We start from the raw sequence: 55917 nt of genomic DNA on the forward strand, positions 1-55917 counted from the left end.
AGTGGATTGAACCGGACGGTCCCGGACAACGGTACGACCACCGGAGCCGCCGAGCCCAGCCGGGGCCGGTCAGCTCACCCCGCACACCTCCACGGTTGGTGCGTCAGCCCACCAGAGAGCGCAGCGGGATCTGCGCGTCCCGGAGGGCGTTCACCAGCTCACGCAGGTACGGGTGCTCGTCGGCCAGCAGGCCGTCCCGGTTCGGGATCACCAGGTAGGCCGACCCGTTCACCACCGAGACCCGGGCGGTGTCGGTGTACCGGGCGACGACCGCCTCGGCGCGGTCGCGGTCACCGGCCGCCACCTCGACGGTGATCGGCCGCCACTCGCCGCCCAGGTTCTCCGCCACCGGCGCCGCCGCGGCGGCGGCCCGGGCGGGGTCGACGCCGGTCGTGCGGCTCAGGGCGGCCCGGCTCGGCGCGGCGCCCGCGCCCGCCGGGTAGAGCAGCGTGTTGGCCACCAGGTGCAGCCCGTTCTCGTTGTACGCCCGGAACAGCGGGTTGAACGCGAACAGCACTGCCCGGCCGGCCCCGGTGGGCTCGTCCACCAGCGCCACCGTCCCCTTGAGCGCGTCGGCGCGCACCGTGTAGCCGTTGGCCCAGAAGGTGTCGTCGGACGGGTAGGTGAGGACGTTGGTGCCGGTGGTGCTCGGCGTCAGGATCGAGTCGCTGTTGTTGAACTCGAAGTCCTCCGCCGGGCGGCCCAGCGCGACCGGGCTGCTGCCGTCGACGTCGACCCGCAGGTGCGAGCCGATCATCCGGTAGTCCGCCGGCTTCGTCTTCTCGGTGGTGGAGGTGAGGCCGGCGGCCCGGGCCATCCGGGTGCCCTCGTTGCGCAGGCCGAGGTAGGTGTGGCCCTGGGCGACCCAGTTCCGCAGGTTGGCCTGCCCGGCGGCGGTGAGCCCGCCGGTCGCGCTGCTGCCGTCCGGCACGAGCAGCACGGTGCGCTCGGTGAACGCCGGGGTGTTGTCGTTGATGTCGGCGGTGGTCACCGGCTTGAGGTCGAGGCCCCACCGCTTGCCCAGCACGTACCGGGCCTCGCCGTGCGAGCCGGAGGTGGTGGAGATGCCGGTGCCCTGGAACAGCCCGACGTCCGGCAGGTCGACGGCGGTCCCGCTGGCCGCCGCGTCGTGCGGGTTCAGGGTCACCCCGAGCGACCGGGCCAGCTGGTCGATCTCCGGGGTCAGGCTCTTCGCCGGGAAGCCGACCACGCTGGTCTCGAGGTCACGGACCAGCGGCACCCCCTGGCCGAGCAGCCGGAAGGTGAGCTCGGCCGCCGCCGCGGAGTCCAGCGGGTACGCGTACGAACCCTTCGCCCCGGCGGCAAAGGGCTTGCCGCCGGAGATCTGCCGGACCAGCTGGGCCGGGGGCCGGACGTCGTCGCCGGTGTAGAGGGCGTTGACCCCCATCAGCAGCGGGTTGCTCCAGGACGACACGTCGTAGAAGTACGGGAACGGGACGTACGGGTCCTCGCCCATGATCCCCTGGATCCAGTGCTTCTGCGGCTGGTCCATCGGGATCCAGTACGCGCCCACCGGCACCGTCACGTCGGTCGCGGAACGCCCACCGAAGATCCGGGCCGTGGGCACCTTCGTCGGCTTGGTGACCTCGTAGACCTCGACGTCCATCCGGCGCAGCCGCTCGACCAGCTGGCGCACGTCGGCGAGCTGGCGGTCGGGCAGCAGGAAGTACGACCGGATCTTGACGTCCGGCACCGGGAACTGGACGGTGTTGGTCGGCTGGACCACCTCGTTCGGCTCCAGCGTGCCGGCCTTGCCCTCGGCGAGCGCGTCCGTCCAGATCTTGAAGTAGCTGCTCAGCACCTCGTGCTTGTTCGCGGCGGCCCAGCCGAGGGTCGACCACTGGGTGTGGAACTGCTGCTGGACCCGGTCGGCCACGGCCGACGCGCTGCCCTTCTCGAAGGTCATGCCGGCGGCGCCGAAGCCGGCGGCCGGGACGGTGTCGCCGTAACCCATGAAGAACAGGTCGTACGTCGAGTAGTTGAAGTAGCACTCGGTGGTGACGGCCCCGCCACAGGCGCCGTTGAAACCGAAGCCCGCCTTGTTGGCCTCGCCGATCCGGTTGATCCAGTCGACATTCTCGCTGGAGATCTCGTGGTGGATCGGGTCGGCGTTCGGCGGGAAGAAGTACTGCCGGCCACCCATCTCGTGGGCGTCGATGAAGACCTGCGGCGGGTACTGCCGCAGGAGTTCGATCTTGCCGTCGGTCTCCTGCTGGGTCCGGGCGAACCAGTCCCGGTTCATGTCGAAGCCGTACTCGTTCTGCCGGCGGCTGGCGTCGCGGCCGTCCGGGTTCTGCGTCGGCACGATGACGGTGACCAGGTTGTCGTTCCGCTCCGCGACCGCGCAGGACAGGCCGGAGGCCAGCTCGTACAGGGTCTTCAGGGCGGCGTCGGTGCCGCTCTTCTCCCCGCCGTGCACGTTCGCGGTCACCCAGACGATGGCCGGGCGGTCGGTCGCGGTCTCGGCGGCCTTCTTCGCCGTGATCCCGCGCGGATCCCGCAGGTCGCGGATGTCCCGGGCGATCTGCTGCAGGGCGCCCGGCTGGACGTGCCGCTCGTTCGAGACGATGGCGTACGGCAGCGGCTGGCCGAGCACGCTCGTCGCCATGACGCCGGTGACCACCCGGTCGGAGGCGTCGTCGACGGCCTTCAGGTAGCTACGGACCTCGTCGTTGGTGACGACGCGTTCCTGGCCGGTGCCGAGCGGGAAGCCCAGCGCGGACTCCGGGCTGGGCACGGTGGACAGTCGGGCAGCGGGGTCGTTGCTGCAGGTGGGGGCGGTGGGGGCGGCGCCGGCCGGGGCGCCCCCGAGCAACGGCGTCAGGCCGGCCAGCAGGAGCAGCGTGGCGACGCCGGCTGTTCTCTTCGGGGGGACCGCCCCGGGCGGACGCTTCGACAGGCGCATCGGGATGCCTCTCTTCGCTGATTGGGGGTAGATCAACTGGGGTGGATTCGAAACCCTATGATCTGCGGTTTCGTGTGGTCAAGGGGCCTCTGGTGCCGTTCAGTGCGCCCGGTGCCCGCCCGGGCCGCCGGTGGTGGGCAGGTTACCGAGCACCCGGTTGATGATGTGGATCCGCGCGTCGGCGGCCCGGTAGTCGGCACACACGGTGTCGGCCTGGTCGGCCAGGCGCACGCTCGCGCCGCCCCCGGTGACCGTGAGCTTGGTGCCGGCGAGCGTGGTGACCCCGCCGGCGGCCACCATGTCGGACAGCGACAGCGACCCGGCGACCAGGTGGTCGCGGAGCAGGCCGCGAAGCTTCTCCTTGTCGGTGATGAACAGTTGGTCCAGGTTGTCCTCGGAGAACTTGGCGGCGAAGGCGTCGTCCGTCGGGGCCAGGATGGTCACCCCCGACCCGCCGTGCAGGTCCTCGGCCAGCCCGGACGCCCGTACGGCCGCCTCGAAGGTGGTGAGCACGGGAAGCCACTGCAGGGCCGCCTCGGCCGGCTGACCGGCCAGGGCGGCCGGGTTGCCCGGCTCGCTGCCGGTGGGCAGCAGGTCGCACAGGGGTCCGGTCACCGCTACGGCCGCCGGTGCGCCGGCCCCGCCGGCCGCCGCAGGCCGCTCGGCGCCGGAGCAGGCCGTGCCGGTGAGTACCAGGGACAGGGCGGCCCCGGCGAGCGCCGCCATCCGTCGCCGGGGGTGGTGACGGCGGGCCGGCCACCGGAGCCGGGGGAGGGGTCGGGGTGGCGGAGGAAGGACGGGCTGGTCCATGGCGTTCTCCAGGTCCAGAAACGGGTCGCACCGGCAGGCCCGGGAGGTCGGGCCTGCCGGTACGACGATCAACGGGTCACAGGCTCGCGCACTGCCCGCTCTTCGGGCCCTGCACCGAGTTGCCCAGCTCCAGGTTGACCGGAGCAGCGGTGTTGCCGCTGCACTGCAGCGGGCCGGTCACGGTGTTGGCCGCCACCAGGGGCGCGTCGCCCCGGTTGCCCGACACCTCGACCGGGCCGGTGACCTTCGCGTCGACGACCACCACCGGACCGCTGGTCTGCGCGATCCGGACCGGGCCCTCCACCGCGGTGTCGGTCAGGAAGACCCCGGCCGCGCCGCTGGCGTCCACCGGGCCGGTGATCGACGAGCCGGTCGCGATCAGCGTCCCGCCCGCCCGGACCCGGACCGGACCGGTCACCGTGGCGTCCCGCAGGCAGGTCACCCCGGAGACCACCAGCTGACCGTTGTGCTTGCCGGTGACGGTCGGGTACACCCGCTCGCCGTCCACCAGCTTCTCGACGCCCTCGCCGTCGAGGAGCAGCGGGATCAGCCCCCGCTCCGGCTGGGCCAGCGGGACCAGGTACCCGTCGGCGACCTTGACCACCTTGTGGCCGTGCGCGGCGAGGCGCTGGGCCACGGTGGTGCGCTGGCCGGCCGGGCCGTCGGTGCGCTCCCCGTTGTACTGCTCCTCGGTGAGCTTGTACGCGCACGGCACGTTGTCGAGAATCTGGCCGTCGCGCGGCGCGTCGAGCGGCGGCGGGGCCTCACCCGGGTGCGGCGCCGGGTGCGCCGGGATCGGACGGGAACCGCGGAAGACGATCCGGCCCGTGTTCGAGACCTGGAAGGTGATCGCGTCGGCCCGCGCCGTGGTGATCTCCTTCAGGTTCGCCCGGTGGTAGTCGAGGAACTGGTTGAAGGTCCACATCGCGGAGTACGTCTTGCGCCGCCGGTTGTTGGCCGTGTTGCCCTCGTCCGGCCGGGTGGTGCCACCGGAGCTGCGCAGCTCCAGGAGCGAGTTGACGACGTTCTTGAGGCCCAGCGTGTTGCGCAGGATCGTCTCCTCGCTCAGGCCCACGTTTCCGCCGCCGTTACACCCGTACGGGCACGGCCACCAGCCGTCCTTGGCGCCCTCGGTGTACATGTGACCCTCGATCATGTGCTGCGACTCGTCGAAGATCGACTGGGCCACGTTCTGGTGCCGCGGCGGCAGCATCGGCAGGTCACCGGCGTTGGAGTTGCCGAACTCGTGCCCGTCGTAGCCGGCGATCGGGCGGTAGTCGCGCAGCATCTGCACCAGCGCGAAGGTCTCCGGCTGGCGGATCAGCGAGTAGTCGCGGTTCAGGTCCTGGCCGGTGGAGTTGCCCCGGGTGTTGGCCGCCCGCCCGTCACCGTTGATGGTCGGCACGATGAGGACGGTGGTGTGCGACAGCAGGTCGATCGTCCGGGCGTCGTTGCTGAAGGCCAGCTTCCGCGCCATGATCAGGCAGCCCTCGCGGTCACCGGGCTCGTTGCCGTGCACGTTGCAGTTGACCATCAGCGGCGAGGTCGCCGCGACGGCCTCCGGGGTGGCCGGCGGGGTGGGGTAGCCGATGACGAACATGTTGATCGGCCGGCCGAGCGCGGTCTTGCCGATCTCCGTGACCCGGACCCGGTCGCTCAGGTCGTCGATCGCCTTGGTGTACGCGTACTCGTTGACGTCGCTGGTGTACTGCGCGGCGAGGGTGGTCTCCCACTGGGTCCGCAGGTTCTCGCCCGGCACGTTCGGGTCGCCCCACGGCGCCGCGGTGGTGCCCGCCACCGGCTCGGAGTACGGCTGCGCGGTGGTCCCGAAGCGGGCGCGCACCCGCCACTGGAACCGGGTGCCCGGGTTGAACCCCGCGTCGGCGAAGGTCGGCGAGGAGTTGTTGATCTGGCGGTTCGGCCGCCACACGCCGGTGATCACGGCGGGACCGGTGGCCGAGTTGTCGGCGGCGACCGGGGTGCGCTCGATCTGGTAGTCGGTGGCGCCGTCGACCGGCGTCCAGGCGAGGGTGGCGTAGCCGTCGGCCTGCGTGACGGTGAGGCCGTCTACCTGGTTAGGCTCGGCCGCCGCCGCATATGCGGGCGTGGGCCCGGTGATCGCCGCGAGGCTGGCGGCGAGCAGGACGGAGAGGATCGCCGTCGTCCGTCTGTCTCTCATGGAAGCTCCAGAACAGGTGGGATGACACGTCCGGACAGCACACGCCAGTGACGTGCGCCACGGTCGGCGGTGCGGGATTTCTTGAGAATGATCTGAGGATTCCCCGGGCCACGCCCCGGCGGGCTACCCCGACCGGAGCCGGTAGCCCACCCCGCGTACGGTCTCCACCAGGCCGGCGTCGTCGAGCTTGCCCCGCAGCGCCGCCACGTGGACGTCCAGGGTGTGCCCCGAGTTCCAGGTCGTCTGCCAGATGTCCATCAGCAGCCGGTCCCGGGGCACGACCGTGCCCGCCTGCCGGGCCAACGCCATCAGCAGCTCGAACTCCTTGCGGGTCAGGCTGACCTCCCGGTCCGAGAGCCAGACCCGCCGGGCGTTCAGGTCGACCCGCAGGTCGCCCACCTCCAGCGTCGTCTCCACCCGGGCGGCGCGGGCCGTCCGGCGCATCACCGCCTCGATCCGGGCCTGCAGCTCCGCCATCGAGAACGGCTTCACGACGTAGTCGTCGGCGCCGGCCCGCAGCCCCGCCACCCGGTCCCGCTCCTCGGACCGGGCGGTCACCAGGATGATGGCGACGTCCTCGTTGCGCCGGCGGATCTGCCGGCACAACTCCAGGCCGTCCCGATCGGGCAGGTTGAGGTCGAGCAGGACGAGATCGACCGGCCCCGCGGCGGTCGCCTCCGACGCGGTGGTGGCCGCGATGACCACGTGGTTCCGCCGGCGCAGCGCCGCGGCCAACGCGGACGCGACTCGCAGGTCGTCCTCGACCATAAGCACCCGCACCGCGTCTCCTTGGACCTCGTCCCGACAGGTCCACGCGAGTCTGTCCGATGGCAGCGGTCGTGACCAGCCCGGACGGAAGATCGTGACCGCATGATGACGTGCCTCGACCCATCTCGGTGACCCCCGCCGTCGGGCGGGCGACCCACCGTCGCCCGCCCGCGGGTCCGCCTCAGCGGAGCCCGGCAGCGGCCAGCAGGTTGCCCTCCGGCAGCGGCGGGAGCGCCCGGCCGAGGGCCATCCGCTGCTCGGCCCGTTCGGCGGTGAACGCGGCGTCCTTGGCGATGGCGGCGGCGTACGTGGCGGCGGTGCGGGAGGCGATCGCCGACCAGCCGTACTGCTCGTGGACCATGGTGCGGGCGCGGCGGGCGAGGGCCCGGGCATGCTCCCGGTCGGCGAGCAGCGCGTGCACCGCCTCGACCAGCCCGTCCGGGTCCTGCGGGGCGAACGTCATCCCGGTCACGCCCGGCTCGACGATCTCGGCCAGCCCGCCGGTCCGCGACACGGCGAGGGGTGCACCGGCCGCCGCCCCCTCCAGGGCGACCATGCCGAACGGCTCGTAGATGCTCGGGACCGCGAAGCAGTCCGCGGCGGCCATCACCGCGGGCAGGTCGGTGCCGCCGAGGAAGCCCGGCATGCTCACGGTGTCACCCAGGCCGAGCCGGTGCACCTCGGCCGCCAGGGTCGCCCGGTACGGCCCGTCGCCGACGACCACGGCCCGCAGCCCGGGGTGCCGCTGGCGCAGCCGGGGCAGCCCGGCGAGCAGGTGCTGCACCCCCTTCTCGTAGACCAGCCGGCCGGCGAAGGTGACCAGCGGGCCGTCCCCGGCGAAGCGGGCCCGGGCGGCGGCGACCGCGGCCGCCGGCGCCTGCCAGCGCTGCGGCTCGACGCCGTTGGGCACCACGTCGACCCGCCCGGCCGGCACGCCGAACAGGGCGGCCACCTCGTCGCGCATGTAGCCGGAGCAGACGATCACCCGGCCCGACTCGGCGGCCAGCCAGTGCTCGACGCCGTGGATGGTGCGGTTCATCTCCTCGGGCAGCCAGCCCTGGTGCCGGCCGGCCTCGGTGGCGTGGATGGTGCTGACCAGCGGCACGTCCAGGTGCTCGCGCAGGGTCATCGCGGTGTGCGCGACCAGCCAGTCGTGGGCGTGGATGACGTCGTACCCGCCGGACTCGGCGGCGCGCAGCGCGGCCCGGGTGAGGGTGTGGTTGAACGCCATGGTCCAGGCCAGCAGGGAGTTGGTGGCGAGGGGGAAGGTGACCGGGTCCTCGGCGGCGCGGACGATCCGCACGCCGTCGGCGTACTCCTCCAGGGGTGCGCCCTCGGCGTGGCGGGTGACGACGGTGACCTCGTGGCCGGCGGCGGCCAGCGCGACGGAGAGGGCGTGTACGTGGCGGCCGAGGCCGCCGACGAGCACCGGCGGGTACTCCCACGACAGCATCAGGATGCGGCGGGTCCGGGGCGGCACGCCGGGCTGCTGCGGGATGGTCGGGCGGGCGGTGCGGGTGGGTCGGTTCCGTGGTTCCGTCGCGGTGGCGGGCTGCTCGCCGACCCGCAGGATGGTCACATCAATCTCCGTCCAGGCATGGTGGTGCGCGCCGGCGACTCTGGCGGCGTGGTGAGCGTGGTGAGGGTGGCCGAACGGCCGGCGGATCGGCGCGGGCGCGCACGTCCGGATACCAGGAAACGGCATCTCGCGCGAACTTGCACCTGGAAAAGGGCGATCGTGACGGACAACACCTGAGGGTTCGGTCGATATCAGGTGGGTGGATTCCGGCTACTGTCCGAACGGGTGGGTTGGCGGAACGTACGGCGGGGCAATAGCGGCGTGCGCACCGCGGCCCGCCCGACCGGTGCGCTCGTGATCGAGGTCCGAAGGAGCGACATGCAGGTCTGGCCGGGCGAGAGCTACCCCCTCGGCGCCACCTACGACGGGATGGGCACGAACTTCGCGATCTTCTCCGAGGTGGCGGAGAAGATCGAGCTCTGCCTGTTCGACGAGTGGGACACCGGCGCCGAGCGCCGGGTCGAGCTGCGCGAGGTCGACGCGTACGTCTGGCACGCGTACCTGCCGGGGATCGGGCCGGGGCAGCGCTACGGCTACCGGGTGCACGGGCCGTGGGACCCGGCCAACGGGGTCCGCGGCAACCCGCACAAGCTGCTCCTCGACCCGTACGCCAAGGCGGTCGACGGGGAGGTCGCCTGGGACCCGGCCGTCTACGACTACGAGCTGGGCGGCGACCCGGACCGGATGTCGGAGACCGACTCAGCCCCCTTCATGCCCAAGTCGGTGGTGGTGAACCCGTACTTCGACTGGGGCAACGACCGGCCGCCACGGACCCCGTACCACCACTCCGTGATCTACGAGGCGCACGTGCGCGGGCTGACCATGCGCCACCCCGGCATCCCCGAGGAGTTGCGCGGCACGTACGCGGCGATCGCGTCCCCGGTGATGATCGACTACTTCAAGCGGCTCGGGGTGACCGCGGTCGAGCTGATGCCGGTGCACCAGTTCGTGCACGACCACCGCCTGGCCGACCTGGGCCTGCGCAACTACTGGGGCTACAACACCATCGGCTTCTTCGCCCCGCACCACGGCTACTCGGCGCTCGGCGGCCGAGGTCAGCAGGTGCAGGAGTTCCGCGGCATGGTCAAGGCGCTGCACGCGGCCGGCATCGAGGTCATCCTCGACGTGGTCTACAACCACACGGCCGAGGGCAACCACCTCGGCCCGACCCTCAGCTTCAAGGGCGTCGACTGCGCCAGCTACTACCGCTTGAGCGAGGCGGACCGGCGCCAGTTCGTCGACTACACCGGCACCGGCAACAGCCTCAACGTGCGTAGCCCGCACTCGTTGCAGCTGATCATGGACTCGCTGCGCTACTGGGTCACCGAGATGCATGTCGACGGCTTCCGGTTCGATCTGGCCGCCACCCTGGCCCGCGAATTCTACGAGGTCGACCGCCTCTCCACCTTCTTCGAGGTGGTGCAGCAGGACCCGGTGGTGAGCCGGGTGAAGCTGATCGCCGAGCCGTGGGACGTCGGGCCCGGCGGCTATCAGGTGGGCAACTTCCCGCCGCGGTGGACCGAGTGGAACGGCAAGTACCGGGACACCGTGCGGGACTTCTGGCGCGGCGAGCCGGCCACCCTGGCCGAGTTCGCCTCCCGGATCTCCGGCTCCGCCGACCTCTACCAGGACGACGGCCGCCGGCCCTTCCACAGCATCAACTTCGTCACCTGCCACGACGGGTTCACCCTCACCGACCTGGTCTCGTACGACGACAAGCACAACGAGGCCAACGGCGAGGAGAACCGGGACGGCGAGAGCCACAACCGGTCCTGGAACTGCGGTGTCGAGGGGGCGACGGATGACCCGGCGGTGCTCGCCCTGCGGGCCCGGCAACGGCGCAACTTCCTGGCCACCCTGATGCTCTCCCAGGGCGTGCCGATGATCGGCCACGGCGACGAGCTGGGCCGCACCCAGCACGGCAACAACAACGCGTACTGCCAGGACGGCGAGCTGGCGTGGGTGGACTGGGACCGGGCCGACGAGGAGCTGCTCGACTTCGTCCGGCGACTCACCGACTTCCGCAACCGGCACCAGGTGTTCCGCCGGCGCCGATTCTTCACCGGCCTGCCGGTGGGCGGCCGGGCCGCCGGCTCCGCCCTGCCCGACCTGGCCTGGTACACCCCCGACGGCCGGGAGATGACCGGCGAGGACTGGGGGAACGACTTCGGCCGCTCGGTGACCCTCTTCGTCAACGGCGACGGCATCCCGGAACGCGGCCAGTACGGCCAGCGTCACCGGGACGACTCCTTCCTGCTGCTGTTCAACGCGCACGACGCGCCGCTGGACTGCACGCTGCCCGGGGCCGAGTTCGGGCCGCGGTGGCAACTGGTGATCAGCACCGCGGACCCGGATCCGGAGCAGACCCTGCTGGTCGAGGCGGGCGGCACCGTGCGCGTGCCCGACCGAGCGCTGCTGGTCCTGCAGCGGACGGCCTGACCGGGCCCGCCGACTCGCGGCCCGCCCGGGCCCGCCGCCCTCACGACTCGACGGCCGGCGGCTGGCGGGAAACGACCCTGTCGATTTCCGTTCATCGTGTTGCGGACATGTTCACCGGTCGGGTCTACAGTGGGTTTGAGCTGCTCCTTCATGATCTGTTGAGCACCTATCCCGTCGCCCTCCTCGCTCCCATTGACTCTGTGGAGGCCGCCGCATGACCGAGTTCACGGTGTGGGCGCCCGAAGCCGCCCGGGTTCGGCTGCGCCTGCCCGGCGTTGCCGACCGCGACATGCGTCCCGGGCCGGACGGCTGGTGGCGGGTCGAGGTGCCCGGCGCCGGACCGGGCACCGACTACGCGTTCCTGCTCGACGACGACGAGCGGGCCCTGCCCGACCCCCGGTCGGCCTGGCAGCCGGCGGGCGTGCACGGGCCGAGCCGCCGCTACGACCACGCGGCGTTCCGCTGGACCGACCAGAGCTGGACCGGCCGGCAGCTGCCCGGCAGCGTCCTGTACGAGCTGCACGTCGGCACCTTCACCCCGGAGGGCACCTTCGACGCCGCCGTCGGCCACCTCGACCATCTGGTCGACCTCGGCGTCGACCTGGTCGAGCTGCTGCCGGTCAACGCCTTCAGCGGCGAGCACAGCTGGGGCTACGACGGGGTCTGCTGGTACGCCCCGCACCAGCCGTACGGCGGGCCGGACGGGCTCAAGCGGCTGGTCGACGCCGCGCACGCCAGGGGGCTGGGGGTGATCCTCGACGTCGTCTACAACCATTTCGGGCCCTCCGGGGCCTACGCGCCGATGTTCGCGCCGTACCTCGCCGAGCAGCGCAACCCGTGGGGCCGCACGGTCAACCTGGACGGGCCGCACTCCGACGGGGTACGCCGCTACATCGTCGACAGCGTGCTGATGTGGCTGCGCGACTACCACGTCGACGGGCTGCGGCTGGACGCCGTGCACGCCATGCCGGACTCGCGGGGCACCCACCTGCTGGAGGAGCTGGCGGTCGAGGTCGAGTCGCTCTCCACGCACCTGGGCCGCCCGCTGTCGCTGATCGCCGAGTCGGACCTCAACGACCCGAAGCTGATCACCCCGCGGGAGGCCGGCGGCTACGGCCTGCACGCCCAGTGGAACGACGACGCCCACCACGCCCTGCACAGCCTGCTCACCGGCGAGCGGCAGGGCTGCTACGGCGACTTCGGCTCGCTGGAGTGCCTGACCGACGTGCTGACCGGGGCGTTCTTCCACGCCGGCACCTGGTCCAGCTTCCGCAACCGCAGTCACGGGCGGCCGGTGGACCGGCAGCGCACGCCCGGCCACCGGTTCGTGGCGTACCTGCAGAACCACGACCAGATCGGCAACCGGGCCACCGGTGACCGGATCTCCCAGACGCTCTCCGCCGGTCTGCTGCGCGTCGGCGCCACCCTGTTGATGACCGCGCCGTTCACCCCGATGCTGTTCATGGGGGAGGAGTGGGCGGCCACCAGCCCGTGGCAGTTCTTCACCAGCCACCCCGAGCCGGCACTGGCCGCTGCGGTGGCGGCCGACCGGCGGCGGGAGTTCGCCGCGCACGGCTGGCCGGCGGGGGCGGTGCCCGACCCGCAGGCCTTCGTCCGGTCCCGGCTGGACTGGGCCGAGCTGGACAAGCCCGAGCACCGGGAGATGTACGACTTCCACCGGCGGCTGATCGCGCTGCGCAAGAGCCGACCCGACCTGTCCGACCCGCGGCTGAACCGGGTCGAGGTGCGGCACGGCGACCAGTTCCTGCTGATGCGCCGGGGCGAGTGCCTGGTGGTGGCGAACCTGGCCGGCAAGCCGCAGCGGATCAACCTGCCGGGCGTGGTGCGCCGGGTGCTCCTCGCCACGGAGAGCGGGGTCACCGTGATGCGGGACGGGATCGAGCTGCCGCCGGAGTCGGCCGCGATCGTCGCCCTCTGACAGTGCGGCTCAGGGGATCGGCCACTCGTGGACGGGCCGGTTGCTGTGCATCAGGTCCACGTAGTGGCGGACCACCTCGCGCAGCGCCTCCGGCCGGTCTAGGTGGTCGGCGGACTCCAGCCGGTGCAGTGTCTCCACCTGCCAGGTGGCGCCGTTGCGGCCGGTCAGGCAGCGCTGCTCGATGATGCCGAGCAGCCGGTCCCGCTCGTCCGGGTCGAGCCCCCACCGGTCCAGCCCGTGGTGGGCCAGCGGCAGCAACCGGCGCAGCACCAGCTCGGTGACCGGCAGGTAGCCCAGCCCGGGCCAGTACACCTGGGCGTCGATGCCGTGCCGGGCGCAGGTGGCGAAGTTCTCCTCGGCGGCGCTGAACGACATCTGCGACCACAACGGCCGGTCCGACTCGGCGAGCGCCCGGACCAGGCCGAAGTAGAACGCGCCGTTGGCGATGGTGTCCAGCACGGTCGGGCCGGCGGGCAGCACCCGGTTCTCCACGCGCAGGTGCGGGCGCCCCTTGAGCACGTCGTAGACCGGGCGGTTCCAGCGGTAGATGGTGCCGTTGTGCAACCGCAGCTCGGCCAGGCCGGGCACGTCGCCGCTGGCCAGGGCCTCGGCCGGGTCCTCCGGGTCGCAGACCGGCAGCAGCGCCGGGAAGTAGCGGACGTTCTCCTCGAACAGGTCGAAAACGCTGGTGATCCAGCGCTCGCCGAACCAGACCCGCGGGCGTACCCCCTGGGCCTTGATCTCCTCCGCGCGGGTGTCGGTGGCCTGTTGGAACAGCGGCACCCGGGTCTCCCGCCACAACTCCCGGCCGAAGAGCAGCGGTGAGTTGGCGCCGAGGGCGACCTGGACGCCGGCGATCGCCTGAGCGGCGTTCCAGTGGTCGGCGAACTGGGCCGGGCTGACCTGGAGGTGGAACTGGGTGCTGGTGCAGGCGGCCTCCGGGGTGATGGTGTCCGCGGTGACCACCAGCCGCTCCACCCCGCTGATCGAGATCCGCAGGTCCTCGCCGCGGGCGGCGAAGATCTGCTCGTTGAGCAGCGTGTAGCGGGGATTCGTCGAGAGGGTGGCGGCGGTCAGGTGTTCCGGGCGCAGGGTCGGCAGGATGCCGATCATCACCATGTGCGCCCCGACCGTGCGGGCCTTCTCCTCGGCCGCGTTGAGGCTGGCCCGGACGTTCTCCTCGAACTGTGCGGTGCCGGTGCCGCCGAGCCGGCGCGGCGGCACGTTGATCTCCACGTTGAACTGGCCCAGCTCGGTCTGGAAGGCCGGGTCGGCGACCGCGTCGAGCACGTCCGCGTTGCGCATCGTCGGCTGCGAGTCGTCGTCGACCAGGTTGAGCTCGATCTCCAGCCCGGTCATCGGCCGCTCCACGTCGAAGCGGGACTCGCGCAGCATCTCGGCGAAGACGTCCAGGCAGCGCCGTACCTTCTCCCGGTAGCGGGCCCGATCCTCGCGGCTGAAGGTGCGTACGCCGACGTCCTCGCCCATGGTCACCACCCTGTCACCGTTGGTCCCCCTAACCTCGCACGGCACGGCGGGATGGGGAAAGACCCGAAGGACCCCTTACTACCCGCGCAGGGCCCCGGTGATCCCCGTCGCGTCGTGTCCGTGGTCGCCCGGTCCCGACGCTTCGGCCGGTTAGCATGGCGCGGACGGATCGTGGGGAGTGCGGATGCGCGAGAAGACGACCAGGCTGTTCGTGGCGGCGGCGATCGCCGAGGCGTGCTCCTGGGCGGGGCTGCTGGCCGGCATGGCGGTCAAGTACGGCCCGCCGCGCAACGAGCTCGGCGTGCAGGTGTTCGGCCCGATCCACGGCGCGCTCTTCGTGGTGTACGGACTCCTCGTCCTCGTGGTGGCCCGGCAGCACCGCTGGTCGCTGTGGCACACCGCCGTCGCCCTGGCCTGCGCGGTGCCCCCGTTCGCCACCGTGCTGTTCGAGCGGTGGGCCCGCCGGCGCGGCCTGCTGGGCGCGCCCGCGCCGGTCGACCGTCCGCTCACCCCGGTGGGCTGACCGCCGCCCTGGCGGGGCGGAACCTCAGGTGAGCACCGAGCAGGAAGCCACGCCCAGCACCAGCAGCGCGCCGAGTGCCGCCTGGAGCAGCAGCGGCGGGCCGAGGTGGGACCAGACCGTGGCGGTACGCGGGGTCAGCAGCTGCCCGGTGGTCAGGTTGACGATCCGCTCGATCCGCGGCGGCAGGTCGTCGTCGCGCTGCGGCCGCAGGGTGAGCTGCAGGTGGTCGCCGGGGTGCAGCGCGCTCTGCGGCAGGTGACCGTGCAGCTCCACCTCCAGCAGCCGGTTGGCGGGGTCGCGCAGCCGGACCGGGGTGACCAGGAACTCCGGCCCCTTCTTCAGCTCCTTGAACCGGCGCCGGGCACCGCCGCCGCCGGCGCTGAGCAGCGCCCGCGCCATCCGCACCGGCAGCCCCACCACACTTGCCGCGGTCAGCACCGCGACGAGCACCGGCTGCCCCACCCGCACCTCGCGCGCGTAGCCCTCCATGAGCCGGACCAGTCGGCCGTTGACGATCCGCTCCGTCGGGTGGACGGCGCGCCGGATGTGAAGGTCAGTGTCCATGATCACCACCGAGAGTCCGGTTCAGTTCACTCATGGTATCGACCTCACAGGTTGAAAGACATGAATGAAAGTCGATCACGGGCGCCGGCCCGGCCAGGTGACATCCCCGGTGGTGCGGGTATGCGTGCGGCCGAGCTGGAAAGGGGTCGAGCATGCAGCTGTCCTTCCTGCGCCCGCTCTACGACCGCCCTGGGCCGTGGTGTTCGGTGTACCTGGACGCCTCCCGGGACACCCACGACTCCCGTCCCGCGGTCGACCTGCGCTGGCGCTCCCTGAAGGGGAGCCTGCTGGAGCAGGGCGCCGACCAGGTGACCGTCGACGCGGTCGAGGAGGTGGTCCGCCGGCACGATCCGATGCCCGGCGACTACGGCGTGGCCATCTTCGCCACACGCGGCCGGGTGGTGCTCACCGAATACCTCTCCGCGCCGCCGCTGCGGGACCTGGCCAGCTGGTCCGCCCTGCCGCACACCATGCCGCTGGTCGCCCAGCGCGGCGAGCAGATCGCCTGGGTGCGGGTGCTGGCCGACCGGATCGGCGCGGACGCGATCGCGGTCAGCGCGGGCGGGGTGCCGCGCAAGTCGCACGTCGTCGGGCGGGAGAGCTACCAGCTACGCCGGGTCAATCCCGGCGGTTGGTCCCAGTCCCGCTACCAGCGCGCCGCCATGGAAGCCTGGCACCACAACGCCGGCGACACCGCCGCGGCCACCGCCGACCTGGCCGACCGGGTGGGCGCGGACGTGGTGGTGGTGGCCGGCGACGTCCGGGCCACCGGCATGATCGCCGCCCAGCTCCCGGAGCGCTGGCAGGACGTGCTGGTCCGCACCGACGCCGGCTCCCGCGCCCGGGGTGCCGACCCCATGCTCATGGACGACGTCACCGTGCAGACCATCGCCGAGGTCGCCGACCAGCGGATCAGCACCGCGCTGGACAGGTTCGGCACCCAGGAGGACGTCGGGGCCGGGCTGGCCGCGGTGGTCTCCGCCCTGCAACGCAACCAGGTCGACACCATGCTGATCGTGGACGACCCGTCGGCCACCGGCGAGCTGTGGGTGGGCCCCGAGCCGACCGAGATCGCCACCGATCCACAGCAGTTGGCGGCCATGTCGGTGGCCGATCCGCAGCGGGTCCGCGCCGACGCCGCGCTGCTGCGCGCGCTGGTCGGCACCGACGCCGACCTGACGGTGCTCGCGCCCGAGGAGGCGCCCGAACTCACCGACGGGGTCGGTGCGGTGCTGCGCTACGTCGACGCCAGCACCCCCGGCCGGGGCCGTCCCTGACCGTACGGGACGCCGCCACAACATCGGGGAAGTTGCTGCCTTCGCGCGCCGCGAGGCAGCAACTTCCCGTTCCCGTGCGGATCTTGGGCGGACTCGACGTGCCTGGGGCCGGTGCGCGACAAGCGCGGTGGCGCCGGACACCCGAGGATTGGTCCGGCCCGTGGGGGGATGCCCCGTTTAGACCCCATCGGGACGGGAAGCCGGGCCGCGTGGTGAGCGAACGAGGCAAGGTGGGGCCGGTGCGGAAGGGGCCCGTGGGGTCGACGACCGACGGCAGCGGGCTGAGCGGCGACCGGATCGTGGCGGCGGGCAGCACCGCGCGGGTGCTGGTGGCCGCGACGGCCCGGGCGCTGCGCGGCGACGACTGCGCCGACCTCGGCCACCCCACCCCGTTCTCCCGCTTCGCCGGCGCCCCCGAGCCGGTGCGCCGGGCCGCCGCCGCCCGCGCCGCCGGCCGGGTCGCGCTGGCCCCGGCGCAGGTCGCCGAGGTGGACGCGGAGCGGGTGGCCGGCTGGATCGTCGACCAGTACCCGGCCGGCCGCTGGCCGGGGGTGGTGCTCGGCTCCCCGCACGGCGCCGCGGTGCACCTCGCGGTGGCCCTCGGCGTGCCCTGGCTGCCCGCCGGCTTCGAGTTGACCGTGCACTGGACCCGCGGGACGGTGGACCGGCCCCAGGCCGCGCTCGACCACGGCGCCGCCCTCGCCGGCCGGCTGCTCGCCGCCAATCGGGACGTGCACGTCCGCCAGGTGCACTGCCCGGCCAGCCGGGGCGCGTCGGCCGGCGCCACGGTTGCCCTCGCGGTGCGCTGGCGCGCCCTGCCCGGGGCGTACGCCCGGTTCCTGGCCGACCGGCTGGAGCCCGCCGCGCCGGTGCTGCTGCTGCACGACGCGCGTACCTGGCCGGTGCTCGACGAGGGGGCCGGGCACAGCTTCCAGGTCGGCTCCCCGGCCAGCGGCCTCGACCCGGTCGACTTCCACCCGGACGCGCACGCGCTGCGCCAGGTGCTCCGCTCCGCCGGCGGGGACAGCGCGCACTGGGCGCCGCCGGACGTCTCCTGCCCGGCGGCGTACGCGGAGAACGGTGTGGAGTCCGGTTTCGAGCACAACGCCCGGGAGTGGACCAGCCGGCACGGGCATCCGCTGCACCGGGTGCTCGTCCCGCAGCCGGACGCGCTGAGCGCCGCCACCGCCGACCTGTACCGGCGCTGGCTGCGCCGGGCCGGCAAGACCGGCGACCGGCTCGTGGTCGAGTGCGGCCGGCTGCTCGACCCGTGGCAGGTGGTGCGGGCCGGGCTGGTGCCGTACTGGTGCGAGAACGCGACCCGGCGCCGGGTGCAGGGAGCGGAGTGGTGGCTCGCCGGCAGCGAGCCGTTCAGCTCGGTGGACGTGCTGCCGGAGCCGCCCGGAGTCCGGTCGCCCGCCCTGGCCGGCCTGCCGCAGTGGCTCGCCGTGGCCGGCTTCGGGCGCCGGCGCCGGGCGCTGGACCGGGCGTCCGCCCGCGGCTACCCGGTCACCTCCGTGCCGACCCGGCGGGCCACCGAGGTGTTGCGCAACCAGCCGTACGACCTGCCGACCCCGCCGCCGCTGCGGATGGCCGAGGCCCTCGCGGCGCTCCGGGACGCGGGCGCCCACCAGGGACTGCTCGTCTCCTGACCGAACCCCGCCGAAACATCCTCACGATCCCGCGGTCCGTGATTGAGTACCTACGGAGCGGGAACACCGCTCGCTGCGAGACGGCCCACGATGCCGTAGCGGCGAGCTGCCGCCGCTCCTGGCGTTCCGTCACCTAACCCATTTCCGGCCCGGTGCGTGGCCCGACCACGCGCACGACCGGTCTTCCCAATCCGGGCGGGGGACCTTCCTGAGGGAGGCGCGGATGTTCGGACAGACCACCACACCCACCACACCACCACCCACCGAGCGGGGCCTGGAGGACCTCGACGCGGCGGCCCTGGCGTACGCGGCCCGGATCGAGGGCCTGCCGCCGGAGCGGCGGCAGGAGGCGCGGGACGATCTCGTCCGGTTCGCGCTGCCGTTCGCCGGCCGGCTGGCCCGCCGTTACCGGGGCCGCGGGGAACCGCTGGAGGACCTGGAGCAGGTGGCCCGCCTCGGCCTGGTCAACGCCGTCGACCGGTACGACCCGGAACGGGGTTCCTTCACCGCGTACGCGGCCATCACGATCGTCGGGGAGATCAAACGGCACTTCCGGGACCGCACCTGGGGCGTGCACGTGCCCCGCCGGCTGCGCGACCTGATCCTGGAAGTGGGGCAGGCGACCGCGGCGCTGACCAGCGAGCTGTCCCGGGCCCCCACGGTGGCCGAACTGGCCCAACGGCTGGAGACGCCCGAGGAGGAGATCCTCGCCGCGCTGGAGTCGGCCGCCGGCTACAGCCCGGCCTCGCTCAACGCCCCCGTCGGCGGGGAGAGTTCCGCCGAGTTCGGCGATCTGGTCGGCGAGTCGGACAACGCGCTGGAGTCGGTCGACGACCGGGTCACCGTCAGCGGCCTGCTGCACCGGCTGCCCTGGCGGGAGCGGCGGATCCTCGCCATGCGCTTCTACGGCAACCAGACCCAGGCGGAGATTGCGGCCCGGTTCGGCATCTCCCAGATGCACGTCTCCCGGCTGCTCTCCCGGGCGCTGACCTGGCTGCGGCAGGCGATGCTCGCCGACGCTCCGCCGCCGTGGCAGAACGGCGCGAACGAGTCCGAGCCGGCGAAGGCGAAGATCTCGGTCAGGCAGAACGGGGACCGGGTGGTCGTCGAGGTCGGCGGCGAGGTCGACCGGGACGGCGCGGACCAGCTCCGCAAGGCGATGTTGGAGGCGGTGACCGGGCAGCCCCGGGAGGTGGTGGTCGACCTGGTCGGTGCGGGCGGCTTCGACGCCGGCGGCATCGCCGCGCTGATGGCCGGCCGGGACGCGGCGGCCCGGACCGGGGTGCCGCTGCGGCTGACCCGGGTGCAGCCCGCAGTACGCCGGTCACTCGCCGCGGCCGGCCTGCCGGCCGCCGACTGACCCCGTGCGCCCGAGCGGGCCGACGCCCCCGTGGCGCCGGCCCGCTCGCGGTGACTCCGGATCAGTACTCCTCGGTGTCCCCGCGCCCGCGCGGGTGGCGCCACTCCTCGTTCTCCACCGGTGTCCGCTCCGCGCCCAGGATGGTTTCCTCGGGCTCGTCGCTCTCCTCGAAGCTGGGCCGGAGGATCTCCTCCGGCTCCGGCACGTCGACCGGCCGGGCGCCTGACTGCGGCGCGGGGTGGTAGGCGACCGCCTCCCGGGCGCCGTGCGCCCCCTCGGCGGCCGGCGCCTCGGGGACGTGCCGCTCGCGGTGCAACTCCTCGGCGAGGTGCTGCGGCGGCTTGGTGGTGCGCTGCGGCAGGTCGCTGCCGAGGCTGGCGACCAGGCGGCCGTACTTGAGGTCGAAGGCGGGCCGCTCGGAGCGGATCCGGGGCATCCGGTCGAAGTTGCGCAGCGGGGGCGGGCAGGTGGTGGCCCACTCCAGCGAGTTGCCGTAGCCCCAGGGGTCGTCGACGGTGACCTGCGCGCCGTACCGCCAGGACTTCCAGACGTTGTAGATGAAGAACAGCGTGGACGCGCCGAGGACGAACGACCCGATGCTGGAGACGGTGTTCAGGGTGGTGAAGCCGTCGGAGGGCAGGTAGTCGGAGTAGCGCCGGGGCATGCCCTCGTTGCCCAGCCAGTGCTGGACCAGGAAGGTGGTGTGGAAGCCGACGAACATGGTCCAGAAGTGGGCCTTGCCGAGCGTCTCGTCGAGCAGCCGGCCGGTCATCTTCGGGAACCAGAAGTAGACCCCGCCGAAGGCGGCGAAGACGATGGTGCCGAAGAGCACGTAGTGGAAGTGCGCTATCACGAAGTAGGAGTCCGTCAGGTGGAAGTCCACCGGCGGGCTGGCCAGCAGCACCCCGGTCAACCCGCCGAAGAGGAAGGTGACCAGGAAGCCGACGGCGAACAGCATCGGCGTCTCGAAGGTGAGCTGTCCCTTCCACATGGTGCCGATCCAGTTGAAGAACTTCACCCCGGTCGGCACCGCGATGAGATAGCTGAGCACGCTGAAGAACGGCAGCAGCACCTGCCCGGTGCCGAACATGTGGTGTGCCCACACGCTCATCGACAGCACGGTGATCGCGATGGTGGCGAGGACCAGACCGGTGTAGCCGAAGATCGGCTTGCGGGCGAAGACCGGAATGATCTCGGTGATGATGCCGAAGAACGGCAGCGCCACGATGTAGACCTCGGGGTGCCCGAAGAACCAGAACAGGTGCTGCCAGAGCATCGGCCCGCCGGTGGTCGGGTCGTACACGTGCGAGTGCAGGAGCCGGTCCGCGCCGAGCGCGAGGAGCGCGGCGGCCAGCAGCGGGAACACCAGGATCACCAGCACGCTGGTGAGCAGCAGGTTCCAGGTGAAGATCGGCATCCGGAACATGGTCATGCCTGGGGCGCGCAGGGTCACGATGGTGGTGATCATGTTGACCGCGCCGAGGATGGTGCCGAGCCCGGAGATGACCAGGCCGACGATCCACATGTTGCCCCCGACTCCCGGGCTGTGCTGGGCCTCGCTCAGCGGCGTGTACGCGAACCAGCCGAAGTCGGCGGCGCCGCCGGGCGTGGCGAAGGAGCCGACCACGATCGAGCCGCCGAACAGGTACAGCCAGTACGCGAGCGCGTTCAGCCGGGGGAACGACACGTCCGGCGCGCCGATCTGGAGCGGGACGATGTAGTTGCCGAACGCGAACACCAGCGGGGTGGCGAAGAGCAGCAGCATGATCGTGCCGTGCATGGTGAACGACTGGTTGTACTGCTCGGGTGAGAGGAACTGCAGCCCCGGTCGGGCCAGTTCGGCGCGCAACAGCAGCGCCAGCACCCCGCCGATCAGGAAGAAGATGAACGACGTCGTCAGGTACAGCAACCCGATCACCTTGGCGTCGGTGCTGCGCAACAGCCGCCAGAGCGAGTTGCCCTTGACCGCCTCCCGGACGGGCCCGGGATACCCCCCGAAGTGGGCCGGCGCGAGGATCGCGGGCCCTCGGTCCCTGCCCGGTTCCGTGACTACCCGCTTGGGCATCGCTCTCACCCCGTCGATGACAGAACGGACGGGCAGGCATACCCGCCCGATACCCATAAAACCAGGCGAGAGTGAAATTTAGGTCAATTCGCGGGCAGCATGGCCCAGACCACCTTGCCGGTGCCGGCCGGGGCGCTGCCCCAACGCTGGCTCAGCTCGCGGACCAGCATCAGTCCGCGGCCGCCCTCGGCCCGCGGGCCGAGGGCGGCCGCGGGCCGCGCGTCGGCCGGGCTGCCGTCCAGCACGGCCACCCGCAGGTACGGCCTGCGCAGGGTCAGCGTCACCTGCATCGGGGTGCCCGCGTGCCGGACCACGTTGCCGACCAGCTCGGTGATCACCAGCGCCGCCGGGCCGGCCAGTTCCGGGATGTTCCACCGGCGGCAGCCGTCGGTGACCAGCTCCCTGGCCCGCCGGCACGCCCCGGCGACCGGCTCCAGCCGTTCCCGTAGCCGGGGGGCCGCCGCCGCGCCGGCCAGCGCCGCGGCCTCGGCGCAGTCCGGGCGTACCGGGAGCTCCCGGCCCACGGTCATCTCGTCGAGCCAGCTCGCCGCGGCCGGCGGGGGAGCGCACAGCACCAGCGGTACGGCGGGCCAGTCGGCGGCCCGCCGGGCCGCCGCCGCGAAGACGGAGAGCGCCAGCGGGTCCGCGACGTCCAGCCGTCCCAGGTCCACCACGAGCGCGTCGGGCTGGGCGGCCAGGCACCGCTCCAGCACCGTGTGCACCGACCGCATCGTGTCCACGTCGAGCTCGCCGGTGAGCCGTACGACCGTGACCGGCGATTCGTCGCGCACCTCGCAGCTGATCCGGGTCGACATCAGGCCCTCGTTTCCGAGTCGTCGCGGACCTGCCAACTACCCGCGAGCACGGCGGATGAAACCGGACCAGACGCCCATCCCGCCCCGGTCAGCGCCGAGCGGCGACCCGGGCGGTGGCCAGCCCGAGGGCGATCATCCCGATGCCGAGCCCGAGGTGCAGCCAGTTGTCCGCGCCGTTGACCGGGATGAAGTTCGCGGCGCCGGTGCTGTGGTAGACGATCAGTCCGTAGAGCCAGAGCACCAGGTAGATCGCCCCGCCGCCGACCAGGAAGGCCCGGGCCCTGGAGACCGTCGCGGCCAGCGCCAGGCCGGCCACCCCGAAGGCCACGTGCACGATGTTGTGCAGGACCGAGACCTGGAAGACCCCGAACAGCTTCGCCATCGACTCGTGTCCGGCGAAGTAGAGGTCGCCGAAGTTGGTGGTGATCCCCGGGATGAAGCCGAGCACCCCGACGATCAGGAAGATCACCCCGATGCCCGCGGCGGCCCGGCTTGCCGGGGCGCGGCCGTCGGCCGGGTTCCGTCGCGCCCGCGAGTGGGCCATCGAGTTCGTCATGCCGGCCTCCTGAGGTGGGTCCGGACCGGTTCCCCGCGGGCCGGGGCGGCAAACGCGGGTGGACTCCCTCAGGCGAGCTGGAGGGTGGAGGCGGCCGGCTGGCGGACCCGCTCGTACAGCCCCACGTACCGCTCGGCCATCACCGCCGGGGTGAACCGGGCGGCCGCCTCGCGCCGGCACTCGTCCGCCTCGAGCAGCCCGGCCGCCATGACCAGATCGCCCAGCTCCTCCTCGTCCGTGGTGAGCAGACCGGTGCGGCCGTGCTCGACGAGCTCCGGCAGGCAACCACGGGCGACGGCCACCACCGGGGTGCCCAGCGAGAGCGACTCGACCACCGCCGTGCCACCGGGCTCCTCCCAGCGCAGCGGAAAGAGCGCGGCCCGCGCGCCGGCGAGCAGGTCGTCCCGCTGCTGGCCGGCGACCGTGCCCACCCAGCGCACCAGGTCGCCGTCGAGGTACGGGGCGACCTGGTCGTAGAAGAAGCGCACGTCCGGATTCTGCCGGGCCTCGTCACCCGCCGCGGCCAGGTCCTGCGGCCGGTGGTACGGCCCGACCGGGCCGGCGAGCACCAGCGGGAAGCCGACCTGCTGGGCCACCCGCGCGGCCAGGTCCTGCCCCTTGCCCGGGTTGACCCGGCCCAGCACGATCACGTGGTCGCCCTTCTCGGCCGGCGGGCGGCGGTCGGCGTCGACCGCCAGTGGGGTGGACAGGTGCACGTGCCCGACCGAGTGGTCCTGCAGGGCGCGGGGTGCGCGGGCCAGCTGCGCCGCAGACACCCCGTTCACCCGGATCCGGTCGCCGCCGTCGAGGTTGCCGTACAGCTCGGGGTGCTTGGCCAGGTCCCAGTGCAGGGTGTGCAGCACCGGCGGGGCGTCCGGTCCCATCGCCGCCAGGGTGGCCAGCCCGACCGCCTCCACGTGGTCGTGCACCAGGTCGATGTCGTCGCGGGTGTGCAGCGCGCGCACCACCCCGTTGAGATGCGCCTGGGAGATCCCGCAGACCTGGTTGTACGGCCGTTGCAGGGCGTGGAACTGCCCGTCCGGGAAGACCGAGATCTTCTCGTCGACGGGCAGCGTGCTGGTCTCCACCGAGGCGAGCACCACCCGTACGCCGAGTTTGCGCAGCTCCGGCACCAGGGTGGCGACGATGTTCTCGATCCCGCCGTAGCCGGGCGGCGGCACGGACAACCAGGGGCCCGCGTTCATCAGGACCGTGAGACTCATCGTGGGTTCCTTCCGTCGGCGGCGCGACCCGCCCGGCCGCTGCGCCGGGCGCGCCCGCTCACGCCGCGACCCGTCGCCGGGGCACCCGGTGCCGCAACTGGGCCAGCGGTGGGCGCTCCTCGATCGAGATGTCGCTGACCGCGATCTCCCGGTCCAGGTTGGGCAGCGCCTCCGAGCCGCCCCGCCGGAACTGGGTCAGCAGGGTGCTCGGAACGGCGTCCGGGCTCGCCCAGCCCCGCCGCTGCAACCGGGACCAGACGGTGAGCATGATCTGGGCGGACATCCGGCCCAGCGCGGCGGCGTCCTGGTGGCGGTGCTTGCGCTGGCCGAGGTCCACCTGGGCCAGCGCGTCCAGCCCGACCAGCTCCAACAGGTCGATGAGCATGGCCGTCTCCACGCCGTACCCGGAGACGAACGGCACCTGCTCCAGCACCACTCGGCGGCCGGCGTACTCGCCCGCCAGCGGCTGCACGAACCCGGCGAGCTCGGGCCAGAAGAGATTCAGCAGCGGGCGGGCCGTCAGCTCGGTGACCCGCCCGCCGCCGTCCGGCTCCACGCCGCTGGCCCGTACCAGGGGCCGGTGGTAGAAGCCCTTGACGAAATCGACCGACGGGTCGGTCAGCAGCGGGCCGATCAGCCCGGTGACGAAGTGTGGCCGGAACTCGCGCAGATCGGCGTCGACGAACGCGACCACGTCCCCCTCGGCCGCCGCCAGCCCCGCCCAGAGCGCGTCGCCCTTGCCGGAGAGCCGGGGCAGCCCCCGGGTCATCGCGTCCTGGCTGACCACCTCGGCGCCGGCCGCCCGGGCCACCTGGGCGGTCCGGTCGGTCGACCGGGAATCCACCACGATCAGCTCGTCCACCAGCGGGATCTGGTCCATCAGGTGCTCGCGGATCGTCGACACGATGGCGCCGACCGTGGCCTCCTCGTTGCGCGCCGGCAGCACCACGCTGACCCGGCTGTCACCCTTCGCCCGCAGCAACCGCCGCGCCGGCCAGTCGTCCGCCGAGGTGGTGCGGTACGTGGCCCAGGCCTCCACCACAGGTGAAACGATTGCTTGTGTATCCCGCACTGGCACCCCCAGGTTGTGGCGGAAACGCGCGTTTGCTTTTCCCATTACGCACCCCGCGCTAACCGGATCATGCCGAACAGCGTGATCACCCCCCACTCTCCGGCTGGTTCCTCGCCGGTAAACGTTTGGTTGCGCGCCGACCAGGGGAGAGCAGTCGGCAGCTACGTGAGTCGCGGCGGGAGGGTCGACGGATGCGTACGTGCCGGGTGGGACTGGTCGGGGCCGGTGGGGTGGCGCAACGCCATGCCCGCGTGCTGACCGGCTTCGAGGACGTGGAACTGGTCGGGGTGACCGATGTTGCCCGGGACGCGGCGGAGGCCCTCGCCGGGACGTACGGCGGACGCCCCTTTGCCGACGTGGCGGAACTGCTCGCCGCCGGCCCGGACGCCGTGTACGTCTGCGTACCGCCGTTCGCGCACGGGCCGGTGGAGGAGGCGGTCATCGACGCCGGCGTGCCGATGTTCGTGGAGAAGCCGGTGGCGGTGGACCTGGAGACCGCGGAACGGATCGCCGCGCTGGTCGAGCGGCGGGGACTGCTCACCGCGGTGGGCCACCACTGGCGCTACCTGCACGTCGTGGCGGAGGCCCGGCAGTTGCTCGCCGACCGCCCGGCGCGGATGGTCAACGCGGCCTGGCTGGACAAGGTCCCGCCGGTGGCCTGGTGGGCCCGGTGCGACCGCTCCGGCGGCCCGGTGGTCGAGCAGGCCGCACACGTGCTCGACCTACTCCGGGTGCTGGTCGGCGAGGCGTCGGAGGTGACCGCGTACGGCGACGGCACCCCGCCGCCGGTGGAGGGCGCCGACATCGACTCGGTCACCGCGGCGACCGTGCGCTTCACCTCCGGCGCGGTCGGCACCCTCGCCGCGGCCTGCGTGCTCGGCTGGAAGCACCGGGCCGGCGTGGAGATCCTCGCCGACGGGCTGGCGATGTCGCTGGCCGAGGACGGCCTGCTGATCTGCGACGGTGAGGGGGAGCGGCATCTGCCCGCCGACCCGGACGGCGCCCGGGTGGCCGTCGACCGGGCCTTCATCGACGCGGTGCGGGGCATCGGCGACGACATCCGCGTCCCGTACGCCGAGGCGCTGCGCACCCAGCGGCTCGCCGTCGCGGTGGCGGAGTCGGCGCGGACCGGGCGCAGCGTGGCGCTGCCCACCGGGCCGGCCGCCCGGCTCACCACCCCGGTCGCCGACGCCGTGCCGGCCGAACCGACCGGGGTGACCGTCGATGCGTGACCGGGTGGTCGTGGTCAACGGACCGGGCGCCGTGGAGCTGGTCGAGCAGGAGGCGGGCGAGCTGCGCGAGGGCACCTTCCGGGTGGCGACGGTGTGCAGCGGGGTCTCCGCCGGCACCGAGCTGAGCTACGTCAAGGGCACCAACCCCTACCTCAACGTCACCTGGAACAGGGATCTCGGGCTGTTCCAGCTCGGCGCGGCGAGCACCCCGTACCCGGTGACCCGGCTCGGCTACATGCAGGTCGGCCGGGTGGTGGAGAGCCGCACCCCGGCCGTCCCGGTGGGCACCGTGGGTGCGATGACCTACGGCCACCGCACCGGGTACGTCGCCGACCCACTCGCCGAACGCTTCGTCCCGCTCCCCGACGACCTCGACCCGCTGCTCGGCGTCTACGTCGCGCACATGGGCCCGATCTGCGCCAACGGGCTGCTGCACGCCGCCGCCGACCTGTGCGGCACCGACGTGCGCTCGCTCGGCGACGGCGTACGCGGCCGCCGGGTCGCGGTGGTCGGCAGCGGGGTGGTCGCCCTGCTCACCGCGCTGTTCGCCCGGCGGCACGGCGCCGCGTCCGTGGTGGTCCTCGACCCCACCCCGGCCAGGCGCGAGGTGGCCGAGGCGCTCGGCCTGGAGACCCTGGACCCGGCCGCGGACGACCCGGCGGTGGTGCTCAAGACCCGGTGGCACCACGCCGCCGGCGACCGGGGCGCCGACGTGGTGTTCCAGTGCCGGGGCCAGGCCTGGGCGCTGCACCTCGCGCTGCGCCTGCTGCGCCCCCAGGGCACCGTCATCGACCTCGCGTTCTACCAGTCCGGCGCGGACGAGGTCCGGCTCGGCGAGGAGTTCCACCACAACGGGCTGTCGCTGCGGTGCGCCCAGATCGGGCGGGTGCCCCGCGGGCTCGCCCCCACCTGGGACCGGGAACGGCTCTCCGCGGAGACCATCGAGCTGCTGCGCCAGTACGGCGACCTGATCCGCAAGCACGTCGTGACGGCGGTGGTGCCCCTCGACGAGGCGCCGGCGCTGCTGATCGACCTGGCCGAGCGTCGCCGGCAGGAACTCCAGGTGGTGTTCACCGGCTGACGCGTGGGCCGCCCGGCCGCCGGCGGCCCTCCCGACGGCCAGCGGCCGGAACCGCTCTGAGCTGCCGAAACGGTCAGGAAACCGGACACCGGACAGACCCGGCGCCGGGCGGGGGTCACAATCGGCTCCGGTTCGCGTACCGTTGCCGCTCATGGGTGTGTCGCAACGGTTGAAGACCAGGTTCCGGCGGTTCCTCCAGCGCCCGGGGACGACGGTCGACCTGGCCCCGCTGGAGAAGCTGCTGCCGGCCGTCGAGGCCCGCGAGGCGGAGCTGGAGAAGCTCTCCGACGCCGAGCTGACCGAGGCCGCCGGGCAGGCCGAGGGGTACGAGGAGATCTGCGCGATCGGCCGGGAGGCGGCTCGCCGCGGCCTCGACCAGCGGCCCTACGACGTCCAGCTGCTCGGCGCGATGGCCCTGCTCTCCGGCAAGGTGGCCGAGATGGCCACCGGTGAGGGCAAGACGCTCACCGCGACCATCGCCGCGTACGGCCACGTCCGGATGGGCAACGGCCCGGTCCACGTGCTCACCGTCAACGACTACCTGGCCCGCCGTGACGCCGAGTGGATGGCACCGGTCTACCGGCTGCTCGGGCTCACCGTCGGCTGGGTCAACGAGGCCTCCACCCCCGACGAGCGGCGCGCCGCGTACGCCTGCGACGTCACCTACGTCTCGGTCAGCGAGGCCGGCTTCGACTTCCTCCGCGACCAGCTCGTCACCGACCTCGACGACCGGGTGCAGCCGGCGCTGAAGACCGCCATCGTCGACGAGGCCGACTCCATCCTCATCGACGAGGCCCGGGTGCCGATGGTGCTCGCCGGCGCGGTCGCCGGCGAGCAGGACCCGGTGCACGCGGCCGCCGGGCTGGTCCGCGGCCTGCGCAAGGGCAAGCACTACACGATCGCCGAGGACGGCCGCAGCGTCGCCTTCACCTCCGCCGGCCTGGCCACCGTCGAGGCCAAGCTCGGTGGCATCGACCTGTACGACGAGGAGCACGTCGGGCAGCTCTCCGCGGTCAACGTGGCGCTGCACGCGCACGCCCTGCTGCACCGCGACGTGGACTACATCGTCCGGGACGGCTCGGTCGAGCTGATCGACGAGATGCGCGGCCGGGTGGCCCAGCGCCGCCGCTGGCCGGACGGGCTGCAGGCCGCGGTCGAGGCGAAGGAGGGCCTGGACGCCACCGCCGAGGGTGAGGTGCTGGGCACCATCGCCGTGCAGGCGTTCATCGCGCTCTACCCGAAGGTCTGCGGGATGACCGCGACCGCGGTGCTCGTCGGCGACCAGCTCCGCGAGTTCTTCGGCCTCGAGGTGGCGGTGATCCCGCCGAACACCCCGTGCGTCCGGGAGGACGAGCCGGACCGGATCTACGCCACCCGGGCCGAGAAGGAGGAGGCGCTGATCGACGAGATCAAGCGCTGCCACGAGGCGGGCCGCCCGGTGCTGGTCGGCACCCTGGACGTCAAGGAGTCCGAGGGCCTGGCGGCCGGGCTGCACGCGGCCGGCGTGTCCTGCGTGGTCCTCAACGCCAAGAACGACGACGAGGAGGCGGCGATCATCGCCGAGGCCGGCGCGTACGGCGCGGTGACCGTCTCCACCCAGATGGCCGGCCGCGGCGTCGACATCCGCCTCGGCGGCAGCGACCAGGCCGACCGGGAGCGGGTGGCCGGCCTCGGCGGCCTGTACGTGATCGGCAGCGGCCGGCACGACAGCCGCCGGGTCGACGACCAGCTGCGCGGCCGGGCCGGCCGGCAGGGCGACCCGGGCGGGTCGGTCTTCTTCGTCAGCCTGGAGGACGACCTCGTCGTCCGGCACGCCGGCGACACCGTCCCGGCGTCGCCCCGGATGAACGCCGACGGCCTGGTCACCGACCCGCAGGTCGACTACGCGGTGGAGCACGCCCAGCGGGTCGCGGAGGGCGTCAACCACGAGATCCACCGCAACACCTGGCGCTACAGCGTGGTGATCGAGCAGCAGCGCAAGGCCCTCGCCGAGCGGCGGGAGCGGCTGCTGACCAGCGACATCGCCGCGCTCATGCTGTTGGAGCGGGTGCCGGAGAAGGCCGGCGAGATGGACGAGGACCTGCTCGCCGAGGTGGCCCGGAAGATCGCCCTCTTCCACCTGGACCGGCTCTGGGCCGAGCACCTGGCCGAGCTCTCCGAGGTCCGCGAGGGTGTGCACCTGCGCGCGCTGGGCCGCCTCGACCCGCTGGACGAGTTCCACCGCAGCGCCGTCCCGGCGTTCAACGCGCTCGTCCCGGAGATCGAGGCGCGGACCATCGCCACCTTCGAGGAGACCGAGTTCGACGAGGGCTGGGAGCCGGACGCCGCGAAGCTGGTCCGGCCGAGCGCCACCTGGACGTACCTGGTGCACGACAACCCGTTCGGCTCGGAGCTGGACCGGCTGATCGCCTCGGTGGGGCGGCGGCTCATCTCCGGGTCCCGCTGACCGTCGACGAAGGGGTCCCTCCCCGGCGCACGGCGCGCCGGAAGGGACCCCTTTGCGCTGTTTCGAACCTGGTTTGTCAGGGTAGTAGGCCGGGGCTTCGAGTCAGGGAGAGAGCGGATGGGACAGGCAATGGCGCCGAACGGGGACACCGCGTGGTCGGAGGTGGCGGGGGCCGTGGCCCGGTGAACCTCGACACGCGGGAACCCGTGACCGACCCACTCAACGTGCTGGAGACCGCCGCCCTGCTGCGCGAACTGACCGCCGGCCTGATCGCCGTCGCCGACTTCGACGAGGCGTTGGCCCGGCTGGTCCGCGTCGCCGGGGACGCCGTACCCGGGGTGGACAGCTGCGGCTTCACCGCGCTGCGCGCCGGCGAGCCGGCCGGGGTGGCCGCCTCCGACGCCGCCCGGGCCGAGCTGGACGACCTGCGGCACGGCCCCGACACGCCGGCCCTGGCCGCCATCCGGCGGCGCGAAATGATCACCGCGGCGGACCTCGACCGGGAGTCGCGCTGGCCCGCCTGGACCGGGCGGGCCCGCGGGCTGGGCGTACGCGGGGTGATCTCCGCGCCGGTCGACGTGGACGAGCAGGTGATCGGCGCGATCAACCTGTACGCCGAGCCGGCCGGCGCGCTCACCCCCCGGCACCAGCTCACCGCGATGCTCCTGGCCGAGCACGCCGGGCTGCTCCTCGCCGCCGTGCGGGACCGGGAGCGGCAGGCCGCCCAGGCTGGCCAGCTCGACGCGGCGCTGCTGGAGGAGGGCGTGATCGGGCAGGCCGTCGGGGTGATCATGACGCAGCGCGGCTGCCCGGCGCCGGAGGCGCTGGCGGTGCTGCGCAGCGCCGCCGCCTCGTTGGACATCCCGCTGCGCGAGGTCGCCGAGCGGCTGGTGTCCACCGTGTCCCGGCCCCGGGAGAGCTGAGCGGCGTCCGTTTCGCCCCGGTGGCACGTGGGTAGCACCCTGGACTGGTGAGCTGCGCCGACCCGGGGAGGGACCGATGGAGAGCCGACTGCGGGTGCAGGGGCACCCCATCCAACCGATGCTGGTGACGTTCCCGTTCGGACTCTTCGTCAGCGCCGCGGTCTTCGATCTGGCCGACGTCGCCGGCGGCCCGGCCTTCCTCGGCGAGGTCGGCTACTGGACCGCCGTGGCCGCCCTGGTCGCCGCCGCGCTCACCGCGGTCGCCGGGATGGTCGACCTGTGGGACGTGCGCGCCGACCGCACCCGGCGCACCGCCGTCACGGTCAGCCTGGTCAACGCCGCGATGGCGGCGCTGTTTCTGCTCACCTGCCTGATCCGGGCCCACGCGCCGCAGCGGGGCGCGACCGGCGGACAGTTGGCCACCGAGCTGCTGGCGCTGGCCGTCGGGTCGGTCGGGGTGTGGCTGGGCGCCGGGCTGATGCGCCAGTTCGACCGCGGCCGGGCCGGCGAGCAGGGCGGGCTCGACGCGCTCGCCGAGCTCCCGGCGTCCACCGTGGAGATCATCCGGCCGCCGGCCCGAGCGGCCGGTCCCGTCCGGTAAACCCGTTGCCGCGTCCGGCGCCGCTACGACAGGCTCGGCGGGATGAGCGCGGATGGTGACTTCGAGGAGCTGATCGCCGAGGGTGCGGCGGTGCCGGTCGAGGGCTGGGACTTCTCCTGGCTGGCCGGGCGGGCCAGCGAGGAACGCCCGCCGTGGGGGTACGCCCGTCTGGTCGGCGCGCGGATGGCCACCGTCGACGCCGCGCTGGACATCGACACCGGCGGCGGTGAGGTGCTGGCCGAGGTGCCCGCCCCGCCTCCGCTGCTGGTCGCCACCGAGGCGTGGCCGCCGAACGTCGCGGTCGCCCGCCGTACGCTGCGCCGGGTCGGCGCCACCGTCGTCCAGGTGGCGGAGCGGCCGCCGCTGCCGTTCCGGGCCGGCTCCTTCGACCTGGTGGTCAGCCGGCACCCGGTGGACACCTGGTGGAGCGAGATCGCCCGGGTGCTGCGCCCCGGCGGCAGTTACCTCTCCCAGCAGATCGGCGCCGGCACCCAGCGGGAACTGAGCGAGGCGATCCTCGGGCCGCTCCCGCCGCCGGCTGCGCGCCACCCGGAGCAGGCGGTCGCCGCCGCCGAGGCCGCCGGGCTGACCGTGGTGGACCTGCGTACGGCCACCCTGCGGACGGTCTTCCACGACATCGCCGCGGTGGTGTATTTCCTGCGCAAGGTGATCTGGACGGTCCCCGGCTTCACGGTCGACCGCTACCGTCCGGAGCTGCGCCGCCTGCACGACCAGATCCGCGCCGAGGGCCCCTTCACCACCCACGCCCAACGCTTCCTCATCGAGGCCCACCACCCCTGACCACCCCCACCCCCCACCCCGGAGAGGCAGGCGTTGATCAAGGAGTTTGCGTCGAGGTCGATCTCCAACCAGACGCGAACTCCTTGATCAACGGGGCGGGACCCGCGAGCGGGACCGGGGCGGGGTGGGGGTGGGGTGGTTAGTGGGCGGTGGCGTGGTGGGCGGCCAGGACGTCGGCGCCGAAGTCGCTGGCCGGGCGGCGCAGCACGGTGTGTGCGTGGTTGCCGTCGTCGGTGGTGTTGTCGTACTCGATCAGCAGGTCGTCGCCCTGGATCCGGTAGTAGTGCCGCTGGCCCGGCCGGGTGGGGCCGGCCCAGGCGAAATGCAGCTCCCCACCGTCGAGCCGGCCGGCCTCGCGGGCCGCCAGCTCGGGCGGCAGCCGGTCCAGGTAGAGGGCGACGAGCTGGTCGAGCAGCGCCCGCCCGGTCGGGGTGAGCCGGTCCCGGGGCACGCCGAGCGGGTCGAGCCGGTCCGGCGCGGTGGGCCGGGTGGCGCTGATGATGTCGCCGGGCGCCTCGTCGGCGATGATCGCGGCGGCTCGGCCGGCTGGCCCGAGCGCGTCGAGCAGTTCGCGGGCCAGGTCCTCCTCGGGTCCGAGCGGGCGGGAGACCGGGCGGCCGGCGTACCGGACGGTGGCCGGGTTCGCGCCGAGGAAGAGCGGGGCGGGGGAGACCTGGTCGTCGACCACGGTCATCGTCACCGACAGGTGGTGGCCCTCGAACCGCCACCCCCACCGGTCGTCGCGGGCCGGGTCGCCGAAGACGGCCACCCAGTAGTCGCCGCTGTGCCGGCCGCGCCGCCAGCTCTCCGCCCGGTCGAGCACCTCCTCGAGGGCGACGACCGCCATGGCCTGGGCGTACGCGGGCGGGCTGAGCGCGGTGGCGAGCAGCCGGTGGGCGGCCTTGCGGGCGGTGACGTCCATGTCGGCGAGGCTGACCCCGGGCCGGGGCCGGGGCCGGTACTCCAGCCAGCGCCGTGCGGCCTCGTCGGCGAAGTCGTGCCGGGCCCGCTGTCGGGCCGGCTCGTCGAGCGCCGCCAGCCACGCGCCGGCCGCCGCGCGCATCTGCTCGGGCAGGGGATCCTCCACCGCCCTTGTATACCTGCCCGACCGGCCGTCGCGCCGGGAGCCCGGCGGGCCAGCTCGGACGGGGTGGGGCTTGCGTCGCGGGCGGGTCGAGGAACCGGGCGGCCGGAGGTGCTGCCGGGCCAGGGCCGGCGCCTGGTAGCTTGCCGAGCCGGCACGGGAGGGTACGGATGGACGATCGGGTGTACGTCGGCAACGCGGCGGTGGACGGGGCGACCGACGCGGGCTGGCTGCTCGGCCACTTCAAGCCGCTCGGGGACGTGCGGCACAGCACCGAGGTCGAGGTGAAGTGGGGCGTGCACCCGGCCGGGGAGACGCGCTCGGCGTGGGCGACGGGGGAGCGGCGCACCGCCCTCCTGGTGCTGATCAGCGGGGCGTTCCGGATCGAGCTGCGGGACCGGACGGTGCTGCTGCGCGAGCCGGGAGACTACGTGGTCTGGGGCTGCGGCGTGGACCACTCCTGGTACGCCGAGCGGGAGTCGGTGGTGCTCACCGTCCGCTGGCCGTCGGTGCCCGGCTACCGGGTGGACCCGCCGGTCCGGCGCTGACCGCCCGGATCCGTGCGGGCCGTCCCAGCATCCGGTATTGCCTACTAAACCTATAGGGTTTACCTCCTATAGTGAGGTGGTCCGCGCCGCTCCGTACCCGTGAGGACGAACCACCGATGACCCGCACCGATCCGCCCGACCTGCCCGCCGTCGCCGCCCGTTGGGCCGACCCGACGCGCTGGCCGGTGCCGTTGCGCTTCGACCCGGCGCAGCGGTGGTACGCGCGCCTGGCCGCCGAGGCCACGCACGAGGTGTGGGCGCTGAGCTGGCTGCCCGGGCAGGGCACCGACCTGCACGACCACGGCGGCTCCGAAGGCGCCTTCCTGGTGGTCGCCGGCACCCTCACCGAGGAGACCGTCAGCGGCGGCCGGCTCCGCCCGCACCGGCTCGCCGCCGGCGCGGGCCGGCGCTTCGGAGCCCGCCACGTGCACCTCGTCACCAACCGCGGGGACCGGCCGGCGGTCAGCGTGCACGTCTACCGGCCCGCGCTGCAACGGATGACCCGCTACCGCCTCGTCGCCGGCCAACTCCTGGTTGCCGAGGTGGCCGAGGCGGGGGTGGCCTGGTGACGCCGCCGCCCGCCGCACCCGTGCCCCCGACCCACGCCGCCCGGAAGGACCCGACGATGCCCCAGCGCCCCACCCGTACCGAGAGCTGTCCGGTCCCGCCACCCGGCTCGCGGGGTATCGACGAGATCCTCGCCGCCGCCCGTCGCCGGCTGCGCCGCCTCGATCCCGAGCAGGCCCACCTCGCGTACCGGGCGGGGGCGGTGCTGGTCGACATCCGCCCGGCCGGCCAGCGCGCCGCGCACGGCACGGTGCCCGGCGCCCTCGCCGTGGAGCGCAACGTGCTCGAGTGGCGCTTCGACCCGCGCTGCCCGTCCCGGCTGCCCGAGGCCGTCGACTACGACGTGCCGGTGGTGATCCTGTGCCAGGAGGGCTACACGTCCTCGCTGGCCGCCGCCGCGCTCCAGGACCTCGGCCTACACCGGGCCACCGACGTGGTCGGCGGGTTCGCCGCCTGGCGCATCGCCGGGCTGCCCACCCTCGGCCCCACCCCGCCGCTCCGACCCTCGTCCGCCGCGCCCCCGGTCACCACCGGCCGGGCGCCCCGCTGACCGCCACGCCGCACCCGGCGTGGCGGGCGCGACCGCCACTCAGGAGGCTCCATGTCCGTCGTCGCCATCTCCCCGCGCCCGCACCGGTCCGGCCGCCCCGACCGGGCCGCGCCGCCGAGGCCCCGCACGACGCCCACCGTGACCATCACCCTCGACCTGGGCGCCGCCGTGCTGACACCCGGCCTGGCCCGCCTGGTCGACCTGCTCGACGAACTCGCCGCGTCCGGCGCGGGAGTGGTCCCGACCGACGAGCACCAGGCCGTCCGCGCCGTGCCCGACCTGCGGCGCGACGCCGAGCCAGCCGCTCCGGCCGCGGCGGAGAAGCCCCACCCGGTACGCATCCTGGCCGGCACCCGGGTGGTCCGCCGGGGCGGCGTGCAGATCCCGCTGACCCGGATCGAGTACGAGTTGCTGCTCTTCCTCGCCGAGCATCCCCGGCGGGTGTTCACCCGGCTCCAACTGCTCGCCAACGTGTGGGGGTACGAACACGCGGTGGCCCGTACCGTGGACGTCCACGTACGCCGGCTGCGGGCCAAGCTCGGCGTCGACACGCCGGTGGTGACCACCGTGTACGGCGTCGGCTACCGGCTCGCCGACGAGGCCCGGATCGTGGTGGACCGCGACCGCTGAGGGCGGGGCGGCGACGGCGCGGCGTACCGGGCGGCCCGGTGCGCCGCGCTCACATTTTCGGTGCTGCCGCCGACGGCGACCCATTCAGGTGAACCGGTCAACCGGGTGGGGACCCCCCGTAACGGGTCATCTCGTCGCTCTGCTGTAATCAACGGACTCGTACGCAGAGCGAGCATCCGGCTCCGATGTGTTCGTCAATTGTCACAGTCATGCAACGTAGCCGCCCCTTGACCCGCGCACAGGCGCCCGGAAGCATCGATGAAGCGGTGTCCCGGGCCGTGGGGAAGCACTCGGACCAGCCAAGGAGGACCATGTCGGTCAGCCCCGCCTCGCCGCGCGCCGGATGGCATACGTCCCAACCCGCGGTCCCCGGTCGTCCTCCCGGCGGCCAGCGTCGTCCCGCCAACACCACCACCCCGGTGCTCACGGTCACCCTCAACATCCCGCTGGCCGGCGAGGAGTCGCTGAGCCCGGCTGCCCGGCGGCTGCTGGAAGCCGCCCGCGAGCTGCTGGAACGCGGCGACGCCGTGATCACCAGCGGCGGCGGGCCGGCGGAACGCCGGGTCGACGTGCCGGTCGGCCGATCGCCGAGCCGCCCGCTCGCGCCGGCCATCCCGAGCCTGCACATCCTGGCCGCGTCCCGGTCGGTGCTGCGCGACGGCGAGCCGCTGCCGCTTACCCGGCTGGAGTTCGACCTGCTGCTGCACCTCGTCGCCCACCCCCGCCGGGTGTTCACCCGGCTGCAACTGCTCAACGCGGTCTGGGGGTACGAGCACGCCGGCGTCCGCACCGTCGACGTGCACGTCCGCCGGCTGCGCGGCAAGGTCGGGGTGGACGTCCCCCTGGTCACCACCGTCTACGGCGTCGGCTACCGGCTCGCCGACGACGCCCGGGTCACCATCGACCGCACCGGCTGACCCGCCCGACCAACCCGCCGCGACCGGACGGAGCCCCGCACCGTTCGATCCGACGGAGACCGGGGGCTGACCGCCCGGTCGAACCCCGGCGAACGGCAGGATGGTCGGATGCGGATCCGCCCGATCACGCCAGAGCGTCTCGTCACCGAGCTGACCGACCGTCTCACCGGCGCCGCCGTACCCGGCCGGCTGCGGGTGGCCGTCGACGGCCCGCCGGCCGCCGACCCGGACGCGCTCGCCGGAGCGCTGGTCGACCCGCTGCGCGCGGCCGGGCGGCCGGTGCTGCACGTGCGCGCCGCGGACTTCCTCCGGCCCGCCTCGCTACGCCTGGAACACGGCCGGACCGACCCCGACGCGTACTACGAGGGCTGGCTCGACGAGGCGGGGTTGCGCCGCGAGGTGCTCGACCCGGCCGGTCCCGACGGCTCCGGCCGGGTGCTCCCGTCCCTCTGGGACGCGGCCACCGACCGGGCCAGCCGGGCCGCGTACGTCGAGTTGCCGGCCGGCGCGGTGGTGCTGGTCAGCGGGTCGCTGCTGCTCGGCGGCGGGCTGCCCTTCGACGTCACCGTGCACGTGGAGCTCTCGCCGGCCGCGCTGGACCGGCGGACCGATCCCGAGCTGCGCTGGACCCTGCCCGCCTTCGCCCGGTACGCCGACGAGGTCGCCCCGGCCTCCTTCGCCGACGTGGTGGTCCGCGCCGACGATCCGCGCCACCCGGCCCTGGTCGAGGCCGGCTGACCGGCGGTGCCGAGCCGGGCAGCCGGGCGGCATGCGGACGGCCCCGCCGGATTCGGGACGGCCGGGGACGGACCGGGCGGCGCAACAGCGCACGAATGCGATGGAAGACCGCGGAAATCCCCGGTTTGATCCTCGGAGGCGGCGGGTAATCGCCCGGCTCACAGAGCACGGGTGAGATCGCTCGTGCACCCCATCGATCCGTCCGGGGCGCTCGCCGCCCCGGACCGGTATGAGGCCCCGAGGAAAGGCAGGCAGCCATGCTCGTCCACGACACGACAGCCACGGGCCGTTCGCAGGCGGAGGTCGACCAGATCCGGCAGTCCCTGCGGTCGCGGTACGACGAGCTGACTGCGGAGTACGAGCAGGCCGTGCTGCAGAGCCAGGTGCTGCGCCTGGTCGAGGTCGGCGACACGGCCGGCGACGACCAGGCCGACAGCGGCACCAAGACCGCCGAGCGGGACACCGCACAGTCCCTGCTGCGCAGCATCCTGGACCGGCGCGCCCAGTTCGAGCACGCCCTCAGCCGGCTCGAGGAGGGCACCTACGGCTTCTGCGAGGGCTGCTCGGCCCCGATCCCGGTGGAGCGGCTGGAGATCTTCCCGTCCGCCACCTCCTGCGTGTCCTGCAAGCAGACCCGGGAGCGGCGGGCGGCCTGAGCGCCACCCGGGTTGCCGGTCGGTCCCCGACGCGGTGGACTCGCCCCATGGGTGAGATCAAGGTGGGCACCGCCTCGTGGACCGACCGGACCCTGCTCGACTCCGGCTGGTACCCGCAGACCGCGGACACCCCGGAGAAGCGACTGGCGTACTACGCCCGGCAGTTCCCGCTGGTCGAGGTGGACGCCACCTACTACTCGCCGCCGGCTGAGCGGACGGCGCAGCTGTGGGTCGACCGCACCCCGCCCGGCTTCACCTTCAACATCAAGGCGTTCAGCCTGCTCACCGGGCACCCGACCCGGGTCGGGGCGCTCTACAAGGACCTGCGCCCGGACACCGAGAAGAAGAACCTCTACCCGGACGACCTGCCGCCGCAGGCGTACGAGGAGGTGTGGACCCGGTTCCTGTCCGCGCTCGACCCGCTGGTCGCGGCGGACCGGCTCGGCGTGGTGCTGTTCCAGTTCCCGCCCTGGTTCACCATCAAGCGGGACAACAAGCAGTACCTCCTCGAGGTGGCGAAGCGGTGCGCCCCGCTACGACCGGCCGTGGAGTTCCGGCACGCCTCCTGGTTCGACGGTGACAACCGGGAGGAGACCCTCGGCTTCCTGCGCAAGCACCAGCTTCCGTACGTCTGCGTCGACATGCCGCAGGGGCACCGGTCGTCCGTACCGCCGGTGCTGGCCGCCACCGCGGACCTCGCGATGGTCCGCTTCCACGGCCACAGCGAGCGGTGGACCAGCAAGGACATCCACGAGAAGTTCGGCTACGACTACTCCGACCGGGAGCTGCGCGACTGGGCGCCCCGGCTGCGCGAGCTGGCCGGCGAGGCCGCGCAGACCCACGTGCTCATGAACAACTGCTACCGGGACTACGCCCAACGCAACGGCCAGCGGTTGCAGGCCCTGCTCGGCGTCGACTGACGGCCCGGGTTTCACCCGACCGGGGTGAGGCCGGCTCACCCTCTCCCCGGACAGTCTGGGCGGTGTGTGCGGTCCGTACGCGGCCGCGAGGCCGACAGGAGGTGGGCCATGACGGTGCGGGTGGTATCGGATCGACGCCGTGGCGGGGTGCTGCACGTGGTCGGGAAGTCCGCCGGCCCCCGGCGCGGCGAGCGGCCCGGTCGGTTCAGTCCGACCCGGCAGTGGCGGGGGCCCAGCGGGCCGCCGCGACGCACCGACGACCGACGGTGGGAAACCGACCTACGGGGGTGGGCAGATGGCTGAGCAGCTGAGTACCGCGATTGAGTCCTCCATCCAGAAGACCAACCTGATCCTCAAGGACATCGAGCAGGCCTACGGCTGGCCGAAGTCGCAACGCAACCAGTCCTACTGCGCGCTGCGTACCGTGCTGCACCTGCTGCGCGACCGGATGCCGGTGCAGGAGAGCGTGGAGTTCGCGGCGCAGTTGCCGGTGCTGGTACGGGGGATCTACTTCGACGGCTGGCAGCCGATGGACGTGCCGGTGAAGCTGAACCGGGACGACTTCCTGTTCGAGGTGCGGCAACGCTTCCCGTACGACGTCGAGGGCGGCACCGAACGCGTGGTCCAGGTGGTGCTCGACGCACTGAGCCGGCACATCACCCCGGGCCAGTGGGAGGACGTGAAGGACAACATGCCCAAGGACCTGGTGCAGAACTTTCCCTGACCGACCGTCCCGACCGGCCCGCCCCACCACCGGTGGAGCGGGCCGTTCGCGTCAGCCGGCGAGGTCGCCCGGCGCCGGCACGCGGCTCACCGGCCGGCCCGCCCGACCAGCCAGACCGGCGAAGGCCACCGCGTCGACGATCGCCGCGCCGCCGGGGTCGTTGTTGAAGTAGACGTACGCCGGTTCCGCGGCGTCGAACGTCCCGGCCAACCGGCGTACCCAGGAGGCGAGCGCGCCCCGGCCGTAGCGCGGCCAGGGCCGGGCCCGCCCCTCGTGCAGCCGCAGGTAGCCGAAGTCGGCGGTGCGCCACAGCGGGGTCACCGGGCGGCCGAGCCGGTCCGCCCAGACCAGCGCGGCGCGGCGGCGCTCCAGTGCCTGTCGCGTGTCGTCCGTCCACCAGGAAGGGTGCCGCAGCTCCACCGCCACCCGCACCTCGGGCGGGAAGAGGCGCAGCGTGGCGTCCAGCGCCTCCGGGTCGGCCCGCAGGTTCGGTGGGAGTTGCACCAGCACCGGTCCGAGCCGGTCACCCAGCCCGGTGGCCCGGCCGAGGAAGCGGGCCACCGGTTCGGCCGGCTCCCGCAGCCGCTTGATGTGGGTCAGGTAGCGGCTCATCTTCACCGCCACGCAGAAGTCGTCCGGGGCCCGGTCCCGCCAGGCGACGAAGGTGTCCCGCTCGGGCAGCCGGTAGAAGGCGTTGTTGACCTCCACGGTGGCGAACCGCGCCGCGAAGTGTTCCAGCCACAGCCGCTGCGGCAGCTTCGCCGGGTAGAAGCGTTCCCGCCAGTCCCGGTACTGCCAACCGGAGGTGCCGACCAGGATCATCGCCGCGGCCTAGGCGAGGTCGAGGCGGAAGACCTCGAAGGCGGCGCCGTGCCGGACGCCCAGGCGGGTGCCGGCCGGGCGGGCCAACCCCTCGAGGAACTCCTCCGCGTCGAACTCCAGGTCGTCGGGGTGGGCCACCACGGCGAGCGCCCGCTGCCAGTCCTCGGCCAGCGGCGTCAACGGCTCCGGCTGTCCCACGGCCACCTCCTCTCCGGCCTTCCCTCCGCCATCCTGGCACCGACCGGGCCGGCCCGCCGTCCACGCCCGGGCCCCCGGGTCCGGGTGACGCTCGGCGGGGCCCGGCGAACCGTCCGTGTCGCCGAGCCCCGGCGTCTACGGTGTGGTTAGAGGAGATCGCGCGTGGGGTACCACCCGCTCCACGACGAACCCCCCGACCGACGGCGGGGCGGCACACCCGAGGGAGCACCCATGGCACTCAACGACGACGACATGCAGACCACCGGTGGCGGCGGGGCCGAGGGCCCGGCCGACGGTGGCGCGACCCCGGGCCAGCGGGACGGTGGCGCCGATGGCGGTGCGGACCGTGGCGCGGAGCGCGGGGCCGACCGCGGCGCCGACAAGGGCGCCGAAGGTCCGGCCGACGGTGGGGCGACCCCGGGCAAGCAGGACGGCGGCGCGGACGGCGGCGCGGAGGGTCCGGCCGACGGTGGCGCGACCCCCGGCCAGCGCGACGGCGGCGCCGACGGCAGCGCCTGACCGATCGCCATGACGCACCTCGACGCGTCCGACAGATCCAGCTCGGCGCGTCTGACGCCGCGCCACGACCGGGAACCGTCGCCGGGCGGCGACGGCCGCCCGGCGGTTCCGCCTTCCGCCGCCGAGTCCCTCGCCCGATGTATCACGGTCGAGCCGGCCAAGTTCGCCGCCGACCACTGGGGACGCAGCCCGCTGCTGTCCCGGGCCGCCGAGCTGCCCAACCCGCGCGGCTTCACCGACCTGTTCAGCCCGGCCGACGCCGACGAACTGCTCAGCCGGCGCGGCCTGCGTACCCCGTTCCTGCGGATCGCCAAGAACGGCGAGCTGGTGCCGGCGGCGCGCTACACCGGTGGCGGCGGCGCGGGCGCCGAGATCGGCGACCAGGTCCTCGACGAGCAGGTCCTCCAGCTGTACGCCGACGGCGCGACCCTGGTCCTGCAGGGCCTGCACCGGACCTGGCCGGCGCTGGGCGACTTCGCCCGCGAGCTGGGCACCGCGCTGGCCCAGCCGGTGCAGGTGAACGCCTACCTGACCCCGGCCGGCAGTCAGGGCTTCGCCACCCACTACGACACGCACGACGTCTTCGTGCTGCAGGTCGACGGCCGCAAGCACTGGCGGATCCACCCGCCGGTGCTGCCCGACCCGCTCGAGCGCCAGCCCTGGGGCGGGCGGGCCGACGAGGTGGCCGCGACCGCCGAGGGGCCGGCCGCCCTGGACGTGGTGCTCGCCCCCGGCGACGCGCTCTACCTGCCCCGGGGCTGGCTGCACAGCGCTCAGGCGCAGGAGCGCAGCTCGCTGCACCTGACCGTGGGCATCCGGGCGCTGACCCGGTACGCCCTGGTCGAGGAGCTGCTGGCGCTCGCCGCCGACGATCCCCGGCTGCGCGCCGGGCTGCCCTTCGGCGTCGACGTGGCCGACCCGGACGCGCTGGAGCCGGAGCTGACCGAGACCGTGGAGGCGCTGCGCGACTGGCTGCTGCGGGCCGACCCGGCCGCGGTGGCCGGCCGGCTGCGGGCACGGGCCTGGCCAGCCGCCCGCCCGGCGCCGATGCGGCCTCTGGCCCAGGCCGCCGCGCTGACCGCGCTGGACCCGGACAGCCGGGTCGCGGTCCGGGGCGGCCTGCGCTGGCGGCTCGACCCGAGCGGGGACGGCCGGATCGCGCTGCGCCTGTTCGACCGCGCCATCACCCTGCCCGGCAGCTGCGAGCCGGCGCTGCGCGCCCTGCTCACCGGCGAGGTCACCCGGGTCGGCGACCTGCCCGGCCTCGACACCGACGCCGACCGCCTCGTCCTGGCCCGCCGCCTCCTCAAGGAAGCCGTCCTCACCCCCGCCTGACCGCCCTCCCGCCGGCCCTGCGTTGACCATGAAGTTGTTGTCATCCCGCGCGGTGTGTCGTGGCAACAACTTCATGATCAATTGGCGGTCACGGTCGGAGTGGCTGGCGGCACCGCCGGTTGCGGGGCGGGCGTGTCGGAGAGGGCGATGCGGCGGTGCAGCCGGCGCAGTGGCGCCGGTGCCCACCAGTTCACCCGGCCGGTCAGCCGCAGGAAGGCCGGGACCAGCGCGCCACGGATGAGGGTCGCGTCGACGATGATCGCCAGCGCCATGCCGATGCCGAGTTGCTGGAGGAAGACGACGCGGCCGGTGGCGTAGGTGACGAAGGAGACGGCGAGGATGGTGGCCGCGGCGGTCACCAGCGGGGCACTGCGACCGATGCCGAGGACCACGGAGCGGAGCGGGTCGCCGGTCCGGTCGTACTCCTCCTTTATCCGGGAGAGCAGGAACACCTCGTAGTCCATGGAGAGGCCGTACGCGACGCAGAACATCAGGATGGGGATGCTCGGCTCGATCGAACCGGTCGGCGTGAAGCCGAGCAGGCCGGCGAGGTTGCCGTCCTGGAAGACGAAGACCAGCGCCCCGAACATCACCGAAAGGCTCAGCAGGTTGAGCGCGGACGCCTTCAACGGCGCGACGACGCTGCCGGTCATCAGGAACAGGACGACGAACGTGACGGCGACGATCAGGGCGGCGATCAGCGGCAGTCGGTCCGTCACCCCGTCGCGATAGTCGGTGAGCTCGGCCGGGTAGCCGCCGACCAGGACCTCGAAGGGCGCTGGAGCGTCCCGCACCGCGCGGACCAGGCCGACCGCGTCGGCCTCCAGCCGGTCCGACGACGGCACGATGGACAGCCAGGTGCCGTTGCCCGTGGGGCGGGTCGCCGGCGGCGGACCGACGGCTACGCCGTCGACGTACGATCCCACCGCGGAGTCGACCCGCAGCGCGCCGTCCAGCCGGGACAGTCTGGCGGCGTACCGCCCGGCGGCCGCCGGGTCGGTCGTCCGCGAGACCACCTGGATTGCGTCGGCCTCTTCGGCGACGAAGCCGGCCCGGATCTCGTCGTACATCTGGCGGACCGGTGCGGTGGCGGGCAGAACCCGGTCGTCCGGGATGCCGAAGCGTACGCCGAGGAACGGCGAGCCGAGCGCGAGGACGGCCGCCAGCGCGATCCCGCCGAGCAGCAGCGGCCGCCGCATCACCAGGCCGGACATGCGATACCAGAAGCCGTCGGGCTCCGCGGCGGTCGCGCCCTGCCGGTCGGCTCGGCCGGGGCGAGCCAGCACGCGCCGGCCGAGCAGGGCCAGCGCTGCCGGCAGGACGACGGTCGCCCCGACCACCGCGGAGAGCACCACCGCGATGCCGGCGTACGCGAAGGAGTTGAGGAACGGGAACGGGAAGGCGAACAGCACGGCCAGTGAGGCGGCGACGGTGACACCGCTGAACAGCACCGTGCGACCGGCGCTGCCCAAGGTCCGACGGACCGCCACGGCGACGATCGCGGAGGAGTCGAGTTCCTCCCGGAACCGGAAGATGACGAAGAGCCCGTAGTCCACCCCGAGTCCGATCCCCATGACCAGGACGATGTTCGACGCGAAGGTGGAGATCTCGGTGACGGCGGTGGCTGCGCGGAGCAGGGCCAGCGAGCCGAGCACGGCGAACAGGCCGACCCCGAGGGTCACCAGCGCCGGGGTGAACCGCCGGTACACCCACCAGAGCAGCAGCAACACCATCGGCAGGATCACCAGTTCGGCGCGGATGAAGTCGGCGCGCGCCTGCTGCATCACGGTGCGGAACACCTCGTCGCCGCCACCGACCTGGACGGTGATGGTGTCGTCCTGGCGGGTGAAGGTATCGGCGAGCCCGGGCAGCAGGTTACGGCGAACCTCGTTGGCGTCGCCCGGCGCCCAGGCCAGCACCATGGCCTGGCGGCCGTCCTCGCTGCGCAGGGTGTCCGGGTTGTCGCGGGTCCAGTACGACCACGCGTCGCCCACCCCCGGGTAGCCGGCCAGTTCCCGGGTCAGCGCCTGCCCGGCGGCCACCACCTGCGCCGTGTCCACCGTCCCCTGGCGCGCTGTCACCAACAGCGCGACGTTGGGGCTACCGGTGTGGAAGGCACCGGCGAGGAGGTCCCGCGCCCGCATGGACTCCGACCCTGGGGCCTCGAAGCGGTTCAGGGAGAGAGCGTTGAGGGTCCCCGCCGCGATCGCCGCGGCTACGACCGTGGCGACGGCGGTCGCCAGGACGATCCACCACCGTCGACGTACCACGAAACCAGCCAGCATCAGACCTCCTGCTACGCTCGCTTTTGCGAGTGATCAGTCGCATTTTGTGGCAAGAATACGAGCGACCGCTCGTATTAGCAATGCCGGCTGAAGGAGGAGAGAGAGTGCCAGAGGAACCGACCGGGGTGGCACAGGTGCCGACGCGGCGCCGGCAGGCCCGGGGGGAACGCCGGATGGCCGAGATCCTCGACGCGGCAGCGGCGGTGTTCGCCGAGGTGGGATACGAGAACACCACCACCAACGCGATCGCTGCCCGCGCCGCCGTCTCACCCGGGTCGCTGTACCAGTTCTTCGCCAACAAGGAAGCGGTCGCCGCCGCGCTGGCCGACCGGTTCGTGGCGCAGATGCGGGCGGCGCACGCCGCAGCCTTCGACGCGACCGACTTCGCGGCCATCGACCTCGATCAGCTGCTCGACCGGATCGTCGACCCGATCGTGGCGTTCAACATCGCCAACCCCGGGTTCAAGGCGCTCTTCGCCCGCCCGGACATGCCGGCGGGCCTCGCGGACGCCGCCCAGTCGATCCAGTCGGCCCTGCTCGGCCGGGTCGAGGCGATCGTCGCCGACCGGGCGCCCGGCGTGCCGCAGGTCGAACGAACCCGTGTCGCCCGGGTCGCCATCCAGGTCTTCCAGGCAATGATCCCGCTGGTGACCGCCACCACGGGAGGCGAGCGCGCCGCAAACGTACGCGAGCTGAAGAAGGTTCTCCGCGGCTACCTCGCACCGGTCATCGGATGACCCTCCGTACCGCCCCCGTTGGCCCTCAGCGGGGGGCGAGGGCGAGCAGGAGGACGGTGGTCACCAGGCCGGCGGCGGCCACCAGGGTGATGGCACGCGGGGTCAGCACGGCATGCCGGCGGTCGGCCAGCAGCCGGGCCGGGGCCAGCCCCACCAGCGGCCCGAGCAGCGTGACCACCAGCGCCAGCACCGGCAGGCCGACCGCCAGGTCCCCGCTGGAGCCGTCGCCCAGCGCCCGCGCGCCCATCCCCAGCGCGTACGCGACCAGCGCGCCCCCGATCCCGCAGCCCACCAGCAGCGGGTTAGCCGAGCCGGGCAGCTCGCCTGCCTGGCGGGTGCGGTCCAGCACCTCGCGTACCCCGTGCAGCAGCGGCACCGGATCGCCGGTCGCATCCCGGGCCGGCCCGGGCAGCTCGCCCAGTCGCCGCCCGCCGCTGCCCATCCGGGCGCGCAGCTGCCCCCACAGGTGGGCGGCCTCGGCATCGACCCGCTCCACCAACTCCCGCGCCTGCGCCACCTCCGCCTCGGCCCGGCGGACCTGCTCGGTGGCCTCCGCCACCGCCCGGTCGGCGGTGGCGCACTGCTGCGCGTACCAGGTGTGCGCCTCGGCGCGCTGGGCGGCCACCCGGGCGGTCAGCTCGGCGAGCCGACGGATCTGGGCGGCGTACGTCTCACTGGCGACCGGTTCGTTCATCGGGAAGGACCATAGGGGATGATCACCTGGCCGGTGCGGTGCACCGCCCGGTCGAAGTACAGGCCCCGCCACGGGCGCGGGTACCAGTCCGGCCCGCCGGTGCCCGGGTAGAGCGAGGAGCCCAGCTCCGCGCCCTGCACGTCGAGCGCCACCCAGGCCCCGATCTGGTCGGTACGCGCCGCCGGGCCGCCCAGGTCGGCCCGCATCCGGGCCACCCCGCGCCACCAGGCCAGCACGTGCGTACGCCGCTCCGGGCCGTCGTGCAGGATCCGGCGCAGCTGCTCCAGCCCGGTCCGCCGGCCAGCCTTGCCGGCGAGCTGTCCGGCGGCCGCGTCGACCGCGTAGAGCAGCAGATAGTGCGGGCTGTTCGGGGTGCCCGGGGCGCCGAGCGAGTCGCCCACCTCGGCCATCAGCTCGGGGACGGTCTCCTCGTCGTACCAGGCGGCGTCGTCGGCGAGGTCCTCGTAGAGGGCGCGGGCGGCCGGGTCGGCGTCCGGGTCGAGGCAGGCGATGGAGAACCGGGCCGTGCCGGGGCGGTGCTGCCGGGCCAGCGAGCGGGCGGCGGCGTCCAGCACGGCGCACGCCTCGTCCACCCGGGTGCCGAGCACGGCCAGGTTGCGCCCGGGGGCCCGGGGCAGCCGCAGCGCCGCCGAGCGGGCCTGCACGTCGATGATCTCCCCGAGCAGCGCGACCGGGCTGCGCGGCACCCCCTGCTCCGGGGCGGTCAGCGCCCGGAAGTCCGGCGCCTCGGCCAGCTTCGGGATCGCGTCGCCGTCGAAGAGCCGGGCCGGGGAAGCGTCCTGCGGGCGCATCCGCCACAGCCGGTGCTGCAGTTCGCTCCACGTCTCCCAGTCGCCGGCCGACGGGATACGGGCCACCTGGTTCCCCTCGGCCAGCCCCGACTCGGCGTTCACCACCGCGTGGTGCCGGGGCAGCGACTGCGCCGCGTCGTTGCGCTCGGCCAGGATGCGCAGCGCCTTCGGCAGCGCGATCCGCAGGGTGAACTGGGCGACCAGGGCGGGTCGCCCCCACAGCGCCTCGATGCCCCGGACGTCCTGCGAGGCGAGCACCAGGTGGATGCCCTGTGACCGCCCGCGCCGGGCCAGGTCCTCCAGCAGGTCGGCGGCTTCCCGCGCGACCACGTCCCGGCCGGCCAGCAGCGCCTGGAATTCGTCCACCACGGCGACGATCCGGGGCCAGTGCCCGGTCGGGTCCACGGCGCGCAGCTCGGCCAGCTTGGTGACCTCGTGCTTCTTCGCCGCGTCCGCCCGGCGGCGCAGCTCCTCGGCGAGGAAGCGCAGCAGCGCCAGGCCGAACTCCCGGTCGGTGTTCACGTTGATCCCGACCAGCCGCATGTGCGGCAGCCAGCTCGGGTCCCGTCGGCCCTGGGCGAACCGCGCGAACGACACCCCCTCCTTGAAGTCGAGCAGATAGAACTCCAGCTCGGCGGGGGAGTAGCGGGCGGCGAGCGCGCCGATCCAGGCGAAGATCAGGTTGGTCTTCCCGGTGCCGGAGGGGCCGCCGATCAGCGCGTGCGGCGGGTAGTCGCCGAGGGTGAGCTGCACCGGCCGGCCGTGCGGGCCCTCGCCGATCGGCGCGGTCAGGCCGTGCGCCGAGTCCGCCCGCCAGTAGTCCTCGGTCGGGGGCAGCAGGTCGGTGAAGGGCGCCGGCGGCGGTCCGGCGTTGACCCGGGAGGCAGTCTCCCGGCACGTCTCGGTGACCAGCCCGGGCGGGGGCGGGGGGTCGAGCGCCACCGGCAGCCCGCCGATCCGGGCGTCGTCCGGCTCCACCACGACCCGGGTGACCGTGGGGTCGTCGGGCAGCTCGATGCCGCGGACCACCAGGTGCACCCCGCAGGCCGCCCCGGTCCGCACCACCCGGTCGAGCTGGCCGCGCTCGTGCCGGGACAGCTCGTCGCCGCCGAGCAGCACCGCCACCCGCCACGGCTCCGGCCGGCGGCCGGTGGTCGCGGCCAGCTCGCGCAGCGACGCGTACTCCCCGGCCAGCACGGTCTCGTTGATCCGGCGGATCTGCTCCACCAGGTCGTCCAGCAGCCGGCCCAGCCCGCCGGGGCCGACGAAGGTGAGCAGGCCGGCGGTGCCAAGCGGGGCGAACCCGGCGAGCCCGCCGCCCAGGTGCTCCGGGTCGTACCCGACGAGCCGGACGCTGCCCGGGTCGGCGCGCCCCAGCGAGCGCAGCAGCAGGGCCGGCACCACCGCGGCGATGCCCTCCCGGTCGCTGCCGGCGAGGTGCACGTGACCGGCGTCCAGTAGCGGCACCAGCGCCGGCAGCGGCTCCGCGCCGGGGATGCGCACCGTGCCGACGCGTACCGCGCCGGGGGTCTCTGTGCGGTCGGCGGGGGTGGGTCGCCACCGGTCCCACGGGGCGGACGCCGCGCCCGGCGCCTCCCGCTCGGCCGCGGCGGCGGCCCGCCGGGCCAGCTCGGCGATCCGCGCGGTGTGCCGGGCGTCTATCTCGGCGAGCCGGCGGTCGCGGGCGGCGCCCACCCGCTCCGGTACGTCCGCCGCGGCGCGCCGCACCCGGACCAGCCGGTCCCGGCGGGCGGCCAGGTCGGCGTCGGCGGCGGCCAGCCGGTGCCGGGTGGCCCCGAGTGCCTCGGAGAGCAGCCCCCGGACCCGCGACACCACCTGGGCGCGGACGTCAGCCATGCGTACCCCGTCCGGGTTCCCGCTCGTCGGCGTCGTTGGGCAGGTCGCGGCCGAGCCGGTCCAGCAGCACCCCGGTGACCACCCCGGCGGTGACCGCCGGATCCGCGGCGTGCGGTTGTTCCTGCTCGCCGGAACGGCGGGGCGGGGGCATCCGGCAGACCCGGGTCAGCAGGGTGTCCAGCACCGGCGGCGGCAGCCCGGGCAGCAGGTCGCGGACCCGCCCGTCCAGCTCCCGGCGCAGCCGGGCCAGGTCGTCGGCGCGGGGCGGGTGGCCGAGCAGTTCGCCGGCCAGCTCGCGCAGCAGTGGCGGGGCGATCGCGGCCAGCCCCAGCCCGACGTCGGCGTGTGCCTGGCGCAGCTCCGCGTGCAGCCGGGCCCGGTCGCCGGAGCGGACCCCGGTCACCACCCGGCGCAGCAGCTCGCGGGAGTCGCCGACCCGCGCGTCCGGCTCGTCCGGGGCGCCCTCCCGGCCGCCGGTCAGCTCCGCCACCCGCACCGACCACCAGCGCCGCATCGCTGGCTGCTCGCCCTGCTCGGCCGCTGCGTCCGGGGCCGCCGGCGGCGTCTCACCCCGGGGCGCGTCGTGCTTCGGCCGGCGCTGCTCGCCGGTCGGGGCGGGCGCGCCGTCGGCGGCCAGCCCGATCGCGGCCAGGTACGCGGACAGCTGCTCCTGGGCCACCCGCAGCGCGTACCCGGCGGTCTCGGCGTGCTCGGTCGCGGCGGACAGCTCCGGCACCCCCAGCGGGTTCGCCGATTCCTGCCGCACCCAGCGCAGCCGCTCGGTGGCCTGGCCGAACTTCTCCAGCGCCACGGCGAGCTGGGCCAGCGGCAGCTCCTCGGCGGCGGCGCGCACCTGCCCGCCGACGTCCTCGATGATGGACACGTTCCGCCCCCTACAGGGTGGCGACGTAGAGCTGCGCCTGCTCGACCGCGACGAGGGTGGCGGCGAGGCACTCCTCCAGCTCCTGGCTGGCCTGGGTCAGCGACGCCTGGGCCGCCTCCACCGTCTCGTGGCCGCTGCCCTCCAGCGCGCCGGCAAGGGTCTGCTGCGCCTCGGCCAGCTTCTCGCCGGCCGCCTGCACGGCTGTCTGCCCGTCACCTATCTGCTGGAGGGCGACATCGATGGCTGCCTTCAGCTCGGCGACGCTCGCCACGGGGGACCTCCTGGGGGCAAGGGAGATCTCCATTACAACCCATCCCGCCGGATGGGCGAACATCCGCCCTCGCGGTGTTCCTGCCCGGCTGTCCGATCAATCCCCTGACGTGCGCGGAAGCCCTTTCGCCCGGACGGCCCCGGTCCCGCCGGCGAACCGCCTGGTCCCGTGCACGAGTCACCCCGCCGGGCGTACCCCGGTCACCGCACGGGCCCGCGGCGCTGGACGTCCGGAGGCAGCCAGCGTGGCCCGTGCACCTCGGCGCCCAGCGCACCCACCCGGGCCCGCAGCTCCCGGTCGGCGGTGACCACCACCCGGCGTCGGTCCGGCGCCGCGGCGACCAGCTCGACCATGGTGTCGTCGCCGGACCCGGGTGCGGCGACCACGGCCACCCCCGGCGCGGCCGGCACGTCCCGCGCCGCGCCCTCCACCACCAGCACCACGTCCACCGGTGGCGGCAGCTCCGGTGGTACGCCCCGGTCGGCCAGCGGCGCGAGCGCGTCGCGCAGCCGCGCCGCCGCCCCGGCCCGGTCCCGCCACCAGCCGTCCGGCCGCGAGCCCACCACGTTCGCGCCGTCGACGATCAGCAGCGCCCTGTCCGCCATGCCCCCAGCCTGCCATCCGGAGGCGTTTGTCGCGCCGACCGCCGGGTAGCCACCGCCGACCGTGCCGCGCCAGTCGCCCGGCGGGGCGCGCCGCGTCTGAGGAGCGGAGGACAGAGATGATGGGACCCGGTGACTTCGGCTCCGACCCGTGGGACGAGTTCCTGGCCCGGTACTTCGGTCGCGGCGAGGGGGGACGCCGGCCGGCACACCGGGTCGACATCACCCGGCTGATGACCGCCGACGCGCGGGAGATGCTGGCCGACGCGGCCCGGCGCGCGGCGCAGAAGCACAGCAACGACCTGGACACCGACCATCTGCTCTGGGCGGCGCTGCAGCGGGAGCCGCTACGCGATCTGGTACGCCGCGCCGGCGCCGACCCGGACGCTCTGGTCAACGCACTCGGCGGGCGCGGTGACGGGGCGCCGCGCGGCGAGGTGCCGCCCAACCTGTCGCTCACCCCGGCGGCCAAGCGGGCGTTGCTCGACGCCCACCAGCTCTCCCGGGCGATGGGTGCCAACTACATCGGCCCCGAACACATCCTGATGGCCCTGCCGTTGAACCCGGAGTCCCCGGCCGGCCGGATGCTGGCCGCGGGCCGGATCCAGCCGGAGTCGCTGCAGGCGGCCAGCGCGGAACGCGGCGGCGCCCCCCGTCCGGACCGCGGCACCCCCACCCTCGACCAGTACGGGCAGGACCTCACCGAGCTGGCCCGCAACGACCAGATCGACCCGGTCATCGGCCGGGCCGACGAGATCGAGCAGGCCGTGGAGATCCTGTCCCGGCGGACCAAGAACAACCCGGTGCTGATCGGCGAGGCCGGCGTCGGCAAGACCGCGATCGTGGAGGGGCTGGCCGAGCGGATCTGCGACGGCGACGTGCCGCAGACCCTGATCGGCAAGCGGGTGATCCAGCTCGACCTCGCCGGCCTGGTGGCCGGCACCCGTTACCGGGGCGACTTCGAGGAACGGCTGAAGAAGGTGATCGACGAGATCCGGGCCCACAAGGACGAGCTGATCATCTTCCTGGACGAGATCCACACCCTGGTCGGCGCGGGTGGCGCCGGCAGCGAGGGCGGCATGGACGCCTCGAACATGCTCAAGCCCGCCCTCGCCCGTGGCGAGCTGCGGGTGATCGGCGCGACCACGCTGGACGAGTTCCGGCGCAGCATCGAGAAGGACGCCGCGCTGGCCCGCCGGTTTCAGCCGGTCTTCGTGCCCGAGCCGAGCGTCGAGGACACCGTCACCATCCTGCGCGGCCTGCGTGACCGCTACGAGGCGCACCACCAGGTCCGCTTCACCGACGAGGCGCTGGTCGCCGCCGCTGAGCTCTCCGACCGCTACGTCACCGACCGCTACCTGCCGGACAAGGCGATCGACCTGATCGACCAGGCCGGCGCGCGGGTGCGGCTGCGTACCCGTACCCCCGCCGAGGACGTGCGCGAGCTGGAGCGGCAGCTCGACGAGGTGCGCCGCAACAAGGAGCAGGCGGTCGCCGACGAGCAGTACGAGCGGGCCTCCCAGTTGCGCGACCGGGTGTCCGAGCTGGAGGAACAGGTCCGCCGGGCGAAAGGCGACGGGGAGAGCCCCGAAGTGCCGACGGTCGGGCCGACGGAGATCGCCGAGGTGGTCTCCCGAGCCACCGGCATCCCGATCAACCAGCTCACCGAGGAGGAACGCGACCGGCTGCTGCGGCTCGAGGGGTACCTGCACGAGAAGGTCGTCGGGCAGGACGACGCGGTCAGCGCGGTGGCCGAGGCGGTGCGCCGCTCGCGTGCCGGGCTGGCGGACCCGGACCGGCCGATGGGCAGCTTCCTCTTCCTCGGCCCGACCGGCGTCGGCAAGACCGAACTCGCCCGGGCCCTGGCCGAGGCGCTCTTCGGCGAGGCGGACCGGATGGTCCGGGTGGACATGAGCGAGTTCCAGGAGCGGCACACGGTCAGCCGGCTGGTCGGCGCCCCGCCCGGCTATGTCGGCTACGAGGAGGCCGGCCAGCTCACCGAGGCGGTGCGCCGCCGCCCGTACGCGGTGGTGCTGCTCGACGAGATCGAGAAGGCGCACCCGGATGTGTTCAACATCCTGCTCCAGGTGCTGGACGACGGCCGGCTCACCGACAGCCAGGGCCGCACGGTGAACTTCAAGAACACCGTCCTGATCATGACCAGCAACCTCGGGTCGGAGATGATCACCGGTACCCAGCGCACGGTGGGCTTCGGCGTCGGCGAGCCCGGCCGAGAGCAGGAGGCCAGCGAGCTGCGGGAGCGGCTGATGCGCCGGCTGCAGGAGAACTTCCGGCCCGAGTTCCTCAACCGGATCGACGAGGTGATCATCTTCCAGCGGCTGGAGGCCGAGCAGCTGCGGCAGATCACCGAGCTGATGCTGGAGGAGACCAAGCGCCGGCTGCACGCCCAGGACATCCAGGTCGAGTTCACCGCGGCCGGCATCGACTGGCTGGCCGAGCACGGCTACCAGCCGGAGTTCGGGGCCCGCCCGCTGCGCCGGGTGATCCAGCGGGAGGTCGACAACCGGCTCTCCCGGATGCTGCTGGAGCACCAGGTCTCGCCCGGCCAGAAGGTCGTCGTCGACGCGCGGGACGGGCAGCTGTCCATCGAGGTCGGCAGCGGGGACCGCGACTACGTCGCCGCCAGCACCTCGCACCCTCGATGAACCGGAAACGGGACGAGATGACCGAGCCGGAGGAGAGCCGGGAGGAAACCGAGCGGCGCGAACCGATCGTGAGCCCGCCGACGGCGAACCCGTCGCGGGTCAAGGTGCCGCCGGAGGGTGTGAAGAAGCAGACCGACGAGGGCGACCGGACGCCGTCCGGGCCGCCGCCGGAAGAGGAGGCGTGATGGTACGCGAACAGCGCGTGGATCCCGAGGTCGACGTGCTCTGGGACGACTTCCACGCCCTGGTGAACGTCCCCTCCGAGCAGTTGCGCCAGTGGCTGCTGACCCGTGGCTCGGGGGAGGAGTCGTTCGGCCCCGCCCCGAACATGGACCTGCCCGAGCCGGGCCGGCACATCCTGCGGGTGCTGAGCAAGCGCAAGGTGGACCTCACCCGGGAGGACATCGAGGTGATGCAGGCGGCGGTCGACCGCATCCAGGACCTCATCGACGCCCGGCCGAGCGGCGGCAACGCCGACAACGAGTGGCGGTACTCGCTGCTCGACCTCGGGCACGACGTTCTGGTCGAACGCTGACCGGACCGGCCGACGGCACCCGGGGGAGTCCCGGGTGCCGTGCCGTGCGTTAGTCGGACGATTCCATGCTGGGTAGCTCCAAGCCGGCCGCGTCGGCGGCGGCCTGCCGCTCCGCGCGGGCCCGTTCCTCCCGGCTGAGCAGGTTGGCGTACTCGGTGATGTCCGCCGGGTCGGGCACCTCCGGCAGCCGGCGCAGGAACGCCTCCAGGTCGGTGGAGGCGGCGGTGTGCGCGGCGGCCGCCTGGCGCAGCAACTCCCGCTGGTCGGCGGCAGGGTACAGATCAGTCATGGCGCCCTGATACCCGCGCTCAGGCGGTTCGCACCCCGCCGGCCGCCGCCACCTGCGCACCGAAGTCGGGTCGACCCAGCAACCAGGCCAGGTAGTCCGGGTGCGGGGCCAGCGCGTCGGTGTACGCCGCCACGGCCGTCTCGAGCACCGTCTCGGCGACCCGGGCGGTCGGCGCGTCCGGGTGCCAGCCCAGCAGCAGCCGCCAGCGCAGCGGCGTACCGGCCAGCCGGCGGGTCACCAGGCCGGCGACGGGCCGGAAGGTGGCCTGGCAGAGGCCCACCGCCTCGCCGGCGTCCACCAGGTCCAGGCAGCCGCGCACGTCCGCCTCGTACAGCTTGCGGGGGGTGAAGCCGGCGCGGGCGCAGGCGGCGGCGAAGCAGTCGCCGAAGCAGCCCTCCCCGGGCGCCGCGACCCACTGCTCGTGCCGCAGGTCGACCAGGCGCACCTCGTCCCGGCCGGCCATCCGATGGGTCTGCGGCAGCAGCACGAAGATCGGGTCGACGGCGACCTCCCGCCAGCTCAGCCCGAACTCCGCCGACGGGGCGGCGTCCCCGCACACCCCGGTCAGCGCGAAGTCGAGCCGGCCGCCGGCGACCAGTTGGGCCAGCTCGTCCACCGACCAGGACGCGTACGTGCTGATCTGCACGTCGGGCCGCTCGGCGGCGAGCCGGTGCACCAGCCGGCCGAGGATCGGGCTGTTCACCCCGCCGAACCGGTACCGGGTCAGCGGGTCGGCCGCCCCGGCCAGCCGGGCCGCCTCGTCCTGCAGGCCCTTCATCGCCGGCAGCAGCACCCGGGCCCGGTCCAGCACCAGTTCGCCCAGCGCGGTGGGGCGGGCGCCGCGGCGGTCCCGGTCGAACAGCGGTCCGCCGAGGGCCCGCTCGATGCGCTGGAGCTGGGCGGTCAGCGCCGGCTGGGCCAGGCCGAGCATCGAGGCGGCCTTGGTGACGCTTCCCGTCTCCGCGATCGCGCAGACCACCCGCAGATGTCGCAGCTCCAGATTCATACGGTGACGGTAGGACCACGAACGGGGATGCGGAAGGGCCCGTCCGCCATCGGTGTACGCCGATCAGTCGGCCGTCCGTCGCCGCGGCGGCCGGAATCGGCTCAGTGCTTCCCCGGCCGTTCCAGATCGGACAGCTGGGTACGCCGGCCGGTCACCGCGTCGCGGACCTTGTCCAACACCCCCACCGCCGGCTCGACGAGCTTGTTCCACGGCGGGGTGGCCGGGGTGCCCGGGTGCGGCCGGGTCGGCGCCGCCTCCTCGGCGATCTCCCACCGGTTGCCCAGCCGGATCAGCTCGGCGTCGGTGGCCACCTCGCGCAGCGGCGCCACCAGCGCGGCGACCCGGTCGACGTGCCGGCGTACCCGGTCGGCCACCTCGGCCAGCGCCGGGTCGTCCGGCCCGGACAGTTCCCGCAGGGCGGTGAGCAGCCCGGCGTCCGCCTCGATCTCCCGGTCCACCAGTTCGGCGCCGGCCGGCACGGCGGCCCGGGCGGCGGGGAAGAGGTACTGCTCCTCGGCGGACAGGTGCCGGGACACCACGGCGGTGAGCACGTCGAGCACCTCGCGCCGACGCTCGGCGGGCAGGTCCGGGTCGGTGACCTGCCCGGCCAGGCCGAGCAGCGCGGTGTGCTCCCGCGCCACGAGGTCGATCAGGCTCCGGCCACCCGGCCGGTACACGTCGTCAGCGGCGGGCGGCAGCGGCGGCAGGGGGACGGTCATGGTGCACTCCTCGACTGATGGCCGGCGCGGGATC

General features: G+C 73.7%; 51 protein-coding genes. 27 read left to right on the plus strand and 24 right to left on the minus strand.

Annotated elements, in window-relative coordinates; genetic code table 11:
* Positions 1-103: 103 nt before the first annotated feature.
* From ABZ783_RS25835 to ABZ783_RS25855, 5 genes are all read right to left on the minus strand, one after another.
* The gene (locus ABZ783_RS25835) at positions 104-2926 is read right to left on the minus strand and encodes a M14 family zinc carboxypeptidase (protein WP_357442316.1); all 2823 of its coding nucleotides are present in this window, start codon (positions 2924-2926) and stop codon (positions 104-106) included.
* A gap of 99 nt (positions 2927-3025) precedes the next feature.
* Entirely contained in the window at positions 3026-3736 is a 711-nt protein-coding gene (locus ABZ783_RS25840) for a fasciclin domain-containing protein (protein ID WP_357442318.1), read from the minus strand.
* A 76-nt stretch (positions 3737-3812) separates the two neighbouring features.
* Positions 3813-5915 (minus strand): M14 family zinc carboxypeptidase, encoded by a 2103-nt coding sequence (locus tag ABZ783_RS25845; protein ID WP_357442320.1) that lies wholly within the window; start codon positions 5913-5915, stop codon positions 3813-3815.
* A 123-nt stretch (positions 5916-6038) separates the two neighbouring features.
* Positions 6039-6695, minus strand: a complete 657-nt coding sequence (locus tag ABZ783_RS25850) for a response regulator transcription factor (RefSeq protein ID WP_073836575.1) — start codon at positions 6693-6695, stop codon at positions 6039-6041.
* Positions 6696-6864: 169 nt separating this feature from the next.
* Complete coding sequence (locus tag ABZ783_RS25855; protein WP_357442322.1) at positions 6865-8262, minus strand: glycosyltransferase family 4 protein; 1398 nt, start codon at positions 8260-8262, stop codon at positions 6865-6867.
* A 318-nt stretch (positions 8263-8580) separates the two neighbouring features.
* Between ABZ783_RS25855 and glgX the strand changes: the two genes are divergently transcribed.
* Together glgX and treZ are read left to right on the plus strand one after the other, a co-directional pair.
* Positions 8581-10701 carry a glycogen debranching protein GlgX gene (gene glgX, locus ABZ783_RS25860; protein ID WP_357442324.1) on the plus strand — a complete coding sequence of 707 codons (2121 nt, stop codon included), beginning with the start codon at positions 8581-8583 and terminating at the stop codon, positions 10699-10701.
* Positions 10702-10915: 214 nt separating this feature from the next.
* Positions 10916-12640: a malto-oligosyltrehalose trehalohydrolase gene (gene treZ, locus ABZ783_RS25865; protein WP_357442326.1), complete on the plus strand. Its 1725-nt coding sequence runs from the start codon at positions 10916-10918 to the stop codon at positions 12638-12640.
* 9 nt (positions 12641-12649) lie between these two features.
* Here treZ and ABZ783_RS25870 read toward each other — a convergent pair whose 3' ends face one another.
* Positions 12650-14128 carry a glutamate--cysteine ligase gene (locus ABZ783_RS25870; RefSeq protein ID WP_357442328.1) on the minus strand — a complete coding sequence of 493 codons (1479 nt, stop codon included), beginning with the start codon at positions 14126-14128 and terminating at the stop codon, positions 12650-12652.
* 184 nt (positions 14129-14312) lie between these two features.
* On the opposite strand from ABZ783_RS25870, the gene ABZ783_RS25875 reads away from it, so the two are divergent.
* Positions 14313-14651: a DUF3817 domain-containing protein gene (locus tag ABZ783_RS25875; protein ID WP_357442330.1), complete on the plus strand. Its 339-nt coding sequence runs from the start codon at positions 14313-14315 to the stop codon at positions 14649-14651.
* A gap of 24 nt (positions 14652-14675) precedes the next feature.
* Here the strand turns inward: ABZ783_RS25875 and ABZ783_RS25880 are convergent, their stop codons facing one another.
* Positions 14676-15224, minus strand: coding sequence for a hypothetical protein (locus tag ABZ783_RS25880; protein ID WP_357442332.1), 549 nt, complete (start codon positions 15222-15224; stop codon positions 14676-14678).
* A 143-nt stretch (positions 15225-15367) separates the two neighbouring features.
* Here ABZ783_RS25880 and ABZ783_RS25885 point away from each other — a divergent pair, with 143 nt between their 5' ends.
* The 3 genes from ABZ783_RS25885 (at position 15368) to ABZ783_RS25895 (ending at position 19504) form a co-directional block, all read left to right on the plus strand.
* Positions 15368-16492, plus strand: coding sequence for a Vms1/Ankzf1 family peptidyl-tRNA hydrolase (locus ABZ783_RS25885; RefSeq protein WP_357442334.1), 1125 nt, complete (start codon positions 15368-15370; stop codon positions 16490-16492).
* 239 nt (positions 16493-16731) lie between these two features.
* Complete coding sequence (locus ABZ783_RS25890) at positions 16732-18144, plus strand: hypothetical protein (protein ID WP_357442336.1); 1413 nt, start codon at positions 16732-16734, stop codon at positions 18142-18144.
* 223 nt (positions 18145-18367) lie between these two features.
* Positions 18368-19504 carry a SigB/SigF/SigG family RNA polymerase sigma factor gene (locus ABZ783_RS25895; protein WP_073838182.1) on the plus strand — a complete coding sequence of 379 codons (1137 nt, stop codon included), beginning with the start codon at positions 18368-18370 and terminating at the stop codon, positions 19502-19504.
* A 61-nt stretch (positions 19505-19565) separates the two neighbouring features.
* On the opposite strand, the gene ctaD is transcribed toward ABZ783_RS25895, so the two are convergent.
* The 5 genes from ctaD to ABZ783_RS25920 form a co-directional block, all read right to left on the minus strand.
* A complete protein-coding gene (gene ctaD / locus ABZ783_RS25900; protein WP_357442339.1) occupies positions 19566-21569 on the minus strand; it encodes a cytochrome c oxidase subunit I in 2004 nt (667 codons plus the stop codon).
* A gap of 83 nt (positions 21570-21652) precedes the next feature.
* The gene (locus ABZ783_RS25905; protein ID WP_357442340.1) at positions 21653-22384 is read right to left on the minus strand and encodes an ATP-binding protein; all 732 of its coding nucleotides are present in this window, start codon (positions 22382-22384) and stop codon (positions 21653-21655) included.
* Between the two features lie 88 nt (positions 22385-22472).
* A complete protein-coding gene (locus ABZ783_RS25910) occupies positions 22473-22940 on the minus strand; it encodes a DUF4383 domain-containing protein (protein WP_357442342.1) in 468 nt (155 codons plus the stop codon).
* A 68-nt stretch (positions 22941-23008) separates the two neighbouring features.
* Positions 23009-24163 (minus strand): glycosyltransferase, encoded by a 1155-nt coding sequence (locus ABZ783_RS25915; RefSeq protein ID WP_357442344.1) that lies wholly within the window; start codon positions 24161-24163, stop codon positions 23009-23011.
* Positions 24164-24221: 58 nt separating this feature from the next.
* A complete protein-coding gene (locus tag ABZ783_RS25920; RefSeq protein ID WP_357442346.1) occupies positions 24222-25235 on the minus strand; it encodes a glucosyl-3-phosphoglycerate synthase in 1014 nt (337 codons plus the stop codon).
* Positions 25236-25426: 191 nt separating this feature from the next.
* On the opposite strand from ABZ783_RS25920, the gene ABZ783_RS25925 reads away from it, so the two are divergent.
* The 6 genes from ABZ783_RS25925 to ABZ783_RS25950 all read left to right on the plus strand — a co-directional run bounded on the left by ABZ783_RS25925 (position 25427) and on the right by ABZ783_RS25950 (position 32319).
* Positions 25427-26467 carry a Gfo/Idh/MocA family oxidoreductase gene (locus ABZ783_RS25925; RefSeq protein WP_357442348.1) on the plus strand — a complete coding sequence of 347 codons (1041 nt, stop codon included), beginning with the start codon at positions 25427-25429 and terminating at the stop codon, positions 26465-26467.
* Positions 26460-27548, plus strand: coding sequence for a zinc-binding dehydrogenase (locus tag ABZ783_RS25930; protein ID WP_357442350.1), 1089 nt, complete (start codon positions 26460-26462; stop codon positions 27546-27548). The genes ABZ783_RS25925 and ABZ783_RS25930 overlap by 8 nt, the downstream gene beginning before the upstream one ends.
* A gap of 151 nt (positions 27549-27699) precedes the next feature.
* On the plus strand, positions 27700-29994 hold the full coding sequence (gene secA2 / locus ABZ783_RS25935) for an accessory Sec system translocase SecA2 (protein ID WP_357442352.1): 2295 nt from the start codon (positions 27700-27702) through the stop codon (positions 29992-29994).
* 182 nt (positions 29995-30176) lie between these two features.
* Positions 30177-30917 (plus strand): GAF and ANTAR domain-containing protein, encoded by a 741-nt coding sequence (locus tag ABZ783_RS25940; RefSeq protein ID WP_357442354.1) that lies wholly within the window; start codon positions 30177-30179, stop codon positions 30915-30917.
* Positions 30918-30993: 76 nt separating this feature from the next.
* Positions 30994-31518, plus strand: coding sequence for a DUF2231 domain-containing protein (locus ABZ783_RS25945; protein ID WP_357442356.1), 525 nt, complete (start codon positions 30994-30996; stop codon positions 31516-31518).
* A 42-nt stretch (positions 31519-31560) separates the two neighbouring features.
* Entirely contained in the window at positions 31561-32319 is a 759-nt protein-coding gene (locus tag ABZ783_RS25950) for a class I SAM-dependent methyltransferase (RefSeq protein WP_357442358.1), read from the plus strand.
* Positions 32320-32458: 139 nt separating this feature from the next.
* On the opposite strand, the gene ABZ783_RS25955 is transcribed toward ABZ783_RS25950, so the two are convergent.
* The gene (locus tag ABZ783_RS25955; RefSeq protein WP_357442360.1) at positions 32459-33406 is read right to left on the minus strand and encodes a DUF3500 domain-containing protein; all 948 of its coding nucleotides are present in this window, start codon (positions 33404-33406) and stop codon (positions 32459-32461) included.
* A gap of 167 nt (positions 33407-33573) precedes the next feature.
* On the opposite strand from ABZ783_RS25955, the gene ABZ783_RS25960 reads away from it, so the two are divergent.
* From ABZ783_RS25960 to ABZ783_RS26000, 9 genes are all read left to right on the plus strand, one after another.
* Entirely contained in the window at positions 33574-33951 is a 378-nt protein-coding gene (locus ABZ783_RS25960) for a signal peptidase I (RefSeq protein WP_357442362.1), read from the plus strand.
* Positions 33952-34067: 116 nt separating this feature from the next.
* Entirely contained in the window at positions 34068-34520 is a 453-nt protein-coding gene (locus ABZ783_RS25965; RefSeq protein ID WP_357442364.1) for a cysteine dioxygenase family protein, read from the plus strand.
* Between the two features lie 56 nt (positions 34521-34576).
* On the plus strand, positions 34577-35068 hold the full coding sequence (locus ABZ783_RS25970; RefSeq protein ID WP_357442366.1) for a rhodanese-like domain-containing protein: 492 nt from the start codon (positions 34577-34579) through the stop codon (positions 35066-35068).
* A 51-nt stretch (positions 35069-35119) separates the two neighbouring features.
* On the plus strand, positions 35120-35698 hold the full coding sequence (locus ABZ783_RS25975) for a winged helix-turn-helix domain-containing protein (RefSeq protein ID WP_357442368.1): 579 nt from the start codon (positions 35120-35122) through the stop codon (positions 35696-35698).
* A 311-nt stretch (positions 35699-36009) separates the two neighbouring features.
* Positions 36010-36615 (plus strand): winged helix-turn-helix domain-containing protein, encoded by a 606-nt coding sequence (locus tag ABZ783_RS25980; RefSeq protein WP_357442370.1) that lies wholly within the window; start codon positions 36010-36012, stop codon positions 36613-36615.
* A 108-nt stretch (positions 36616-36723) separates the two neighbouring features.
* Positions 36724-37353 (plus strand): uridine kinase, encoded by a 630-nt coding sequence (locus tag ABZ783_RS25985; protein ID WP_357442372.1) that lies wholly within the window; start codon positions 36724-36726, stop codon positions 37351-37353.
* A 257-nt stretch (positions 37354-37610) separates the two neighbouring features.
* Entirely contained in the window at positions 37611-38009 is a 399-nt protein-coding gene (locus ABZ783_RS25990) for a TraR/DksA C4-type zinc finger protein (RefSeq protein WP_357442374.1), read from the plus strand.
* Positions 38010-38056: 47 nt separating this feature from the next.
* On the plus strand, positions 38057-38929 hold the full coding sequence (locus tag ABZ783_RS25995; protein WP_357442376.1) for a DUF72 domain-containing protein: 873 nt from the start codon (positions 38057-38059) through the stop codon (positions 38927-38929).
* Positions 38930-39224: 295 nt separating this feature from the next.
* The gene (locus ABZ783_RS26000; protein ID WP_357442378.1) at positions 39225-39653 is read left to right on the plus strand and encodes a DUF2267 domain-containing protein; all 429 of its coding nucleotides are present in this window, start codon (positions 39225-39227) and stop codon (positions 39651-39653) included.
* A 51-nt stretch (positions 39654-39704) separates the two neighbouring features.
* Here ABZ783_RS26000 and ABZ783_RS26005 read toward each other — a convergent pair whose 3' ends face one another.
* Together ABZ783_RS26005 and ABZ783_RS26010 are read right to left on the minus strand one after the other, a co-directional pair.
* Positions 39705-40475, minus strand: a complete 771-nt coding sequence (locus tag ABZ783_RS26005; RefSeq protein ID WP_357442380.1) for a DUF72 domain-containing protein — start codon at positions 40473-40475, stop codon at positions 39705-39707.
* A 9-nt stretch (positions 40476-40484) separates the two neighbouring features.
* Positions 40485-40673 (minus strand): hypothetical protein, encoded by a 189-nt coding sequence (locus ABZ783_RS26010; protein ID WP_357442382.1) that lies wholly within the window; start codon positions 40671-40673, stop codon positions 40485-40487.
* A gap of 231 nt (positions 40674-40904) precedes the next feature.
* Between ABZ783_RS26010 and ABZ783_RS26015 the strand changes: the two genes are divergently transcribed.
* Together ABZ783_RS26015 and ABZ783_RS26020 are read left to right on the plus strand one after the other, a co-directional pair.
* Positions 40905-41192: a hypothetical protein gene (locus tag ABZ783_RS26015; RefSeq protein WP_357442384.1), complete on the plus strand. Its 288-nt coding sequence runs from the start codon at positions 40905-40907 to the stop codon at positions 41190-41192.
* Positions 41193-41201: 9 nt separating this feature from the next.
* Complete coding sequence (locus ABZ783_RS26020; protein ID WP_357442386.1) at positions 41202-42527, plus strand: cupin domain-containing protein; 1326 nt, start codon at positions 41202-41204, stop codon at positions 42525-42527.
* A gap of 77 nt (positions 42528-42604) precedes the next feature.
* Here ABZ783_RS26020 and ABZ783_RS26025 read toward each other — a convergent pair whose 3' ends face one another.
* The gene (locus ABZ783_RS26025) at positions 42605-44812 is read right to left on the minus strand and encodes an MMPL family transporter (RefSeq protein WP_357442388.1); all 2208 of its coding nucleotides are present in this window, start codon (positions 44810-44812) and stop codon (positions 42605-42607) included.
* 104 nt (positions 44813-44916) lie between these two features.
* Here ABZ783_RS26025 and ABZ783_RS26030 point away from each other — a divergent pair, with 104 nt between their 5' ends.
* Positions 44917-45549 carry a TetR/AcrR family transcriptional regulator gene (locus ABZ783_RS26030; protein ID WP_357442390.1) on the plus strand — a complete coding sequence of 211 codons (633 nt, stop codon included), beginning with the start codon at positions 44917-44919 and terminating at the stop codon, positions 45547-45549.
* 25 nt (positions 45550-45574) lie between these two features.
* Here the strand turns inward: ABZ783_RS26030 and ABZ783_RS26035 are convergent, their stop codons facing one another.
* The 5 genes from ABZ783_RS26035 to ABZ783_RS26055 form a co-directional block, all read right to left on the minus strand.
* A complete protein-coding gene (locus tag ABZ783_RS26035) occupies positions 45575-46243 on the minus strand; it encodes a hypothetical protein (RefSeq protein ID WP_357442392.1) in 669 nt (222 codons plus the stop codon).
* Positions 46240-48912, minus strand: coding sequence for an FtsK/SpoIIIE domain-containing protein (locus tag ABZ783_RS26040; protein WP_357442394.1), 2673 nt, complete (start codon positions 48910-48912; stop codon positions 46240-46242). Before ABZ783_RS26040 ends, ABZ783_RS26035 begins: the two co-directional genes overlap by 4 nt.
* A complete protein-coding gene (locus ABZ783_RS26045) occupies positions 48905-49795 on the minus strand; it encodes a hypothetical protein (protein ID WP_357442396.1) in 891 nt (296 codons plus the stop codon). The genes ABZ783_RS26040 and ABZ783_RS26045 overlap by 8 nt, the downstream gene beginning before the upstream one ends.
* Before the next feature lie 10 nt (positions 49796-49805).
* Positions 49806-50066 carry a hypothetical protein gene (locus ABZ783_RS26050; protein WP_030504016.1) on the minus strand — a complete coding sequence of 87 codons (261 nt, stop codon included), beginning with the start codon at positions 50064-50066 and terminating at the stop codon, positions 49806-49808.
* A 200-nt stretch (positions 50067-50266) separates the two neighbouring features.
* Positions 50267-50671 (minus strand): hypothetical protein, encoded by a 405-nt coding sequence (locus tag ABZ783_RS26055; protein ID WP_357442398.1) that lies wholly within the window; start codon positions 50669-50671, stop codon positions 50267-50269.
* Between the two features lie 116 nt (positions 50672-50787).
* Between ABZ783_RS26055 and ABZ783_RS26060 the strand changes: the two genes are divergently transcribed.
* Genes ABZ783_RS26060 through ABZ783_RS26070 form a run of 3 tightly spaced genes read left to right on the plus strand, consistent with a single transcriptional unit; the run spans position 50788 to position 53869 of the window.
* A complete protein-coding gene (locus ABZ783_RS26060) occupies positions 50788-53334 on the plus strand; it encodes an ATP-dependent Clp protease ATP-binding subunit (RefSeq protein WP_357442400.1) in 2547 nt (848 codons plus the stop codon).
* Positions 53331-53519 (plus strand): hypothetical protein, encoded by a 189-nt coding sequence (locus tag ABZ783_RS26065; protein ID WP_357442568.1) that lies wholly within the window; start codon positions 53331-53333, stop codon positions 53517-53519. Before ABZ783_RS26060 ends, ABZ783_RS26065 begins: the two co-directional genes overlap by 4 nt.
* Positions 53519-53869: a DUF3140 domain-containing protein gene (locus ABZ783_RS26070; protein ID WP_357442402.1), complete on the plus strand. Its 351-nt coding sequence runs from the start codon at positions 53519-53521 to the stop codon at positions 53867-53869. The genes ABZ783_RS26065 and ABZ783_RS26070 overlap by 1 nt, the downstream gene beginning before the upstream one ends.
* 49 nt (positions 53870-53918) lie before the next feature.
* On the opposite strand, the gene ABZ783_RS26075 is transcribed toward ABZ783_RS26070, so the two are convergent.
* The 3 genes from ABZ783_RS26075 to ABZ783_RS26085 all read right to left on the minus strand — a co-directional run bounded on the left by ABZ783_RS26075 (position 53919) and on the right by ABZ783_RS26085 (position 55883).
* Positions 53919-54158, minus strand: coding sequence for a hypothetical protein (locus ABZ783_RS26075; protein WP_357442404.1), 240 nt, complete (start codon positions 54156-54158; stop codon positions 53919-53921).
* Between the two features lie 19 nt (positions 54159-54177).
* Complete coding sequence (locus ABZ783_RS26080) at positions 54178-55164, minus strand: LysR family transcriptional regulator (RefSeq protein WP_357442406.1); 987 nt, start codon at positions 55162-55164, stop codon at positions 54178-54180.
* Between the two features lie 101 nt (positions 55165-55265).
* Complete coding sequence (locus tag ABZ783_RS26085) at positions 55266-55883, minus strand: hemerythrin domain-containing protein (RefSeq protein WP_357442408.1); 618 nt, start codon at positions 55881-55883, stop codon at positions 55266-55268.
* Positions 55884-55917: the final 34 nt, after the last annotated feature.

The sequence above is a fragment of the Micromonospora sp. NPDC047738 genome (assembly GCF_040642675.1).
Lineage (GTDB): Bacteria > Actinomycetota > Actinomycetes > Mycobacteriales > Micromonosporaceae > Micromonospora.

What these genes read in the sequence shown, in the direction of transcription:
- ABZ783_RS25930 (WP_357442350.1), top strand. Translation starts at nt 26,460, where the DNA reads ATGCGTGACCGGGTGGTCGTGGTCAACGGACCGGGCGCCGTGGAGCTG.
- ABZ783_RS26085 (WP_357442408.1), bottom strand. Translation starts at nt 55,883, where the DNA reads ATGACCGTCCCCCTGCCGCCGCTGCCGCCCGCCGCTGACGACGTGTAC.
- ABZ783_RS25960 (WP_357442362.1), top strand. Translation starts at nt 33,574, where the DNA reads ATGGACGATCGGGTGTACGTCGGCAACGCGGCGGTGGACGGGGCGACC.
- ABZ783_RS26060 (WP_357442400.1), top strand. Translation starts at nt 50,788, where the DNA reads ATGATGGGACCCGGTGACTTCGGCTCCGACCCGTGGGACGAGTTCCTG.
- ABZ783_RS25885 (WP_357442334.1), top strand. Translation starts at nt 15,368, where the DNA reads ATGCAGCTGTCCTTCCTGCGCCCGCTCTACGACCGCCCTGGGCCGTGG.
- ctaD (WP_357442339.1), bottom strand. Translation starts at nt 21,569, where the DNA reads ATGCCCAAGCGGGTAGTCACGGAACCGGGCAGGGACCGAGGGCCCGCG.
- ABZ783_RS26035 (WP_357442392.1), bottom strand. Translation starts at nt 46,243, where the DNA reads ATGAACGAACCGGTCGCCAGTGAGACGTACGCCGCCCAGATCCGTCGG.
- ABZ783_RS25950 (WP_357442358.1), top strand. Translation starts at nt 31,561, where the DNA reads ATGAGCGCGGATGGTGACTTCGAGGAGCTGATCGCCGAGGGTGCGGCG.
- ABZ783_RS26005 (WP_357442380.1), bottom strand. Translation starts at nt 40,475, where the DNA reads ATGATCCTGGTCGGCACCTCCGGTTGGCAGTACCGGGACTGGCGGGAA.
- ABZ783_RS26080 (WP_357442406.1), bottom strand. Translation starts at nt 55,164, where the DNA reads ATGAATCTGGAGCTGCGACATCTGCGGGTGGTCTGCGCGATCGCGGAG.
- ABZ783_RS25990 (WP_357442374.1), top strand. Translation starts at nt 37,611, where the DNA reads ATGCTCGTCCACGACACGACAGCCACGGGCCGTTCGCAGGCGGAGGTC.
- ABZ783_RS26040 (WP_357442394.1), bottom strand. Translation starts at nt 48,912, where the DNA reads ATGGCTGACGTCCGCGCCCAGGTGGTGTCGCGGGTCCGGGGGCTGCTC.
- ABZ783_RS25905 (WP_357442340.1), bottom strand. Translation starts at nt 22,384, where the DNA reads ATGTCGACCCGGATCAGCTGCGAGGTGCGCGACGAATCGCCGGTCACG.
- treZ (WP_357442326.1), top strand. Translation starts at nt 10,916, where the DNA reads ATGACCGAGTTCACGGTGTGGGCGCCCGAAGCCGCCCGGGTTCGGCTG.
- ABZ783_RS25970 (WP_357442366.1), top strand. Translation starts at nt 34,577, where the DNA reads ATGCCCCAGCGCCCCACCCGTACCGAGAGCTGTCCGGTCCCGCCACCC.
- ABZ783_RS25985 (WP_357442372.1), top strand. Translation starts at nt 36,724, where the DNA reads ATGCGGATCCGCCCGATCACGCCAGAGCGTCTCGTCACCGAGCTGACC.
- ABZ783_RS25910 (WP_357442342.1), bottom strand. Translation starts at nt 22,940, where the DNA reads ATGACGAACTCGATGGCCCACTCGCGGGCGCGACGGAACCCGGCCGAC.
- ABZ783_RS26055 (WP_357442398.1), bottom strand. Translation starts at nt 50,671, where the DNA reads ATGGCGGACAGGGCGCTGCTGATCGTCGACGGCGCGAACGTGGTGGGC.
- ABZ783_RS25870 (WP_357442328.1), bottom strand. Translation starts at nt 14,128, where the DNA reads ATGGGCGAGGACGTCGGCGTACGCACCTTCAGCCGCGAGGATCGGGCC.
- ABZ783_RS25925 (WP_357442348.1), top strand. Translation starts at nt 25,427, where the DNA reads ATGCGTACGTGCCGGGTGGGACTGGTCGGGGCCGGTGGGGTGGCGCAA.
- ABZ783_RS25965 (WP_357442364.1), top strand. Translation starts at nt 34,068, where the DNA reads ATGACCCGCACCGATCCGCCCGACCTGCCCGCCGTCGCCGCCCGTTGG.
- ABZ783_RS25915 (WP_357442344.1), bottom strand. Translation starts at nt 24,163, where the DNA reads ATGAGTCTCACGGTCCTGATGAACGCGGGCCCCTGGTTGTCCGTGCCG.
- ABZ783_RS25945 (WP_357442356.1), top strand. Translation starts at nt 30,994, where the DNA reads ATGGAGAGCCGACTGCGGGTGCAGGGGCACCCCATCCAACCGATGCTG.
- ABZ783_RS26015 (WP_357442384.1), top strand. Translation starts at nt 40,905, where the DNA reads ATGGCACTCAACGACGACGACATGCAGACCACCGGTGGCGGCGGGGCC.
- ABZ783_RS25875 (WP_357442330.1), top strand. Translation starts at nt 14,313, where the DNA reads ATGCGCGAGAAGACGACCAGGCTGTTCGTGGCGGCGGCGATCGCCGAG.
- ABZ783_RS26025 (WP_357442388.1), bottom strand. Translation starts at nt 44,812, where the DNA reads ATGCTGGCTGGTTTCGTGGTACGTCGACGGTGGTGGATCGTCCTGGCG.
- secA2 (WP_357442352.1), top strand. Translation starts at nt 27,700, where the DNA reads ATGGGTGTGTCGCAACGGTTGAAGACCAGGTTCCGGCGGTTCCTCCAG.
- ABZ783_RS26000 (WP_357442378.1), top strand. Translation starts at nt 39,225, where the DNA reads ATGGCTGAGCAGCTGAGTACCGCGATTGAGTCCTCCATCCAGAAGACC.
- ABZ783_RS25845 (WP_357442320.1), bottom strand. Translation starts at nt 5,915, where the DNA reads ATGAGAGACAGACGGACGACGGCGATCCTCTCCGTCCTGCTCGCCGCC.
- ABZ783_RS25995 (WP_357442376.1), top strand. Translation starts at nt 38,057, where the DNA reads ATGGGTGAGATCAAGGTGGGCACCGCCTCGTGGACCGACCGGACCCTG.
- ABZ783_RS26065 (WP_357442568.1), top strand. Translation starts at nt 53,331, where the DNA reads ATGAACCGGAAACGGGACGAGATGACCGAGCCGGAGGAGAGCCGGGAG.
- glgX (WP_357442324.1), top strand. Translation starts at nt 8,581, where the DNA reads ATGCAGGTCTGGCCGGGCGAGAGCTACCCCCTCGGCGCCACCTACGAC.
- ABZ783_RS25895 (WP_073838182.1), top strand. Translation starts at nt 18,368, where the DNA reads ATGTTCGGACAGACCACCACACCCACCACACCACCACCCACCGAGCGG.
- ABZ783_RS26020 (WP_357442386.1), top strand. Translation starts at nt 41,202, where the DNA reads ATGACGCACCTCGACGCGTCCGACAGATCCAGCTCGGCGCGTCTGACG.
- ABZ783_RS26075 (WP_357442404.1), bottom strand. Translation starts at nt 54,158, where the DNA reads ATGACTGATCTGTACCCTGCCGCCGACCAGCGGGAGTTGCTGCGCCAG.
- ABZ783_RS25840 (WP_357442318.1), bottom strand. Translation starts at nt 3,736, where the DNA reads ATGGACCAGCCCGTCCTTCCTCCGCCACCCCGACCCCTCCCCCGGCTC.
- ABZ783_RS26070 (WP_357442402.1), top strand. Translation starts at nt 53,519, where the DNA reads ATGGTACGCGAACAGCGCGTGGATCCCGAGGTCGACGTGCTCTGGGAC.
- ABZ783_RS25980 (WP_357442370.1), top strand. Translation starts at nt 36,010, where the DNA reads ATGTCGGTCAGCCCCGCCTCGCCGCGCGCCGGATGGCATACGTCCCAA.
- ABZ783_RS25835 (WP_357442316.1), bottom strand. Translation starts at nt 2,926, where the DNA reads ATGCGCCTGTCGAAGCGTCCGCCCGGGGCGGTCCCCCCGAAGAGAACA.
- ABZ783_RS25975 (WP_357442368.1), top strand. Translation starts at nt 35,120, where the DNA reads ATGTCCGTCGTCGCCATCTCCCCGCGCCCGCACCGGTCCGGCCGCCCC.